The sequence below is a fragment of the Mesorhizobium sp. 43Arga genome (assembly GCF_053714255.1).
The window spans coordinates 1-45,423 of the sequence record NZ_JBSKBO010000020.1 but is presented as its reverse complement, the minus strand read 5'-3'; the positions used below and the strand labels follow the sequence as shown (position 1 = coordinate 45,423).

General features: G+C 64.7%; 50 protein-coding genes, 1 tRNA gene and 1 pseudogene. 20 read left to right on the top strand and 32 right to left on the bottom strand.

Annotation, left to right across the window (positions count from 1 at the left end; all coding sequences use genetic code 11):
• Nucleotides 1–147 precede the first annotated feature (147 nt).
• The 3 genes from ACWGS8_RS33525 to ACWGS8_RS33515 form a co-directional block, all read right to left on the bottom strand.
• Nucleotides 148–774, bottom strand: a complete 627-nt coding sequence (locus tag ACWGS8_RS33525) for a CDGSH iron-sulfur domain-containing protein (protein WP_454584943.1) — start codon at nt 772–774, stop codon at nt 148–150.
• A gap of 111 nt (nt 775–885) precedes the next feature.
• Nucleotides 886–1,257 (bottom strand): hypothetical protein, encoded by a 372-nt coding sequence (locus ACWGS8_RS33520; RefSeq protein WP_454584942.1) that lies wholly within the window; start codon nt 1,255–1,257, stop codon nt 886–888.
• Between the two features lie 143 nt (nt 1,258–1,400).
• A complete protein-coding gene (locus ACWGS8_RS33515; RefSeq protein ID WP_454584941.1) occupies nt 1,401–1,649 on the bottom strand; it encodes a DUF1127 domain-containing protein in 249 nt (82 codons plus the stop codon).
• Nucleotides 1,650–1,880: 231 nt separating this feature from the next.
• On the opposite strand from ACWGS8_RS33515, the gene ACWGS8_RS33510 reads away from it, so the two are divergent.
• On the top strand, nt 1,881–3,398 hold the full coding sequence (locus tag ACWGS8_RS33510; protein ID WP_454584940.1) for a winged helix-turn-helix domain-containing tetratricopeptide repeat protein: 1,518 nt from the start codon (nt 1,881–1,883) through the stop codon (nt 3,396–3,398).
• A gap of 33 nt (nt 3,399–3,431) precedes the next feature.
• On the opposite strand, the gene ACWGS8_RS33505 is transcribed toward ACWGS8_RS33510, so the two are convergent.
• The 3 genes from ACWGS8_RS33505 to ACWGS8_RS33495 all read right to left on the bottom strand — a co-directional run bounded on the left by ACWGS8_RS33505 (nt 3,432) and on the right by ACWGS8_RS33495 (nt 6,439).
• On the bottom strand, nt 3,432–3,788 hold the full coding sequence (locus tag ACWGS8_RS33505) for a hypothetical protein (protein WP_454584939.1): 357 nt from the start codon (nt 3,786–3,788) through the stop codon (nt 3,432–3,434).
• Between the two features lie 67 nt (nt 3,789–3,855).
• Nucleotides 3,856–5,337 carry a pyridoxal phosphate-dependent decarboxylase family protein gene (locus tag ACWGS8_RS33500; protein WP_454584938.1) on the bottom strand — a complete coding sequence of 494 codons (1,482 nt, stop codon included), beginning with the start codon at nt 5,335–5,337 and terminating at the stop codon, nt 3,856–3,858.
• 13 nt (nt 5,338–5,350) lie between these two features.
• A complete protein-coding gene (locus ACWGS8_RS33495) occupies nt 5,351–6,439 on the bottom strand; it encodes a PLP-dependent cysteine synthase family protein (protein ID WP_454584937.1) in 1,089 nt (362 codons plus the stop codon).
• A 214-nt stretch (nt 6,440–6,653) separates the two neighbouring features.
• Between ACWGS8_RS33495 and ACWGS8_RS33490 the strand changes: the two are divergent.
• The 3 genes and pseudogenes from ACWGS8_RS33490 to ACWGS8_RS33480 all read left to right on the top strand — a co-directional run bounded on the left by ACWGS8_RS33490 (nt 6,654) and on the right by ACWGS8_RS33480 (nt 9,200).
• Nucleotides 6,654–8,668: pseudogene (locus ACWGS8_RS33490) on the top strand (BTAD domain-containing putative transcriptional regulator).
• A gap of 96 nt (nt 8,669–8,764) precedes the next feature.
• Nucleotides 8,765–8,944, top strand: coding sequence for a hypothetical protein (locus tag ACWGS8_RS33485; protein WP_454584936.1), 180 nt, complete (start codon nt 8,765–8,767; stop codon nt 8,942–8,944).
• A gap of 85 nt (nt 8,945–9,029) precedes the next feature.
• Nucleotides 9,030–9,200, top strand: a complete 171-nt coding sequence (locus tag ACWGS8_RS33480) for a hypothetical protein (RefSeq protein WP_454584935.1) — start codon at nt 9,030–9,032, stop codon at nt 9,198–9,200.
• Nucleotides 9,201–9,224: 24 nt separating this feature from the next.
• Here ACWGS8_RS33480 and ACWGS8_RS33475 read toward each other — a convergent pair whose 3' ends face one another.
• The 13 genes from ACWGS8_RS33475 to ACWGS8_RS33415 form a co-directional block, all read right to left on the bottom strand.
• Entirely contained in the window at nt 9,225–9,764 is a 540-nt protein-coding gene (locus ACWGS8_RS33475; RefSeq protein WP_454584934.1) for a cytochrome b, read from the bottom strand.
• A gap of 288 nt (nt 9,765–10,052) precedes the next feature.
• Entirely contained in the window at nt 10,053–10,361 is a 309-nt protein-coding gene (locus ACWGS8_RS33470) for a UBP-type zinc finger domain-containing protein (protein ID WP_454584933.1), read from the bottom strand.
• A gap of 88 nt (nt 10,362–10,449) precedes the next feature.
• Nucleotides 10,450–12,144 carry an FAD-dependent oxidoreductase gene (locus ACWGS8_RS33465; RefSeq protein WP_454584932.1) on the bottom strand — a complete coding sequence of 565 codons (1,695 nt, stop codon included), beginning with the start codon at nt 12,142–12,144 and terminating at the stop codon, nt 10,450–10,452.
• Between the two features lie 453 nt (nt 12,145–12,597).
• Nucleotides 12,598–12,780 (bottom strand): hypothetical protein, encoded by a 183-nt coding sequence (locus tag ACWGS8_RS33460; RefSeq protein ID WP_454584931.1) that lies wholly within the window; start codon nt 12,778–12,780, stop codon nt 12,598–12,600.
• Nucleotides 12,781–13,044: 264 nt separating this feature from the next.
• Nucleotides 13,045–13,129: transfer RNA gene (locus ACWGS8_RS33455), tRNA-Leu, on the bottom strand.
• A gap of 141 nt (nt 13,130–13,270) precedes the next feature.
• The gene (locus tag ACWGS8_RS33450) at nt 13,271–13,891 is read right to left on the bottom strand and encodes a 2,3-bisphosphoglycerate-dependent phosphoglycerate mutase (RefSeq protein WP_095202892.1); all 621 of its coding nucleotides are present in this window, start codon (nt 13,889–13,891) and stop codon (nt 13,271–13,273) included.
• An 81-nt stretch (nt 13,892–13,972) separates the two neighbouring features.
• Entirely contained in the window at nt 13,973–14,818 is an 846-nt protein-coding gene (gene dapB / locus ACWGS8_RS33445) for a 4-hydroxy-tetrahydrodipicolinate reductase (RefSeq protein ID WP_454584930.1), read from the bottom strand.
• Nucleotides 14,815–16,674 (bottom strand): ABC transporter ATP-binding protein, encoded by a 1,860-nt coding sequence (locus ACWGS8_RS33440; protein WP_454584929.1) that lies wholly within the window; start codon nt 16,672–16,674, stop codon nt 14,815–14,817. The genes dapB and ACWGS8_RS33440 overlap by 4 nt, the downstream gene beginning before the upstream one ends.
• Before the next feature lie 135 nt (nt 16,675–16,809).
• The gene (locus ACWGS8_RS33435) at nt 16,810–17,835 is read right to left on the bottom strand and encodes a glucokinase (RefSeq protein WP_454584928.1); all 1,026 of its coding nucleotides are present in this window, start codon (nt 17,833–17,835) and stop codon (nt 16,810–16,812) included.
• Between the two features lie 181 nt (nt 17,836–18,016).
• Nucleotides 18,017–19,180, bottom strand: a complete 1,164-nt coding sequence (gene mepA / locus ACWGS8_RS33430; RefSeq protein WP_454584927.1) for a penicillin-insensitive murein endopeptidase — start codon at nt 19,178–19,180, stop codon at nt 18,017–18,019.
• Nucleotides 19,181–19,279: 99 nt separating this feature from the next.
• Entirely contained in the window at nt 19,280–20,179 is a 900-nt protein-coding gene (locus tag ACWGS8_RS33425) for an SDR family oxidoreductase (RefSeq protein ID WP_454584926.1), read from the bottom strand.
• Nucleotides 20,176–21,330, bottom strand: coding sequence for a tRNA epoxyqueuosine(34) reductase QueG (gene queG, locus ACWGS8_RS33420; protein ID WP_454584925.1), 1,155 nt, complete (start codon nt 21,328–21,330; stop codon nt 20,176–20,178). Before queG ends, ACWGS8_RS33425 begins: the two co-directional genes overlap by 4 nt.
• Nucleotides 21,311–22,003, bottom strand: coding sequence for a glutathione S-transferase family protein (locus ACWGS8_RS33415; RefSeq protein WP_454584924.1), 693 nt, complete (start codon nt 22,001–22,003; stop codon nt 21,311–21,313). Before ACWGS8_RS33415 ends, queG begins: the two co-directional genes overlap by 20 nt.
• A gap of 318 nt (nt 22,004–22,321) precedes the next feature.
• On the opposite strand from ACWGS8_RS33415, the gene ACWGS8_RS33410 reads away from it, so the two are divergent.
• The gene (locus ACWGS8_RS33410) at nt 22,322–23,128 is read left to right on the top strand and encodes an undecaprenyl-diphosphate phosphatase (protein ID WP_454584923.1); all 807 of its coding nucleotides are present in this window, start codon (nt 22,322–22,324) and stop codon (nt 23,126–23,128) included.
• A gap of 41 nt (nt 23,129–23,169) precedes the next feature.
• Here the strand turns inward: ACWGS8_RS33410 and ACWGS8_RS33405 are convergent, their stop codons facing one another.
• Both ACWGS8_RS33405 and rsmI read right to left on the bottom strand, forming a co-directional pair.
• The gene (locus ACWGS8_RS33405) at nt 23,170–23,547 is read right to left on the bottom strand and encodes a YraN family protein (RefSeq protein ID WP_454584922.1); all 378 of its coding nucleotides are present in this window, start codon (nt 23,545–23,547) and stop codon (nt 23,170–23,172) included.
• Nucleotides 23,540–24,442 (bottom strand): 16S rRNA (cytidine(1402)-2'-O)-methyltransferase, encoded by a 903-nt coding sequence (rsmI, locus tag ACWGS8_RS33400; RefSeq protein ID WP_454584921.1) that lies wholly within the window; start codon nt 24,440–24,442, stop codon nt 23,540–23,542. The genes ACWGS8_RS33405 and rsmI overlap by 8 nt, the downstream gene beginning before the upstream one ends.
• A gap of 165 nt (nt 24,443–24,607) precedes the next feature.
• On the opposite strand from rsmI, the gene ACWGS8_RS33395 reads away from it, so the two are divergent.
• The gene (locus ACWGS8_RS33395; RefSeq protein ID WP_454584920.1) at nt 24,608–24,793 is read left to right on the top strand and encodes a hypothetical protein; all 186 of its coding nucleotides are present in this window, start codon (nt 24,608–24,610) and stop codon (nt 24,791–24,793) included.
• 7 nt (nt 24,794–24,800) lie between these two features.
• Nucleotides 24,801–24,989: a hypothetical protein gene (locus ACWGS8_RS33390; RefSeq protein WP_454584919.1), complete on the top strand. Its 189-nt coding sequence runs from the start codon at nt 24,801–24,803 to the stop codon at nt 24,987–24,989.
• A gap of 39 nt (nt 24,990–25,028) precedes the next feature.
• On the opposite strand, the gene ACWGS8_RS33385 is transcribed toward ACWGS8_RS33390, so the two are convergent.
• The 5 genes from ACWGS8_RS33385 to rph are packed head-to-tail and all read right to left on the bottom strand — an operon-like array spanning nt 25,029 to nt 28,336.
• Nucleotides 25,029–25,352, bottom strand: a complete 324-nt coding sequence (locus tag ACWGS8_RS33385) for a low molecular weight protein tyrosine phosphatase family protein (RefSeq protein WP_454584918.1) — start codon at nt 25,350–25,352, stop codon at nt 25,029–25,031.
• A 4-nt stretch (nt 25,353–25,356) separates the two neighbouring features.
• Entirely contained in the window at nt 25,357–26,535 is a 1,179-nt protein-coding gene (hemW, locus tag ACWGS8_RS33380; protein WP_454584917.1) for a radical SAM family heme chaperone HemW, read from the bottom strand.
• Nucleotides 26,532–27,194: an RdgB/HAM1 family non-canonical purine NTP pyrophosphatase gene (gene rdgB / locus ACWGS8_RS33375; RefSeq protein WP_064985363.1), complete on the bottom strand. Its 663-nt coding sequence runs from the start codon at nt 27,192–27,194 to the stop codon at nt 26,532–26,534. The genes hemW and rdgB overlap by 4 nt, the downstream gene beginning before the upstream one ends.
• Nucleotides 27,194–27,604: a VOC family protein gene (locus ACWGS8_RS33370; protein WP_454584916.1), complete on the bottom strand. Its 411-nt coding sequence runs from the start codon at nt 27,602–27,604 to the stop codon at nt 27,194–27,196. The genes rdgB and ACWGS8_RS33370 overlap by 1 nt, the downstream gene beginning before the upstream one ends.
• A 15-nt stretch (nt 27,605–27,619) precedes the next feature.
• Nucleotides 27,620–28,336 carry a ribonuclease PH gene (gene rph, locus ACWGS8_RS33365; protein ID WP_032932415.1) on the bottom strand — a complete coding sequence of 239 codons (717 nt, stop codon included), beginning with the start codon at nt 28,334–28,336 and terminating at the stop codon, nt 27,620–27,622.
• 156 nt (nt 28,337–28,492) lie between these two features.
• Between rph and hrcA the strand changes: the two genes are divergently transcribed.
• The 6 genes from hrcA to ACWGS8_RS33335 all read left to right on the top strand — a co-directional run bounded on the left by hrcA (nt 28,493) and on the right by ACWGS8_RS33335 (nt 34,141).
• On the top strand, nt 28,493–29,575 hold the full coding sequence (gene hrcA / locus ACWGS8_RS33360; RefSeq protein ID WP_010912575.1) for a heat-inducible transcriptional repressor HrcA: 1,083 nt from the start codon (nt 28,493–28,495) through the stop codon (nt 29,573–29,575).
• A gap of 39 nt (nt 29,576–29,614) precedes the next feature.
• Nucleotides 29,615–29,812: a hypothetical protein gene (locus ACWGS8_RS33355; RefSeq protein ID WP_010912574.1), complete on the top strand. Its 198-nt coding sequence runs from the start codon at nt 29,615–29,617 to the stop codon at nt 29,810–29,812.
• Nucleotides 29,813–29,903: 91 nt separating this feature from the next.
• Nucleotides 29,904–31,271 carry a PQQ-dependent sugar dehydrogenase gene (locus ACWGS8_RS33350; RefSeq protein WP_454584915.1) on the top strand — a complete coding sequence of 456 codons (1,368 nt, stop codon included), beginning with the start codon at nt 29,904–29,906 and terminating at the stop codon, nt 31,269–31,271.
• 111 nt (nt 31,272–31,382) lie between these two features.
• Nucleotides 31,383–32,000 carry a LysE family translocator gene (locus ACWGS8_RS33345; protein ID WP_454584914.1) on the top strand — a complete coding sequence of 206 codons (618 nt, stop codon included), beginning with the start codon at nt 31,383–31,385 and terminating at the stop codon, nt 31,998–32,000.
• Nucleotides 32,001–32,180: 180 nt separating this feature from the next.
• Entirely contained in the window at nt 32,181–33,161 is a 981-nt protein-coding gene (gene cysK / locus ACWGS8_RS33340) for a cysteine synthase A (RefSeq protein WP_095202872.1), read from the top strand.
• Between the two features lie 353 nt (nt 33,162–33,514).
• On the top strand, nt 33,515–34,141 hold the full coding sequence (locus ACWGS8_RS33335; protein ID WP_454584913.1) for a glutathione S-transferase family protein: 627 nt from the start codon (nt 33,515–33,517) through the stop codon (nt 34,139–34,141).
• Between the two features lie 127 nt (nt 34,142–34,268).
• Here the strand turns inward: ACWGS8_RS33335 and ACWGS8_RS33330 are convergent, their stop codons facing one another.
• Together ACWGS8_RS33330 and ACWGS8_RS33325 are read right to left on the bottom strand one after the other, a co-directional pair.
• Nucleotides 34,269–35,513, bottom strand: coding sequence for an RNA polymerase sigma factor (locus ACWGS8_RS33330; RefSeq protein WP_454584912.1), 1,245 nt, complete (start codon nt 35,511–35,513; stop codon nt 34,269–34,271).
• A gap of 25 nt (nt 35,514–35,538) precedes the next feature.
• Entirely contained in the window at nt 35,539–35,907 is a 369-nt protein-coding gene (locus tag ACWGS8_RS33325; protein WP_454584911.1) for a YciI family protein, read from the bottom strand.
• 221 nt (nt 35,908–36,128) lie between these two features.
• Here ACWGS8_RS33325 and ACWGS8_RS33320 point away from each other — a divergent pair, with 221 nt between their 5' ends.
• Nucleotides 36,129–36,590 carry a RidA family protein gene (locus ACWGS8_RS33320; RefSeq protein ID WP_454584910.1) on the top strand — a complete coding sequence of 154 codons (462 nt, stop codon included), beginning with the start codon at nt 36,129–36,131 and terminating at the stop codon, nt 36,588–36,590.
• Nucleotides 36,591–36,668: 78 nt separating this feature from the next.
• On the opposite strand, the gene ACWGS8_RS33315 is transcribed toward ACWGS8_RS33320, so the two are convergent.
• Nucleotides 36,669–37,145, bottom strand: a complete 477-nt coding sequence (locus ACWGS8_RS33315; RefSeq protein ID WP_454584909.1) for a thiol-disulfide oxidoreductase DCC family protein — start codon at nt 37,143–37,145, stop codon at nt 36,669–36,671.
• Between the two features lie 179 nt (nt 37,146–37,324).
• Nucleotides 37,325–37,465 (bottom strand): hypothetical protein, encoded by a 141-nt coding sequence (locus ACWGS8_RS33310; protein WP_013892047.1) that lies wholly within the window; start codon nt 37,463–37,465, stop codon nt 37,325–37,327.
• A 396-nt stretch (nt 37,466–37,861) separates the two neighbouring features.
• Here ACWGS8_RS33310 and ACWGS8_RS33305 point away from each other — a divergent pair, with 396 nt between their 5' ends.
• From ACWGS8_RS33305 to ligD, 3 genes are all read left to right on the top strand, one after another.
• Entirely contained in the window at nt 37,862–38,368 is a 507-nt protein-coding gene (locus ACWGS8_RS33305) for a YciE/YciF ferroxidase family protein (protein WP_454584944.1), read from the top strand.
• A 111-nt stretch (nt 38,369–38,479) separates the two neighbouring features.
• Nucleotides 38,480–39,349, top strand: coding sequence for a non-homologous end joining protein Ku (gene ku, locus ACWGS8_RS33300; RefSeq protein WP_454584908.1), 870 nt, complete (start codon nt 38,480–38,482; stop codon nt 39,347–39,349).
• A gap of 12 nt (nt 39,350–39,361) precedes the next feature.
• Complete coding sequence (gene ligD, locus ACWGS8_RS33295) at nt 39,362–41,857, top strand: DNA ligase D (RefSeq protein ID WP_454584907.1); 2,496 nt, start codon at nt 39,362–39,364, stop codon at nt 41,855–41,857.
• Nucleotides 41,858–41,955: 98 nt separating this feature from the next.
• On the opposite strand, the gene ACWGS8_RS33290 is transcribed toward ligD, so the two are convergent.
• Nucleotides 41,956–42,630 carry an ArsR/SmtB family transcription factor gene (locus ACWGS8_RS33290; protein WP_454584906.1) on the bottom strand — a complete coding sequence of 225 codons (675 nt, stop codon included), beginning with the start codon at nt 42,628–42,630 and terminating at the stop codon, nt 41,956–41,958.
• A gap of 170 nt (nt 42,631–42,800) precedes the next feature.
• On the opposite strand from ACWGS8_RS33290, the gene ACWGS8_RS33285 reads away from it, so the two are divergent.
• On the top strand, nt 42,801–43,133 hold the full coding sequence (locus ACWGS8_RS33285) for an NIPSNAP family protein (protein ID WP_454584905.1): 333 nt from the start codon (nt 42,801–42,803) through the stop codon (nt 43,131–43,133).
• On the top strand, nt 43,130–43,474 hold the full coding sequence (locus ACWGS8_RS33280; RefSeq protein ID WP_454584904.1) for an antibiotic biosynthesis monooxygenase family protein: 345 nt from the start codon (nt 43,130–43,132) through the stop codon (nt 43,472–43,474). Before ACWGS8_RS33285 ends, ACWGS8_RS33280 begins: the two co-directional genes overlap by 4 nt.
• 243 nt (nt 43,475–43,717) lie before the next feature.
• Here ACWGS8_RS33280 and mbfA read toward each other — a convergent pair whose 3' ends face one another.
• The gene (gene mbfA / locus ACWGS8_RS33275; RefSeq protein WP_454584903.1) at nt 43,718–44,701 is read right to left on the bottom strand and encodes an iron exporter MbfA; all 984 of its coding nucleotides are present in this window, start codon (nt 44,699–44,701) and stop codon (nt 43,718–43,720) included.
• A 175-nt stretch (nt 44,702–44,876) separates the two neighbouring features.
• On the opposite strand from mbfA, the gene ACWGS8_RS33270 reads away from it, so the two are divergent.
• Nucleotides 44,877–45,197 carry a hypothetical protein gene (locus ACWGS8_RS33270; RefSeq protein ID WP_019862259.1) on the top strand — a complete coding sequence of 107 codons (321 nt, stop codon included), beginning with the start codon at nt 44,877–44,879 and terminating at the stop codon, nt 45,195–45,197.
• Nucleotides 45,198–45,423: the final 226 nt, after the last annotated feature.

Below are 45,423 nucleotides of genomic sequence, written 5' to 3'. Positions count from 1 at the left end.
AGCTCTCAAGGCTGGAAATGGCAGTCACTCCTCAGTGGACTGCCTTCCCAAAGAATCCCTTCTCAAATCAACTTCAAGCGCAAAATCGTCATATGCGATTCCCCTGCCCACGAGGGGGAGATCGGCAGCATCGATGGCAGCGCCAACCTACCCCACAAACCCCACCTTCTTATGCGACCCATCGCAAAACGGCTTGTTGGCCGAGTGGCCGCAGCGGCAGAGGAAGGTGCGTTGTGTGCGGTCGATCGTGTGGCCAGTGCCGGTGACGATCTCGACATTGCCTTCGAGCTTGAGCGGGCCGTTGATGGTCGGCGTCACTTTCAGCGGGCCATTGCGCGCTTCGAGCGCCGGCGCGTCCTTCAGCGCCGGTTCGCCGGTGGCGGTGAAGCCGGCCTTGTTGTGGCTGCCGTCGCAGAACGGCTTGTTTTCGGAAGCGCCGCAGCGGCACAGCGTGGCGCGGTAAAAGGTCTCGCCGTCGAGCACGATCTCGGCATGCACCGCCAGCGGGCCGTTCTCACGGACGCGCACGGTGTTGACCACCGGCGGCTGTTCCTGCGGCCCGCCATCCTTCCTGACATAGGTGATGGCGCCGGACGGGCAGCTTTCGGCGATGGCGACGATCTTCTCGACGCTGGCGGCGTCGGGATGGATCCATTGCCCCGGCGCGTTGGGCACGAAGACATGCGGGTCGCCGAGCACGCAATTGCGCGAATGGATGCAGCGCTTGCCGGCAAAGCCGACGTCGATCTTCTCACCCTCGACCGTGCCTGCCATTGCCGTGCTCCTCTTGCCTGGGGCGCGTCGCGTCTGAACAGACGCGTCGCGCTTTGGGTATCGGCAAAGGCTATGGCTCCCGTGGGGGAGACCGTCAAGCTGGCAAACCGGTCAGGGGACGAGATTGATCTCCTCGGTCTCGTCGCCACTGCAGGTGTAGCAGCAATCCTCGCATTTTTCCTTGTTGCCGGGGCCGACGCCCCAATAGGTGCCCTCGTCGCCATCGACCCAGGCGCCGTAGCAGATCGATTCGCCCTCGTTGCAGGAGATCGGCAGCGACTTGGTCTCGCCATCGTCGAGATAGAAGTCCTTGCCGTTGCCCGGCCAGACATAGTCGCGGTCCTGGCTGTAGAGCTCAAGGCGCATGGCGTTGGGATGGCTGTTCTTGACCTGGAATGTCACATCGCCGGCATGGGCGGCTGGTGCAAACAGGATGGCGAGCGAAAACGCGGCGGCAAGCCGGCGCGCTGGTATGAAAGACATGAAAACCCCCGATGAAGAATCGGCCCCCGCGGCCGATGGAGTCATCATGCCATGACAGGGGCCGGCGCTAAAGGGATTATGGCGACAATCCCTGATATAATCGCAGGAGCTAAACGAGGAACCGGTGTCATTGCAGGCTTCGCCTATCGTTGCCAGAACGGCAGCTTGGCGATCTCTTCATCGACCTGCCGCCTGGTCAAACCGATATCGTCGATCAGATGCGGATTGACTTCCGAGATCCGCTTGAGGTCCCAGCGATAGCGTGTCTGTTGACGCCAGGCCGCGATGATGTTCCGCAGGGTGGCAACGCTATAACGCCGGCGCGATGTCTGCCCCACACACATTCCCCGCCGCACTGCCTGATGCGGGGCCGATGCAAGAATATTGGTCATGACAACCTCCATATGCTTTGGCGCCCATATGGTTTGAGAATGGGCGGCCTTTGATCCGAACGAGGTTGAATTCTGCAGGATATGGAGGGCGCCGTAATTAAGCCCTGCCAAATAGTTCTCAAAAGTTCCAAACAGGCCCTAACGCGTTGTTTTGGCGTCATTCCCCGGGGGAGACGCTGCGTGCTTTTCCCGGTGAAACCGCCTCACACTTTTCCCGGAATTGCTCTATAGATGCGCCCTATGCAGGGATCGCGCTTTGCCTTTGGTCCGTTCGTGCTTGATCCGGGTGCGGGAACGCTGCTTCGGAACGACGATCCCGTTGCCGTTGGCTATCGCGGGCTGAAGCTGCTTGCCGCGCTCGTCGGACGGCCCGGCGAAATCCTGGAGAAAGCCGAGCTGATGGACGCGGCGTGGCCGGGGACGGCGGTCGAGGAAGGCAACCTCACAGTGCAGATCGCGCAGCTGCGCAAACTGCTTGGTCCGCCCGCCGATGGCGGCGAATGGATATCGACGGTTCCGCGCGTCGGCTACCGCTTCACGGGCGCCATCGAACAGCTCGACCGGGCGAAGCGTAAACCCTTGCCGCTGCCAGACAAACCATCGATAGCGGTGCTGCCTTTCGTCAATCTCGGCAACGACCCCGAGCAGGAGGCCTTCGCCGACGGGTTGACCGAAGATCTGATCACCGACCTGTCCAGGGCTCCGGGCCTGTTCGTCATCGCGCGCAACTCGACCTTTGCCTACAAGGGCAAGGCGATGGACGTGCGCGCGATCGCCGAGGAACTTGGCGTGCGCTACCTCCTGGAAGGCAGCGCCAGACGCGCCGCGGGGCGCGTGCGCATCAACGCCCAGCTGGTCGACGCGATAAGCGGCGAGCATCTGTGGGCCGAACGCTTCGATCGCGGCCTGGACGATATTTTTGCCGTTCAGGACGAGGCCACGGCCAAGATCGTGGAGGCGCTGCTCGGCCGGCTGCGGGCGCCGCCGCCACGCAACCGGCCGACAAATCTCGAGGCCTACGATCTGTGCGTGCGGGCGCGCAAGCTGATCGACGAATCACCACAGACGGCACGGGAAGCGCATCTGCTGCTGACGCGCGCGGTGTCTCTCGATCCGGATTACGCCGAGGCCCATCGCTGGCTTGCCATGAACCACTGGATGGGATGGGTGCATTGGGGCGAGCCGGTTGAACCCAACCGTCGCATCGCGTTGGAACTGGCGCGCAAGGCGGTGGCGATCGATCCCAACGATGCCGGCTGCCGTTGGGTGCTCGGCAACCTGCTTGCCTATGAGCGCAGTTTCGAAGAGTCGGAAGCCGAATTCGCCAAAGCATTCGAACTCGACCCGAACGAGGCAGACGCCTGGGCGACATTGTCCGATATCGCGGTGCTGGCCGGACGGGTCGAGGAAGGCCTCGAGCACATCCGCAAGGCGTTCCGGCTCAACCCCTATCCGGCAAGCTGGTACTATTTGACGCTCGGCGAGGCGCAATATGCGGCGCGCGATTATGAAGCCGCCGTCGAGACCTTGCGTCGGGAAGAGACCTACCGGACGAGCTCACGCCGCTTCCTGGCGGCGAGCCTGGCGCAGCTCGGCCGGCTCGACGAGGCGCGCGCCGAAGTCGAACTGTTCCTCATCGGCAACCCGCATTTCACGACCAGTTACTGGGTCTGGACGGAGCCATTCCGCGACACCGCGATGCGCGATCATTTCGTCGACGGTTTTCGCAAGGCAGGTCTTCCGGACTGACGTGACCTCCTGCGTAGGTTCAGGAGGCCCCAGTCACGGCACCAGATCGATCGTCTCGGTCGTGTGTTCCACGCAGATGAAGCAGCAATTGTCGCAAGGCTGGTCGTTATCCGGCCCGACGCCGGCCGAAATCCGGTCATTGCCGTCGACCCAGGCGCCATAGCAGATGCGCTCGCCCTGATTGCAGGACAGCGGCACCGATTTCTGGGAATTCGGGTCGATCAGGAACACCTTGCCGTTGCCCGGCCAGACGGTCTCGCGGTCGCGGCTGAACAGCTCGACCGCAACCGCTTGCCTGCGCAGGTTCTTGACGAAGAAGGCCATGTCGGCGGCCCTGGCCGAGGTCGTGCAGACGAGCGCCGCGAGCACGGCCATACGAAACAGCGTCACGGTCGGACCTCCCGAATCACCGCCGCAGAATCGCATGGCCGCCCATGCCTGTCGCTCGCTTTTGGAACTATTTCACGGAAGGACCTTCCGCCATGATCTCCCGCCCCAGCCGTACCGTTTCGCCGACGAGAAGGTCGAGATCCTCTCGCCTTGTGCGGTGGTTGGCGATCGCCACGCGCAGCCAGTGTTCGCCATGCACGGTGGTGTCGGACAGGGCGGCGATGCCTTGTTCCTGCAACCGCAGCATGATCTCGGTGTTGAGCGTCTTCAGCGCCTCGCCGGTGACGCCGGGCTGGTAGCGGAAGCAGACGATGTTGATGGTCGGCGCCATCGCCAGCTCCAGCAGCGGCTCGGCCTCGATCAGCCCGGCCAGATAAGAGGCTTGCGCGATGTTCTGGTCGATCAGGCGGCCGAATTTCTCGACACCATGTTCCTTCAGCGCCATCCAGACTTTCAGCGCGCGAAAGCCGCGCGAGGTCTGCAGGCCGTAATCGTGCAGCCATTCACCGGAGGCGAGGCCACGCGGCATCGATTCCAGATATTCCGGCGTCACCGCGAAGGTCCTGCGATGCGCGACGGCATCCCTGACCAGCGCGCAGCCGACCTCGAACGGCGCGTGCAGCCATTTGTGCGGATCGAGCGCGACCGAATCGGCCCATTCGATGCCGACAACGCGATGCGCGTTGTCGGGCGCAATCGCGATCAGCGCGCCGATGCAGCCGTCGACATGGAACCACAGGCCTTCCTCATGTGCGAGTTTGGCAAGCGCCCACAGATCGTCGATCGCGCCGGTATTCACCGTGCCGGCATTGCCGATGACGCAGGCCGGCTTGAACCCGGCTTCGCGATCCTCCGATATCGCAGCCCGCAACGCCGGTATGTCGATGCCCAGGCCGGCGTCGGTCGGGATGCGGCGCAGCGCCCGGTTGCCGAGGCCGAGCGCTTCCATCGCCTTGCGGTGACAGGAGTGGATCTGGTCCGAGCCATAGAAACGCAGCGGCTTTTCGATTGCCGCGACACCGTGCTCGCGCACGTCGATGCCGGCCTTCGTGTTGCGCGCCACCGTCAGGCCGATGATGTTGGCCATCGTGCCGCCGCTGACCAGCGTGCCAGAAGCGGAAGCGGGAAAGCCCAGCATCTGCTTGCACCAGTTCACCACCTGGCTGTCCATCAGCCCGGCGGCGTGGTTGCCGCCGCCGAGATTGGAGCCCTGGATTGCCGCGAGAAAGTCGCCGAGCGCGCCGGTGAAGTTGCTCGACCCCATGTACCAGGCCCAGAAGCGCGGATGGATGTTGCCCATCGGGTAGGACATCACCGTGCGCGAGACCTCGCCGTAGACAGCGGCCAGCGGCGCCGGCGATCGCGGCAAGGGTGCCGCGAAGGCCTCTCTGACATCCGCCGGCATTTCCCGCCACGCCGGACGGTCCCTGACATCGCTGAGATAATCGACGGCATCGTCGATGACCTGGTGCGACAGGGCCTGCACAGCGGCCCAGTCAGTGGGGTCGAGCGTTTCCTCGGCGCCGAGGGTTTCCTGCGCGATGTCCATGGCCGGTCTCCCGTCAGGCCACCGGGAACTGGCAGCCGGGCGTCGAGCGCGACAGCGCCATCTCCTCGGCGTCCATCTCGGCCTCGATGCCGTCGAACAGCGGCGTCGACATGTAGCGCTCGCCGGTATCGGGCAGCATGCACAGGATCACCGATCCGGCCGGCGCCTTTTCCGCGACCTGCCGCGCCACGGCGAAGGTGGCGCCGCCGGAAATGCCGGTGAAGATGCCTTCCTTCTGCGCCAGGGCCTTGGCCCATTTGATGCCTTCGGGCCCGGCAATCGGCACCACCTCATCATAGAGGCTGGTGTCGATCGCTTCCTGCAGCACATTGGGGATGAAGTCCGGCGTCCAGCCCTGGATCGGATGCGGCTCGAAGGCCGGATGGCTGGCGACAGGGGCGCCACCTGCACCGCGTTGCTGCCCCTTGCCGCTGCCGATCAGCTGGGCATTGGCCGGTTCGGAGAGCACGATGCGGGTATCCGGCCGCTCGCGGCGCAGCACGCGCGCCACGCCGACGACGGTGCCGCCGGTGCCGTATCCGGTGACGAAGCAGTCGAGCCGCGAGCCGGCGAAATCATTGACAATCTCTCGCGCCGTGGTCGCTTCGTGAATGGCGGCGTTCGCCGTCGTTTCGAACTGGCGGGCGAGGAACCAGCCATTGGCCTCGGCCAGTTCCACCGCCTTCTTGTACATGCCAAAACCCTTTTCGGCGCGCGGCGTCAGCACCACCTTGGCGCCGAGCATGCGCATCAGCTTGCGGCGCTCGACCGAAAAGCTGTCGGCCATGGTGACGACCAGCGGATAGCCCTTCTGCGCGCAGACCATGGCCAGCCCAATGCCGGTGTTGCCGCTGGTCGCCTCGACCACCGTCTGGCCGGGTTTCAAGGCGCCGCTGCGCTCGCCTTCCTCGATGATGTTGAGCGCCAGCCGGTCCTTGACCGAGGCGGCAGGGTTGAAGAACTCGGCCTTGGCATAAATCGTCGCATGGGCCGGTGCCAGATTGTTGATGCGGATCACCGGCGTGTCGCCGACGGTGTCGAGAATGCTGTCGAACAGGCGACCGCGCCCGGCCGTGGACCTGATTTTCTGTCGATTCAACATCGTTGATCTCCTCGATCGTGTTCATCTTCACAGGCCGGTTACAAACCGGCGGGTTGGGCGGCGAGGTTTCGAGACATGGCCGCGCTAGGACTGGCATGCCGACGATGCGGCAATGACGGTGCCCGGCGGGCGATTCGCCCCGGATGCGCCGCGTCGTGTTTGGTGATACAGCAAGGGCCGACGGGCCAGCGTGGGAGCAGACGTGGAAACGCACGTGGAATCCGCACCTTCGAGGCTGGACGGCTATAGGCCGCGCCTGACCGTGCGCCTGCTCGGACCGCTGGAGATCCTGCGCGATGGCGTGCCCGTGGCGCTACCGGCGTCGCGCAAGCTGCGCGCGCTCCTGGCCTATCTGGCGCTGGCGCCGCACGCGGTGGGGCGCGGCCGCCTGTGCGAACTGCTGTGGGATGTGCCCAACGATCCCCGCGGCGAATTGCGCTGGTGCCTGAGTAAGCTGCGCGCCGCCCTCGACATGCCGGACAGGCGCCGGGTTTCCACCCAGGGCGATACGGTCGCGCTCGATCTCGGGGGCTGCCTTGTCGATGCGCTGGAGCTCAGCCATGCCGCGGCGCAAGGGATCGCCACGCTTGATGTGGAGCGGCTGCAGGCGCTGGCAGGACTGTTCGCCGGCGATCTGCTCGACGGGCTGGAGCTGGAGCGGAGCCCGCTTTTCGACAGCTGGCTGGTCGCCCAGCGGCGGCGTTTTCACTCCCATCACGCCGCCGTGCTGGAACAGCTTGTCGCGAACCTGCCGGCGGATGGCGACGAGACGGTCGGCCATCTCGATCGATGGGTAGAGCTGGCGCCGTTCGACACGCGCGCCCACGCGGCGCTGCTGGCCGGTCTTGCCCGGCGCGGCGAGATCGGCGCGGCCGAGCAGCATCTGGCTTCAGCGGAGCGGTTGTTCCAGTCAGAGGACCTGGATTTCGCGCCGCTTCGCCAGGCCTGGCGGGCGATCCGAGACCAACGCGCCTCGCACCAGGCACCGCCGGACCACCTGTCCGCGGTATCGCAATTGGTGGCCCCATCAGGTGATGCCGGCCCGGTCGAACCCAGCCACGCTTCGCTGGCGGTGATGCCGTTTGTCGACGAAAGCGGGGCGCGCGGCGGGCTGGCCGACGGTTTCACCCACGACATCATCACCGTCTCGCCAAGCTCCGCGATTTCTTCGTCATCGCACGCGGATCGGTGTTCGCGCTGGCCGAGAAAGCCATCGCGCCGGAGGAGGCCGGCAGAAAACTTGGCGTCGACTATGTCGCCACCGGCACGGTGCGCGGCCTGACCGGCCGCCTTATCGTCAGCGTCGAGCTGGTCGAGGTGCGCACCGCCAGGATCGTCTGGGCCGAGACCTTCGAGCGCCGGCCCGACGACCTGTTCGCCGTGCTCGACGATATCGGTGACAGCATCGTGTCGTCGATCTCGGCCGAGATCGAAACGGTCGAACGCAACCGGGCCATGCTGAAGGCGCCCAACTCGCTCAATGCCTGGGAAGCCTATCATCGCGGTCTCTGGCACATGTACCGCTTCACCCAGGCCGAGAACGAGCAGGCGCGGCATTTCTTCGACAAGGCCCTGCAGCTCGACCCGACCTTTGCCCGCGCCTATGCCGGCCTGTCCTTCACCCACTGGCAGAACGCCTTCCAGCGCTGGGGCGACCGCGACCGCGAAAGCGCGCTGGCCTATGAAAGCGCCAGCCACAGCCTCTTGGTCGACGACCACAATCCAGCCGCGCACTGGGCGATGGGCCGGGCGTTGTGGCTGCGCGGCGAGCAGGACGGGTCGCTGTCCGAACTGGGGCGGGCCGTGGATCTCAGCCCGAATTTCGCGCTCGGCCACTACGCGCTGTCTTTCGTCCACTCGCAGTCGGGCGACCCTCGGGCGGCGATAAGCTCGTCGGACCATTCGCGGCATCTCAGCCCCTTCGACCCGCTGCTGTTCGGCATGCTGGGGTCGCGCGCCATGTCGCATGTCCGACTCGGCCAGTTCGAGGAGGCGGCCGAATGGGCGCTGAAGGCAGCGGCGCGGCCCAACGCCCATACCATCATCCTGGCGATCGCCGCGCACTGCCTGGCGCTGGCCGGCCGGCTCGATGAGGCGCGCGGCTTTGCCGCCGCTATCCGCAAGACATTGCCTGATTACCGCGCCGACGATTTCATCGGCACGTTCCGCTTCGACCCCGATGCCGAGGCGCTGTTCCGGCAAGGCGCGAGGCGCATCGGGCTCGGCTGATTTCGCGCTTGCAGCCCCGTTAACGAAGTTGGAAGGAGTTGCTTAACGGTTCACCTCTATCTGACCCCTCGGGGGGTCCATGGCAAAGTGAGTATGATGAGCGACAGCCCCGACAAGCGCAGCGCCGAATGGCGCGCCATTCTCCATGTACAGGCCCGCGTCGCCGTGCTGTTCGTTCCCGTCGTCGCCAGCCTGCTGCTCATAGCCGCGCTTGCCGGCAATGACCGCAAATCCGTTCCCGATGTCGACCGGACGGTCACCGGGTCGGTGCGATAGATCACACGGACAGTGCTCGAGCCTTAAACGGCGGAACCCCGTGCGCCGCCGAACATTGTCCTCCAGGACAGTCCTGGAGGACATGATGACCAGAGCCCTCGACGTCAACGACAACACCGCGGAAGATCCGGAGCGTCCGCCGCGGCCGCAGACCGGCGACCTCAGGAAAAAGAAGGTCGAAGGAAAGGCTTTCCAGGTGAACGAGAACAGCGTCGACAATCCGGCACCGGCGCCGGCGACGCCAAAGCGCGGCTGATCCAAGGAAGATGGCGTGCGCCTGTCAGGGCGTGCGTTGCGGCAGCATCCGCTTGAGCACGTCGTCCTTGCGGATGAAATGGTGCCACAGCGCCGCCGCCGCATGCACACCGGCAAGGATCAGGATCGAATTGGCGCAGAGGCTGTGGAGTTCCCTGATGTACCGGGCCGTGTCGCGATCCGGCGAAACCGGGGCCGGGACGGTGAAAAGGCCGAAGAAGCTCAAGGCATCGCCCCGGTACCAGGTCAGCAAGATACCGAGAACCGGAATGGCTACAAGCAGCGCGTAAAGCACGAGATGCGCGATCTTGGCCGCCGATCGTTCGAGCGGCGACATTTCTAGCGGCAGGCCGGGCGCTCCCAGCGTCAGGCGCAGGCCGAGACGGATGACGACCAGCGCGAAAAGCAGCAGCCCGAACGAAATATGCAGCCACCAGACGAGCGCGCGGCCGGGATCGCCGCGCGGAAAAAGCTCCTCCACATAGGTCAGACCATAAAGGCCGATGACCAGCAGAAACACCGCCCAGTGGATGGCCTTCTGCGTGCTTGTGTAGGTGGGGTGCATGCGAGGCTTCCAGTTTTGAAGGTTTCTAAACTAGCCGCGATCATGTCAAAGCTTTGTCCGGGCGAGGCATTGGCCGCACTCGAAAACGCGGTGAACGATTCGTTCTTTGGGGGCCGGGCTCTGGCCATGGTGATCAGGCGGACAGTGGAAGGGGCAAGCTGTCAGTTCGCTGACAACAAAGGCGTCGGCCCGCAACCCATGCCTCAGACGACGAAAAGCCCGGACGAACCGGGCTTCGGATTCTGAATCGTCGAGCGGTTCGAACTCCGCCATTCGCCTGATGCGGGCTCAATAAAACCTTGGGATCGGGCCGTTCTGCGGCGTCGTGCGGTCGCCGAGGTCGAGAAAGATCTCGTCGACATAGCACCATCCCCAGCCTTCCGGCGGATCGTAGCCCTCGATGACGGGATGGCTGGTGGCGTGGAAATGTTTTGTCGCGTGGCGGTTGGGCGAGTCGTCACAGCAGCCGACATGGCCGCAGGTGCGGCAGAGCCGCAGATGCACCCACCACGAGCCGCTCTTCAGGCATTCCTCGCAGCCGAGCGCGCTCGGCGTCACATCCCTGATCCCAGCCGCGTGTTTGCATTCATCCGCCATCAGTCTCTCCTGGCCAGTTGAGGCTCAACTATTCCTTTTGCGCAATTCCCAAATACGAGAGCGCTGCGCGCTTTTCCCGGGAAAACCGTTACACACTTCTTCTGGAATTGCTCTCCATGGCTTGGCTGCCGTCTTGCGCAAGATAGGCATGCAAGGCGGCGACCACCTGGGCGCCTTCGCCGACGGCCGCCGCGACGCGCTTGACCGAGCCGCAACGCACGTCGCCGATGGCAAATACGCCGCTGCGGCTGGTCTCCATCAGGCCATGTTCCGGTCCGAGTTCCGACCCGGTGCGGATGAAGCCCTTGGCGTCCAGCGCCACATTGCATGGCACCAGCCAGTCGGTGTTGGGGTCGGCGCCGATGAACAGGAAGAGGTGGCTGATCGGGCGCGTCGTCTCTTCGCCGCTGACGCGGTTGCGCCAGCGGACAGTCGCGAGATTGCCCTCCTCGCCCTCCAGCGCCTCGATTTCGGTCTCTGTCAGCACCTCGATGTTCGGCTGCGCCTTGATGCGCTCGACCAGATAGCGCGACATCGAGGCATCGAGACTGCCGCCGCGCGCCAGCAGCGCCACCTTGCGCGCATGGCTGGCGAGGTAGACCGCCGCCTGTCCGGCCGAATTGCCGGCGCCGACCAGCGCCACTTCTTGGCCGGCGCATAGCCGGCCTTCGATGGGCGAGGCCCAATAGTGCACGGAGGTCCCCTCGAACTGCGACAAATTGGCGACATCGAGGCGCCGATAGCGCGCGCCGCTGGCGATCACCACCGCGCGCGTGCGCACCGTCTCGCCGTCACCGACATCAAGCAGGTAGCGGGCGCCTGAATTGTCGGCCGCCGCGCTCAACAGCTTCGCCTCGTCGGGAATCACCATTTCGACGCCGAATTTCTGCGCCTGATTGTAGGCGCGCGCCATCAGCGCCATGCCGGTGATGCCGGTGGGGAAACCGAGATAGTTCTCGATGCGCGAGGAGGCGCCGGCCTGCCCGCCGAAGGCCCGGCAATCGAGCACAATGGTCGACAGTCCTTCGGAGGCCGCATAGACCGCCGCCGCCAGCCCCGCCGGCCCGGCGCCGACAATGGCGACATCATACAGCGTATCCGCATTGATCGGCCGCAGCAGGCCGATGCAGCGGGCGAGATCCTTCTCGCCGGGATTCATCAGCAGCCTGCCGTTCGGGCACAACACGACCGGCAAATGATGGGGATCGACCTCGAAACGTTCGACCATGGTTTTGGCGCAGGGGTCGCTGCCGGAATCGAGCACGCGGTGCGGCTGGCCGCTGCGAGCCAGGAACCCTTGCAGCCGCAGCACGTCGGCATTGCCGAGCGGTCCGATGATGATCGGCCCGCTGGTGGCGCTTTCCAGCAGCCCGACGCGGCGCAGGATCAGTGCCCGCATGATGCGCTCGCCGAGATTGGCCTCCTGCACCATCAGGTCGCGCACCCGCCGCGAAGGAATGACGAAGGCCTCGACCGGCTCGGCGGCCTCGGCATTGACCAATGAGGGACGGGCCGAAAGCTGGGCCAGTTCGCCGACGAAGCTGCCGGGGCCGTGGGTGACGATCGTCTCGCGCCGGCCGAGGCCATCCTGGGTGATATCGACCTTGCCCGACAGCACGACGATCAGGCCGGGCGCGACATCGCCCGCCTTGATGATGTGCTCGCCGGCCGCATAGGCACTGGCCTCGCCGAAACGGCGCATATGGTCGATGTCAGCCTCGCTCAGCGTGGGAAAGGCCTGGTCGCGACGGGCACCGAAGATTGCTGTGGAGGATTGAGACATGGCTGCGAGCGTAGCGAAGTGGCCGCGCGGTTTGAAGCGGTTTGTTCGGGGACTAGCCGGGAGGGGAGGTTGGCGGCAAAGAAAAAGCCCGGACGAGCCGGGCTTTTTTGGGTTTCTGAGCCATCGAGCGGTCCGAAACGGGAATTTGGTGCCTAGAAGAGGCGAGGCGTGATCATACCGGGGAGCGCAACGCCAACAGAGGAGCTTGCGCAATGACCGCCGACACACTGCCGACCGCCGGCACTGGGCCATCTGGAGCCCCTTCGAGCTTGCCGAGTTCCTAAGCGAGCACCGACAGGGAAAGGCCTTGGCCCGTGGTTGGAGCCTTGTGCCATGACCGCATGATGGCCGCTACCATAACCTGAGGCACCGGCCCGGACGGGTGGGGGCCGGAAACATGCAAAGGCCGGCAAATGGCGTAATTGCGTGGTCGCGGAAGCTAGGGCATGAAGGCTAGTAACGATGCGGCCACAGCTTCAACACAAGACCGACAACCAGACCGACAAGGAAGCCGAGTGGGCCGGTTATAAATATTCCGAGCAGCGGTCCCTGGTTCGCTTCGGGCGTGATGATAATCGGCCCGACGAAGCCGCCAAGAAACCCGATAGCCCCTAAGATCGCTCCCCACTTGAGCATGGTATCCCCTACGGCCAGTCGCGCTATTGCAGCAACTTTATCGCGCCGAAACAAGCTCTGCATTAGAGTCCGCTTGCGCAACCCAGAGGACAATATGCTGCGAGGCGCACTGCTCCGACTCATCGGAATTCCGCGGCCGCGCAGTTTGAAGCCGCTTTGTTCTGCGCCTGGCCGGGAGGAGAGGTTGGCGGCAAAGAAAAAGCCCGGACGAACCGGGCTTTTTCTTTGGGTTTCTGAACCATCGAACGGTTCGAAACGGGAATTTGGTGCCCAGAAGAGGACTCGAACCTCCACTCCTTGCGGAACACGGACCTGAACCGTGCGCGTCTACCAATTCCGCCATCTGGGCTGGTGCGGGCTCATGTAAGCGGGCAAGCGATTGCTGTCAACGCGCTTTTTGGACCATGCCGCCGAAAGCTGGAATCACAGCTTTGGCAGAAGCGCATGTGCCAGCCAGGGCGGCAGTCTCCGCTTGCCGGCTCAGCAAGCGTCAGCCCTCCAGCACTTCCTTTGACGCCACGGTCGAATCGGCGTTGAGCTGGTAGATGACCGGCACGCCGGTGCCGAGTTCCAGCTTGACGATCTCCTCGCCCGACTTGCCGTCCAGCGCCATGATCAGCGCGCGCAGCGAATTGCCGTGCGCGGCGACCAGCACCGTGCCGCCGCGCAGCACGTGCGACTGCATGTCGTGCAGGTAATAGGGCCAGACGCGGGCGCCAGTGTCCTTCAGGCTTTCGCCGCCGGGCGGCGGCACGTCGTAGGAGCGGCGCCAGACATGCACCTGCTCCTCGCCCCATTTCTTGCGGGCGTCGTCCTTGTTGAGACCGGAAAGGTCGCCATAGTCGCGCTCGTTGAGCGCCTGGTCGCGGATGGTCTTCAGATCGCTCTGGCCGACCGCGTCGAGAATGTGCTGGCAGGTTTTTTGCGCCCGGCTCAGCGCCGAGGTGAAGGCGATGTCGAACTTCAGGCCGCGCGCCTTGAGTTTCTGCCCCGCGGCCTTGGCCTCGGCATGGCCCTGCTCGGTCAGGTCGACGTCGCGCCAGCCGGTGAACAGGTTTTTCAAATTCCATTCGCTCTGGCCATGGCGCACGAGCACGAGGGTTCTCGACATTTTTGCTCCTACAAAAGCAATTCCAGGAAAAGTGTGAAGCGGTTTTCCGTCTGGAATTGCGTTAAAACAAGGTGGTTCGCTTCAGCTCAGGCCGAGCACGTCCCGCATCGAATAGAGTGCCGGCTTCTTGCCACGGGCCCACAGCGCCGCCTTGACGGCGCCGCGGGCGAAGATGGCGCGGTCCTCGGCATGATGCGACAGCGTGATGCGCTCGCCGGTGCCGGCCAGGATGACGCTGTGGTCGCCGACCACCGAACCGCCGCGCAGCGTGGCGAAGCCGATCGTGCCTTGCTTTCGCGCACCTGTATGGCCGTCGCGTGAACGCACGTCATTGCCGGCCAGCGTGATGCCGCGCCCGGCGGCGGCAGCTTCGCCGAGCAGCAGTGCCGTGCCCGACGGCGCGTCGACCTTGTGCTTGTGGTGCATTTCGAGGATCTCGATGTCGAAATCGTCGGCGTCGAGCGCGCGCGCCGCCTGTTCGACGAGCACCGCCAGCAGATTGACGCCGAGGCTCATATTGCCCGACTTGACGATTGTGGCATGGCGCGCCGCCGCGGCGATCCTGGCATTGTCGTCGGCGGAACAGCCGGTCGTGCCGATGACATGGACGATGCGCGCCTGCGCCGCGTAGCCGGCGAATTCGACGGATGAGGCCGGCGTGGTGAAGTCGAGCACGCCGTCAGCCTTGGCGAAGACCGGCAGCGGATCGTCGCCGATCGGCACGTTGATGATGCCTATGCCGGCGAGTTCACCGGCGTCCTTGCCCAGATGAGGCGAATCCGCGCGCTCGACCGCGCCGATGACGCGGGCGCCCGGAATGGTGTGGATGGCGCGGATCAGCGTCTGGCCCATGCGGCCGGCTGCACCCACCACCACAAGGCCCATATCGCCCGCCGGCTTGCCGGTTGTTGCCGATGTCTCGCTCATGCCGTGCTCCCGGCGCTGCCCTGGGTCTCAAAGTCCCGAGGCGAAGTCTGGATCGGCTTGCTGTCGTCGACAAGCCCCAGCCCCTTCTTGCCCTGCACCCGGTGGAACCGCGCATAGACGCTGTGCGGGTCGGCCATCAGCGCGGCATGCGTGCCTTCCTCGACCACCCGGCCCTGTTCCATGACGACGATGTGGTCGGCATTGACCACCGTCGATAGCCGGTGGGCGATGACGATGGTGGTCCGGCCTTCCATGACATGGGTCAGCGCTTCCTGGACGCGGGCCTCCGCCTCGTTGTCGAGCGCCGAGGTCGCCTCGTCGAGAAGCAGGATTGGCGCCTGGCGCACGATGGCGCGGGCGATCGAGACGCGCTGGCGCTGGCCGCCGGACAGCGTGGCGCCGTTCTCGCCGACCGGCGTGTCGTAGCCCTGCGGCTGCTGGCGGATGAACCCGTCGGCCGCCGCCTGTTGCGCCGCCCGTTCGATCTCGGCGTCGGTGGCCGACATGCGGCCATAGCGGATGTTGTCGCGGATCGTGCCTTCGAACAGATAGGGCGACTGCGAGACATAGGCGATCGAGCCGCGCAGCGACTGCTTGGTCACCTTGGAAATATTCTGGCCATCGACCTCGATGGTGCCGGACTCGACGTCGTAGAAGCGCTGCAGCAGCGCCACCAGCGTGGTCTTGCCGGCACCCGACGCGCCGACGATGGCGGTCATCTTGCCGGCGGCGGCGACGAAGCTCAGCTCCTGCAGCACCGGCGTCTCCTCGACATAGCGGAAGGAGACATTGTTGAAACGCACCTCGCCCGTGGTGAAGTGCGCCTCGACGGCGTCAGGCGCGTCGCCCTGCTGCGGCTCGAGGTCGAGCAGTTCGTAGATCATGCGGGCGTTGACCAGCGCCCGCTCCATGCCGACCTGCATGCGCGCCAGGCGCCGGGCCGGGTCGTAGGCCAGGATCAGCGCGGTGATGAAGGAAAACACCGCGCCCGGCGGCTGGCCGAGAACGAGTGCCCGGTAGCCGGAATAGGCGATGACGGAGGTGACGGCGAGGCCGGCCAGCATGTCGGAAATCGGCGCCAGCCGCTCCGAGACGCGGGCGATCTTGTTCGAGCGCTGTTCCGCTGTGTCGGCCAAGGCGCCGATGCGGCTCGCCAGCTGATCCTCCATGGTGAAGGCCTTGACGATGGCGATGCCTTGCGTGGCTTCCTGGACGGCGCCGATCAGCCGGGAATTGATCAGCACGGATTCCCGCGTGATACGCCGCACGCGACGCGTCAGGTAGACGACCGCCCAGATCAGCGGCGGTCCAATCAGCAGCGAACTCAGCGATAGAACCGGATCCTGGTAGATCATGATGCCGACAAGGCCGACCAGGGTCACCGCGTCGCGGGTGATGGATGTCAGCGTGATCGACAAGAGGTCGCGGATGCCACCGACATTCTCGTTGACCTGCGCCGCCAGCCGGCCGGAGCGCGTGTCGTTGAAGAAGCCGACGCCGAGCTTCATCAGATGGTCGAAGATGCGTTTCTGGTAGCGCGCCACCAGATTGTTGCCGATCGTGGCCAGCGCCACCGCCTGCCCGTAGCCGGCGAAGCCGCGCACCAGGAAGGCCCCCATGATCCCGGCGCAAATCCACACCACCAGGTCGCCGCGCCGTTCGTAGAAGATCTGGTTGACGATCGGGCTCATGATCCAGGCCGTGAAGGCGGTCGTGCCCGACACCAGCAGCATGCAGCAGATGGCGACGACATAGGACCAGCGATGATCGCGGCCGTTTTCGGAGAGGATGCGGCGCAGCACGGCGTTGACTTCGCCAACGCTGGCTTTCTGCTTGTTTGGGGCTTGAAGTGTCAAATCGGGAGCTTCGTGGGTTTTCCGCCTGGGACCGGGCTGCAATTCGGCACTCCTCTTAGCGCCATGCGGCCGGCTTGCCTATGCCCGCGGCTGATTAACTTCGTCGCGGGCGCCCCGACGCTTCGCGCTGGGGATTCAGGCCTGCCAGCGCCGGCCCGCCGTCTGGACGCCGAACAGCGAGGGATTTCGCGCATAGGCGGCAAGGCCGAGAAGGGCGGCCAGCGGATGGGTGATGACATAGACGGGCATGGTGCGCATCAGCGCGCTGTGCGGCGCCTTGTCCTCGAAGGCGGCGCGGAAATTGCCCTCCTTCAGCGCCGGCACGATTTTTTGGGCGATGCCGCCGGTCAAGAACACGCCGCCACGGCTCATGAACACCAGGGCAAGATCGCCTGCGGTGCGCCCAAGGCAGGTGACGAAGGTCTCCAGCGCTTCCTCAGCCACCGGATCGGTCTTGGCCAGGGCCGCGCCGGTGATCTCGGCCGGCGTGGTGAAGGGCGCCGGCTTGCCGTCGGCCTTGGCAACCGCCCGATAGACGTTGACGAGGCCGCGCCCGCACAGGATCTGTTCGCCTGAAATGCGGCCCTCGAGCTTCTCGATATGCGGGAAAACCTCGAAATCGCGCGGCGTGCGCGGACCGATGTCCATATGGCCGCCCTCGCCGGGCACCGGGATCCAGTGGTGCAGCGCATAGACCAGCCCGGCGACACCGAGTCCGGTTCCGGGCCCAAGCACGACGCGGCCGGCATTGGGCTCCGGCGTGCCGCCGCCGATCTTTTCCATATGCTCTTCGCCAAGCGCCACGACAGCCAGCGCCTGCGCCTCGAAATCGTTGAGCACGACGATGTCGCTCAAGCCGAGATTGGCGAACATCTGCTTCGGCTTGACGACCCACGGGCAATTGGTGAGCTCGATCTCGTCGCCGTCGACCGGACCGGCAACCGCCAGCACCGCCGAATTGGGGCGGACCGAAGAGCGGTCGAGCACCGCCGCCTGGATCGCCTCATCGATGGTGTTGAAATTGGCGGTCTGGACGATTTGCGGCTCGGTCGGCTCGGAATTGGCGTCAAGCACGATCGAAAAGCGCGCATTGGTGCCGCCAATGTCGCCGATCAGGATCGGAAACCGCAACGACGTGTCGGTATCGCTTACGCTTGGCATGCTCTCGTCCGTCCCCGGCGCCCCTGACGGCGTCACGCCGTTCCTCCGTTGACTAGCGCATGAGTTTGAAAAGGGAAACGGTTTTCGAACCCCTCCACGCGCGGAACGGGGTTCTGCGGCCATACAGCCACTATTTCCCGAAAACAGCTCGCTAAACCGATTGAGCCGACCGCAGTGGCAATCAGTTCGCGTGCGGCCTTGGCCGTGGCACCGGCGCGCCCATTCTGGGGGTGGCCGCGAAGGCATTCGCAGGGCTTGGCAGTTCGTCCGCGCCGCTGGCCGTGATGGCAGGCTGGGACGGGGCTTCCGGTTCGGGCGCCGCGACCGCGACCGGCACGGCGCCGCCGTGATAGGTCGCCGCCTCGGCCGAGGCAGGGCCCGGCGCGTCGAGTACGGCGCGGCATTCCTTCGGCAGGTTGGCCATCGTCATCAGGTCGCGGGCCTTCGGCGCGTCGGGATTTTTGTTGGGCCGCCAAGGCTCCTCAGTGAACCACCAGGCCAGCGGCTTGCCGCAGCCGTCATCATCCGGCGTCGCCTCCTGCCCCTTGCAGTTGGGCGAGCCCGGCTGGCAGCCGATGCGCATGTGGAAATGATAGTCATGGCCCCAGAACGGCCGGATCTTGCGCAGCCAGCCACGGTCGCCCTTGACGGTGTCGCAGAGCTTTTTCTTGATGCCGGGATTGACCAGGATGCGTTCCACCTCGGGGTAGCTCGCCGCCCGCTTCAAGAGCGCCGTGTGCTGCGGCGTCCACAGCGCGTCCTTCACCAGATGTGTCTTCTCGTCGACCATCAAGGTGGCGCTCATCGATTCGCGCTGCGCCCTGGTCATGGTGCGGTCAGGCATCGGCGTCAGCCAGATGTCGGCATCGAGCCCGATCTGGTGCGAGGCATGGCCCGTCATCATCGGGCCGCCGCGCGGCTGCGAAATGTCGCCGATCAATAGGCCAGGCCAGCCGTCGGCGGCGGCGTCGCGCGACAGTTTCTCGATCAGCGCGATCATCGCCGGGTGGCCCCAGCGGCGGTTGCGCGAGGGTCGCATGACCTGCCAGGTCGGACCGTCCATGGGGATGGCGACACCGCCGGCGAAGCAGCCCTTGGAATAGAAGCCGAAGGATTGCGCGGCGGTCGCGGTCGGCAGTTTTTCGGCACCGAACAGGTCCTTGGCCCGTTCCTCGGCCGCCGCCGGCTGGACGGCGAGGCCAAGCAGACCGAGCACCGCTGCCAGCAGTGATTTCTTGCCCAAAGCAATTCCAGGAAAAGTGTGAAGCGGTTTTCCGTCCGGAATTGCGCCAAAGCAACCTGATGGCCGCATTGCTGTCCTCATGAACCCGGATCCCCACCGCATCCCAAGGCCGAATCATAGCACGCAACGCAGCCTGCTTCGATCGCCCTACTCCTTCGCAATTCCTGAGGGAAAACCGTTTCACGCCTTTCCCGGAATTGCTTAGCCCTTCATCGGGCTGCGCGCTTGGCCGTCGCGCCAGTCGCCGCTTGCCCACATATGGTCGAAGGCGGCGCGGTAGTCCGGGAAACGCAGGGAATAGCCCGCCGCCTTGATCGCCGCATTGGCGACACGCTTGTTCTCGCCATAGAAGGACCGCGCCATGGGCGAAAGTTGGGCGGTGTCGAAAGGAATTTCCGGCGGCGGCTCGACGCCCATCAGCGATGCGGCATAGGCGACGACATCCTGCGGCGGCGCCGGCTCATCGTCGGTGACGTTGAAGATGCCGCCTATATTGCCTGCGATAAGCCGCCACAGCGCCCCGGCGATATCGTCGCAATGGATGCGGTTGAACACCTGATCGGGTTTGACCAGCCGCCGCGCTGTGCCGTTTTCCAGATTGACCAGCGCATTGCGGCCCGGGCCGTAAATGCCCGACAGACGCAGGATCGCCACCGGCTTGCCGATTTCCTCGCCGAGTTTCAGCCACCCCTGCTCAGCCTCGACCCGCATGACGGAGCGCTTCGACACCGGCCGGCACGCGGCTGTTTCGTCGACCCAGGCGCCGCCATAATCGCCATAGACGCCGACGGTCGAGAGATAGCCGATCCATTCGAGCCCCGGCATCCCCGCGATCGCCTCCCGGGCGGCATTCAGGACGGGATCGCCGGCCTCTTCCGGGGCGACCGAAATCACCAGATGCGTGGTTTTTTGCAGCGCCTCGCCGATTTCGCCGGTCAGCTTGCCCTCGAACAGCAGCGGGGCGATGCCGGCCTGGCGCAACGCCTCGAATTTTTCTTCCGAGCGCGTTGTCCCGAGGATCGCAACTGCACCAGTGTTGGCCCTGGCCAAGGCCTTGCCGGAATAACCGGCGCCGAAGATGAAGATCTGCTTTTCGCTCATGCATGCGCCCTGTCTGGCCGCGCCAGGCGCCATTCCTCGCGCACCGCCGCATCGTTCTCGGTTTTCAGACCGGCCGCGGCCCGCGCGGCATATTCGGCGTCAGGCACCAGCCGCGCCAGCGCCCATATTGCCGCGCCCCGCACCAGCGGCGCGGGATCGCCGAGCAGCGCGCGCACAGGGACGGCCAGCCCGGCATCGCCGGAATTACCGGTTGCAATCAGCACGTTGCGGATGAAGCGGTCGCGGCCGATGCGCTTTATCGGCGAGCCGGAGAACAAGGCGCGGAAGGCAGCGTCGTCCAGTTCGAGCAGGTCGGCGAGCGCCGGCTCACGCAAATCGTCGCGCGCGGCGAGCTTTGCTTCCGATGCCGCGCGGGCGAACTTGTTCCACGGGCAGGCGGCCAGGCAATCGTCGCAGCCATAGATGCGGTTGCCGATCTTTTCGCGGAATTCGTGCGGGATCGGCCCCTTGTTCTCGATGGTGAGATACGAGATGCAGCGCCGCGCATCGAGCCGATAGGGCGCCGGGAAAGCATCGGTCGGGCAGGCGTCGAGGCAGGCACGGCAGGAGCCGCAATGGTCGATCTCGGCGCGGTCGGGCGCGAGTTCGGCCGTGGTGAAGATGGTGCCGAGGAACAGCCAGGAGCCGTGCTCGCGGCTGACCAGATTGGTGTGTTTTCCCTGCCAGCCAAGGCCCGCGGCTTGCGCCAGCGGCTTTTCCATCACCGGCGCGGTGTCGACGAACACCTTCACGTCGCCGCCGGCGCGCGCGACGATCTTGCCGGCGATTTCCTTCAGCCGCCCCTTCATCACATCGTGATAATCGCGGTTCTGCGCATAGACGGAGATGGCGCCCCGGTCGTGCCTGGCCTGTAGCGCACGCGGGTCGTGGTCCGGGCCATAATTCATCGCCAGCACGATGATCGAGCGCACGTCAGGCCAAAGCGTGGAAGGCTCGCTGCGCCTTGCAATCGTCTCGGCGATCCAGTCCATCGAGCCGTGAAAGCCGTCGGCGACGAATTCGGCGAGCCGCGCCGGCGCCGCCGGGATCGCATCGGGAGTGGTGACGGCAATGGCCTCGAAGCCGGCGCGCTGCGCCTCCGCGTCGATCAGCGCTCGCAGTTTTGCCGCGTCAGAAGTCGAGGTCCGCATAATGCGACACCGGCGACAGGCCGCGCACGCGGTCGGTCAAGAGCGGCCGGAAGGAGGGCCGCGATTTCACTCGCGTGTACCATTCGCGCGCCGCGGCATGTTCGCGCCAGTCGATCTCGCCCAGATAGTCGAGCACCGACAGCGTCGCGGCGGCGGCGAGATCGGCATAGGTGACCCTGCCGCCGGCCAGCCAATGGCGGGTGCCGGCTAGCCAGTTGGTGTATTTCATATGCTGGCGTATGTTGGCGCGCGCCGCGCGGATCGCGCCCGAATCGGGTGAACCGCCGCCCGCCGTTTCCGGCATGATCGGCTTCAGCACGCGTTCGCGCACCAGATGGCGGGTGACTTCGCCTTCGGCCTTGTTGAGATACCAGTCGATCAGCCGGCGGATTTCGGCGCGCTGCATCGGGTCCTCGGCGAACAGCCGCTTGTCGCGCTTGAGCACCCCGCGGGTCTCGTCGAGATATTCCGAGATCACCGTCGCGCCGACGATCGGCACGTCACCTTCGGCGAGCAGGATCGGCAGCGTGCCGGCCGGGTTCAGCGCCAAAAACTCCTTGCGCCGCGTCCACGGCTTTTCCTCGATCAGCGCCAGCTCCTCGCCATACTCGCCGAAGGCGAGGCGGACGAAGCGGCAGGTTGCGAACATGGGATGGTGGAAAAGCGTCAGCATGGTTCCGCGATGATAAAGCGCACTGGTATGGTTTGGATTTGAAGTTCCTGTCCCCTCAACGGCATCCGCGTTAGGAACTTCAAATCCAAACCACACCAGAACATTAGTTGGCAGTGTGGCTCAGAATCCGGAATTCGCGCATCGCGCTCCTCCCAGGTGTGGCGAATTCCGGATTGCCACACTGGCGAATCGCCGGGCGCACCGGTAAGTCTTGGCCGCCCGGTTAGCGGGCCGTCAGGGTGTTGCGACCTATAGGGGGACTTCAACGCCATGACAAGCAAGCCGTTCAGTTAGCCGTCGCGCAAAGCCGAGGTAGCCATGGAAAGCCAGACCATCGTCGAAGCCCTGCTGCTCGGCCTGCTGGAGGGCCTGACCGAGTTCATACCGGTGTCCTCGACCGGCCACATCCTGCTCGCCGGGCATTTCCTCGGCTTCAATTCGACCGGCAAGGCCTTCGAGATCCTCATCCAGCTCGGCGCCATCCTGGCGATTTTGAGCGTCTATTTCCGCCGCCTGTGGCAGATGCTGCTCGACCTGCCGCATGACCGGCTGACGCGGCATTTCGTCATCGGCATCCTGATCGCCTTCCTGCCGGCGGCGATCATCGGCGCGCTGGCGCATGATTTCATCAAGACGGTGCTGTTCGAATCGCCAAGGCTGATCTGCATCATGCTGATCATCGGCGGTGTCGTGCTGCTGGTGGTCGACCGCATGAACCTGAAGCCGGTCTATCGCGACGTCGAGCGCTTTCCGACCAGGCTTTACCTGCAGATCGGCCTGTTCCAGTGCCTGTCGCTGATCCCCGGCACCTCGCGCTCGGGTTCGACCATCGTCGGCGCGCTGCTTCTGGGCGTCGACAAGCGGGCGGCGGCGGAATTCTCGTTCTTCCTGGCGATCCCGACCATGGTCGGCGCCTTCGCCTTCGACCTGTTCAAGAACCGCAACGTGCTGACCTCGGCCGACCTGCCGATCATCGCCATCGGCTTCGTCGCCGCCTTCGTCACCGCGCTGTTCGTGGTGCGCTACCTGCTCGATTACGTCTCGCGCAACGGCTATTCGCTGTTCGGCTGGTGGCGGCTGGTGGTCGGCATTGTCGGGCTGGTGGCGCTGATGATCTGGGGATGAGGAGTGATCCGCGAAGGGCGAGCAACGCCCTCAGTGGCCCCTTAGCTCCGTCCATAAAACGCGTTCTCGACATGCACCGGCCAGCGCCACGGCAGCACCGCGACCATGTCGAAACGCATCGACAGCCTGCCAAAATCCGCCTGCCGCGAGAGCCAGATGTCGGCGGCAGCCTCTATGCGGCGCTCCGATTCGCGACCGATCGCTTCCATGGCTTCCATCAGTGTGCGCCGCGCCTTGACCTCGACGAACAGCACCAGGTCGCCACGCCGCGCGATCAGGTCGATCTCGCCGAAGCGGGTGCGATGTCGGCGCGCCAGAATCCGATATCCCTTCAGCATCAGCGCGGCGGCCGCCAGCCATTCGCCGCGATGGCCGCGCCGATAGGCCCTCTGGCGGCTGGCGCTCGGGCGCTCAGCCACCGTCGCTTTCCCTGAGTTCCAGCAGCCGCCGGTAGAGCGCCTGCTTCTGGCCGCCGGTCATTTTGGCGGCCTCCGCCGCCGCCTTGGAGGCCGGCATTTCGGTGGCGAGCGACAACAGCAGGCGGTCGATATCGGCGGGCTCGTCCGCCCTGGCCTCGGCGGGGCCGACGCAGACGACGATCTCGCCCTTCGGCGTGTCGGCCGCCGCATAATGGTCGGCCAGCGCCTGCAGCGTGCCGGTGCGCATTTCCTCGAAGGTCTTGGTCAATTCGCGGCCGATGGCGGCTTTGCGCTCGCCGCCGAGCGCCTCGACCATGGCGCCGAGCGATTCGGCCAGCCGGCGCGGCGATTCAAAGAAGATCAGCGTCGCCGGCACGGCTTTCAGGGCTTCCAGCCGCGTCAGCCGCTGCCCTGATTTGACCGGCAAAAATCCGGCGAACAGGAAGGCGTCGGACGGCAGGCCGGACGCGGTGAGCGCGGCCAGCGGTGCCGACGGCCCAGGGATCGGCACGACGCGAATGCCGTGGTCGATCGCCACGCCGACCAGCCGGTAGCCGGGATCGGAGACCAGCGGCGTGCCGGCATCGGAAATCAGCGCCACGCTCTGGCCGGCCTGAAGTGCTGCGATCAGCTTCGGCCCGGCCTCGCCGGCATTGTGCTCGTGATAGGCCGTGGTGCGGCGGCGGATGCCGTAGCGGTCGAGCAGCACGCGCGACACCCTGGTGTCCTCGCAGGCGACGATGTCGGCGGCGGCCAGCGTCTCCAGCGCGCGCAGCGTAATGTCGGCGAGATTGCCGATCGGGGTCGCCACCAGATAGAGCGCCGGCTCGAGCGGACGGGCGGGGATTTCGGTCTGCCCGACCACATAGCTGCGTCTTCCCGTATCATCGGTCACTGATGCCGTCTCCGTTCAGCCCTGTTTGGTCCAAATCTTGTTTGGCATGGCTGGCGCGGCCTTGCAAAAGCTCACGCCGATGTAAGGCAATCGCCATTCCTTTGCCACAGTGGGGAACCAAACCGGCATTGGCAGATTAAGCCCCTGATTCCGGAGGAGGACAGGATGGACAGCCTGAAGATACAGGACGCTTTCGAGCCTTACTATGCCGGCCGCAAGCGCGTTGCCGCCGCCAGGGACAAGCGCCTGCCTGCCAAGACCGACACCAGCCTGACCGAGCGGGCGACAACCGCCTTGCCGACGGATGTCAGGCTTTCCGACAACGAACCAGACAGCATGACGGAGCACTGACCGAACGATGCCCAATCGCTTCGATATCTTCATCACCCGTCTTGAAACGAAAACCGCCAGGGAAGGCGTGCCACCACATCCGATGAACGACCAGCACAGCGTTCGCCGCGAAAAGGCCGACGCCAAACCGGCCCGCACCGGAGAAGCGCATGCCGAGAAGGATCGCGGCAAGCGCCGTTTCAAGCACGACGCCTGACGACCGCGACTGGCCGAGACCGTTCTGCCTTCGTCTGGTTCACATCAGATGGCGTGAAACGCGCGCCTTCAGAAGGTCGATCAGCTCGAGATCCATGAATTCATAATTATCCGGTATATCGAGGCAGATGACCCGGGCCTTCTTCAGGCTGGCCTTGAATTTCTTCTGCAGCTTGGTGCGATGCACCTTTTCCATGACGAAGATGATGTCGGCCCAGGCGACCAACTCATGCGTCAGCGGCGTATCGGCATCATGATTGGTGCCGGCCGACGCAACTTCGATATCCCTGCGCGTTGAAAACACCTGCTCGGCGGTCGGGCTGCGCAGGCGGTTCTGGCTGCAGACGAAGAGAACGTTTTTCAAAGGATTAGCGCGCCAGATCCGCCACCACGGCGTCGAGAACAATCATGCCGGCCGGCGTGGCGCGCAGGCGTGCGTTGCCGATCGGCGCCACCAGGCCCTCGCCCTGCAGCACCGATAGCCGGGCCGTCGACAGGCCGCGGCCGGAAAACGCCTCGTAGCGCGAGAGGTCGATGCCTTCGGCCAGCCTCAGCCCCATCAGCAGGAATTCGTCGGCCTCCTCCGAGCGCGTCAGGATCTCGCCGCCGGTGACGCCGTGGCCCCTGGCCTCGACCAGGTTGGCCCAGGTCTCCGGCATCCGCTCGGCGATGGTCACCGTACGGTGGCCGCTCTCGACGAAGCGGCCATGCGCGCCGGGGCCGACGCCGACATATTCGCCATAGCGCCAATAAGTCAGATTGTGCCGGCTTTCCGCGCCCGGTCGGGCGTGGTTGGAAATCTCATAGGCCGGCAGGCCATGCGCGGACGTAATCTCCTGCGTCAACGCATAGAGGTCGGCGGCGTGGTCATTGTCGGGAATGATGAATTTCTTCGCCGCATGCAGGGCGTGGAAGGGCGTGCCCTCCTCGATGGTCAGCTGGTAGAGCGACAGATGGTCGGCGGCGTGACCAATCGCCTGTTCGAGCTCGGATGCCCAGGCCTCCGGCGTCTGGCCGGGCCGGGCGTAGATCAGGTCGAAGGACAGGCGCGGAAAGATTTCGCGCGCGAGCCCGATGGCGTGCAGCGCCTCGTCGACATTGTGCAGCCGGCCGAGGAAGCGCAAATCCTTGTCGTTCAGCGCCTGCACGCCGAGCGAGACGCGGTTGACGCCGGCCGTGCGATAGCCGCGAAAGCGTTCGGCCTCGACCGAGGACGGGTTGGCCTCCAGCGTCACTTCGATGCCGTCAGGCACCGTCCAGTTCTTGGCCACCGCGTCCAGGACCCTGGCCACGGTTTCCGGCTTCATCAGCGACGGCGTCCCGCCGCCGAGGAAAATGCTGGTCACCTCGCGCGGCCCGGTACGCTCACGCATCGTCGCCAGTTCCGCCTCAAAGGCGGCGGCGAAGCGCTCCTGGTCGACAGGCTGGTGGCGGACATGGCTGTTGAAGTCGCAATAGGGGCATTTGGCCGCGCAGAACGGCCAATGGATGTAGACGCCGAAGCCGGGGCTGCGGTCGAGCGGCATGGTCATGCCGGGTCCAGTCATGCCGAGCCCAATCTCGGCAGATCCAACCGTGCCTGGGCGAATTTCTGGAAAGCGCGGGCGCGATGTGAGAGCGCCGCGGCCTGGCCGGGTTTCCAGCCGTGCTTTTCCTCAGCGCTCATCTCGCCAAACGTCTTGTCGAAACCATTGGGCAAAAACACCGGATCGTATCCGAAGCCGAGCTCGCCACGCGGCGGCCAGACCAGCGTGCCTTCGGCCTCGCCGCGATAATATTCCGCCTCGCCGTCGGGAAAGGCGAGACAAATGACGGCGACGAAGCGGCCCTTGCGCTGTTCGGCCGAGGCGGCGCCGACCTCCTGCAGCGCCACTTCGGTGCGCTGCATGGCCATGGCGAAATCTCTGCTACCGTCAGGGGTTTCGGCCCAGTTGGCGGTGTAGACGCCGGGCGCGCCGTCGAGCGCGTCGACGCACAGGCCGGAATCGTCCGACAGCGCCGGCAGCCCGGTCGCCTTCGCGGCGGCCAGCGCCTTGATGTAGGCGTTTTCCTCGAAGGTGGTGCCGGTCTCGTCAGGCTCAGGCAGGCCATAGTCCTTGGCCGACTTCGCCTCGAAGCCGAACGGCCCCATCAGATCGGCGAATTCGCGCAGCTTGCCGGCATTGTGGCTGGCGACAACGATCTTCTTGCCATCAAGTGTATGCATCAAAGGCCCCAGATTCTCGGCTCGGCGAACTCGATCGAATTGCCCGAGGGGTCGCGTATATAGAGCGAACGGCCGCCCTGCGGCCATTCGAATTCGCTTTCGATGGCGATCTTCTTCGCTTCCAGATGCGCCTTCCAGGCGACGATTTCATCCGCGCTGGCCGCAAAGCAGAGATGACCTTCGCCGACCGCGCCATGCGGCGGCACCGGCAGCCGGGCGTCCGGCGCCGGCGGTATTTTGGTCGCTTCGGCGTTGAAGACCAGCAGCACGCCCGGCCCGCAGCGAAAGAAAAGATGCCTGCCGTCGACCTTGCCGAGCAGGTCGAGGCCGAGCACGCCGACATAGAATTCCTCCGCTACCGCCAGATCGGTGACGTAGAGGGCTGATTCAAGGATGGCGGAAGGGGTCACCAGAAAATCGATGGCTTACGCCACCGCCATTTGCTGCAGGCTGACCAGACGCTGGATGCCTTTCTTGGCCAGGCCCATCAACTCGGCGAACTGGTCCTCCGAGAACGGCTCGCCCTCGGCGGTGCCCTGGATCTCGACGATGCCGCCCTTGCCGGTCATGACGAAATTGGCGTCGGTGCCTGCCGCGGAATCCTCGAGATAATCGAGGTCGATGACGGGCTGGCCGTCATGGATGCCGCAGGAAATCGCCGCGACATGGTCCTTCAGCACCTTGGCGACGCTGGCCATCTGGCGGGCTTCCATCCAGCGCAGGCAATCATACAGCGCCACCCAGCCGCCGGTGATCGAGGCGGTGCGGGTGCCGCCATCGGCCTGGATGACGTCGCAGTCGACGGTGATCTGCTGTTCGCCCAGCGCCTGCAAATCGACGACGGCGCGCAAGGAGCGGCCGATCAGGCGCTGGATTTCCAGCGTGCGGCCGCCCTGCTTGCCGGCGGAGGCCTCGCGGCGCATGCGTTCGCCGGTCGAGCGCGGCAGCATGCCATATTCGGCCGTCACCCAGCCCTTGCCGGAATTGCGCATCCAGCCCGGCACCTTCTCCTCGAGGCTCGCCGTGCACAGGACATGGGTGTCGCCGAACTTCACCAGGCACGAGCCTTCGGCGTGCTTGGAGACGCCGCGCTCGAAGGAGATGGCGCGCATTTCGTCGAATTGGCGTTTGGAGGGGCGCATTCAGGCTTCTTTCCAGTCATTTTTCGGAATCGTGGCCGGCTTTTAGCCGCATGGGGGGCAGCGCGCAAAGGAAAACGGACCGGGCCATCCGATACAGAGACCGGGTTGCGCCCACCGTGCCGAAGTCTATATCCTGAACAAGGAGGTTTTGGCCGAATGACCAAGGCAATCGATCCGGGTTCGCAGCCGCTTGCACTTCAATCACTCGACATGCGCTCACGCGACATCTTCCGGCGCATCGTCGATTCCTATCTCAGGGACGGCGAGCCCGTGGGCTCGCGCAGCCTGTCGCGCATCCTGCCTTCCTCGCTGTCGCCGGCCACCATCCGCAACGTGATGAGCGACCTCGAGCATCTCGGGCTGATCTATGCGCCGCATATCTCGGCCGGCCGGCTGCCGACGCAGGCGGGCCTGCGCTTCTTCGTCGATGCCTTCATGGAGCTTGGCGACCTCTCCGACGAGGAGCGCCGCACCATCGAGGCGCAGGTGCGGGCTTCCGGCTCGGGCGCGACGCTGGAGCACATGCTGACCGAGGCCAGCCAGATGCTGTCGGGCATGTCGCGTGGCGCCGGCCTGGTGCTGGCCGCCAAGAACGAGGTGGCGCTGAAGCATATCGAATTCATCCAGCTCGAGCCGACCAAGGCGCTTGCCGTGCTGGTGTCGCAGAATGGCGACGTCGAGAACCGTGTCGTCGAGCTGCCCGCGGGCATCACCGTCTCGCAGCTGCACGAGGCCTCGAATTTCCTCAACGCCCATATTCGCGGCCGTACGCTGGCCGAGGCGCGCACCGAGATCGCCCGCATCAAGGAAGAGACGAGAGCGGCCCTCGACACGCTGTCGCAGGACCTCGTCGAGAAGGGGCTGGCGGTGTGGGCGGGCGCGGAAAGCGGCCTGCCGGCACGGCTCATCGTGCGCGGCCGCGCCAATCTACTCGAAAACGTCACCGCCCAGGCCGACATCGAATTGCTGCGCCATCTGTTCGAGGACATGGAGACGCAGGACGGGCTGATCCAGCTGCTTGACCTCGCCGAGCAGGGATCGGGCGTGCGCATCTTCATCGGTTCGGAGAACAAGCTGTTTTCGCTGTCGGGCTCGTCGCTGGTGGTCGCGCCCTATCGCGACAAGGATGCCCGCGTCGTCGGCGCGCTTGGCGTCATCGGCCCGACCCGGCTGAACTACGCCCGCATCGTGCCGATGGTCGATTATACCGCGCAGCTGATATCGCGCATGTTAAGGTAGCGCCCCGGACGGCAAGAGACGGCAGGAGGGAGAAAAAGAATGGCGCTCGAAGAACTCAAGGCCCGGATCAGCCTGCTGCTCGAGGAGATGGTCAACCAGCCGGAAGACCAGCACGAAATCCAGGAACAATTGCGCGAAAAACTGCGGGAAATGCGCGCCATGGGCCTGCCGCTGCCGGCCGATCTCGTCGCGCTGGAGAAACGCCTCGACGACGATTTTTACGCTGCCGGGACATAAACGGGGAAACCGCTTCCCTCAACTCGTTGTGTGAGGCGGAACCCGGCGACAAACCGGCCGTTGGTTCCTTCGCGGCGAAATGGAGGAAAAAATGATCCGATTGGCCGGACTGGTGATCCCCGCCCTCTTTCTCGCGAGCGCGGCGTTCGCCCAGCAGGCGGATCAGCCGGTGCTGAAGGGCGCTGCCGCCTTCGGCGACTGGCGTGCCGACAGACCGGGTATGCGTCGCCTGATCAAGCCGGACGACCTGCCGAAGCCCTATGTCACCAAGTCGGTGTCGAACGGCGCCGGCCTTGCCGACATACCGGCGGGCGCAAAGCCGCAACTGCCGCCAGGTTTTTCGGCCGAGCTGATCGCATCCGGCATCGACAATCCGCGCGTCGTGCGCGTCGCGCCCAATGGCGACCTGTTCGTCGCCGACAGCGAAGCCAACCAGGTCCGCGTCTATCGTCTGGCCAAGGACAGCGCCAAGCCCGCCGAGGACGGCATTTTCGCCGGCAATCTCAACCAGCCCTACGGCATTGCCTTCTATCCGCCGGGAGACAACCCGCAATGGGTCTATGTCGCCAACAGCGACAGCATCGTGCGCTTCGCCTACCGCAATGGCGAGCTGAAGGCATCCGACGAGCCGGAAATCATCGTCGCCAACATTCCGGCGAACCATCACTGGACCCGCGACATCGTCTTTTCGCCTGACGGCAAGACGCTTTATCTGTCGGTCGGCTCAGGCTCGAACGTCGCCGAGGATATGGGCAAGGCGCCGGATGGCGGCCTTGAAGCATGGGTGAAATCGCGGCCGCTGGGCGCGACCTGGGGTTCCGAAGAGGGGCGCGCCGACGTCCAGGCCTTCGATCCGGACGGCAAGAACGGCCGCATCGTCGCCACCGGCCTGCGCAACTGCTCGGGCATGACCGTCCAGCCGGCGACCGGCGCGCTGTGGTGCGTCGTCAACGAGCGGGACGCGCTCGGCGACAATGTGCCGTTCGAATACGCCACCTCGGTCAAGGACGGCGCGTATTATGGCTGGCCCTGGTACTATATCGGCAACCACGAGGACCCGCGCCACAAGGGCGCGCGCCCCGATCTCGCCGGCAAGGCAACCGTTCCCGACGTGCTGATGCAGGCGCATTCCGCGCCACTCAACATCGCCTTCTACACCGGCAGGGACCTGCCCGCCGACAGCGGTTTTCCCAAGGAATACCGGGGCGACGCCTTTGTCGCCCTGCACGGTTCGTGGAACCGCGGCAACCGGACCGGCTACAAGATTGTCCGCCTGCTGTTCAAGGATGGCAAGCCGACCGGCGAATATGAGGACTTCATGACCGGCTTCGTCGTTTCCAACGGCGAGGTCTGGGGCCGGCCCGTCGGCGTGGCGGTGGCTCAAGATGGCGCGCTGATCGTCACCGAGGATGGCAACGGCACGATCTGGCGCGTGACCTATGACGGCGGCCGGTCCTGAGGGATCTTACTTCGGATGGCGCGGTATCTGGTGCAATAGAATCCGACCGCCAGGGAATTCAATCCTGGTCCGTTCCGTGCGACAAGGCCGCCTGATCCAGGACCACTCGCCATGACCCTCACCGGCTTCCTCGCCTACAGTGCCGCCCTCGGCATCGCCGCCGCCATTCCCGGCCCCGGCGTCACCGCGCTTGTCGCGCGGGCGCTCGGCTCCGGCTTTCGCTCGTCGCTGGCCATGTCCTTCGGCCTGATGCTGGGCGACCTCATTTATCTGACCGCCGTGGTGCTCGGCCTCGCCTTTGTCGCGCAGACCTTCGGCATGGTGTTCCTCGCCATCAAATGGGCTGGCGTCGCCTATCTGGCATTCCTGGGCTGGCGCTTCTGGACCGCCGGCATCGCGCCCGAGACGGTCGAAGCCAGGAAGGGCAAGGGCGGACTGGCGTCGAGCTTTGTCGCCGGCCTCACCGTCACGCTCGGCAATCCGAAGACGATGATCTTCTACCTGGCGATAACGCCGACCATCGTCGAACTGAAGACGATCACGCTGGCCGATTATAGCATTCTCGCCGCGCTGACGGTGGTCGTGCTGTTCGTCGTGCTGGTTCCCTACCTGGCGCTCGCCGCCAAGGCGCGCTGGTTCCTGAAATCGCCGCGCGCGCTGAAGCTGCTGAACCGCACCGCCGCCGGCTTCATGGTGGGCGCCGCGGCAGCGATCGCGGCCCGTCAGTAGCGCGCTTTCAGCCAAAACATTCCGGGGGCAGGCTTCCCCGTGAAATGCTTTTCCAGGACAGGGGCGTTTTAGACACAGGCCCCACTCGGATATTTCCGGCCGACAGCTTATGTTGCGCGGCTGAAAGCCCTATCTTGCCGGCTGCAATGCCACTTGCCTGAAATCCTGGGAGCGAAACCAATGAACAAGCCCGTCACCTCCGCCCGCGTCCCCGGCCGCGGCCGCATCTACAGTTCCATCACCGACACGATCGGCGACACGCCCCTGGTCCGGCTCGACAAATTCGCCAAGGAGAAGGGCGTTGTCGCCAATCTGGTCGCCAAGCTCGAATTCTTCAACCCGATCGCCTCGGTCAAGGACCGCATCGGCGTGGCGATGATCGAGGCGCTGGAAGCGGCCGGCAAGATTGCGCCCGGCAAGACGACGCTGATCGAACCGACCTCGGGCAATACCGGCATCGCGTTGGCGTTCGCCGCCGCCGCCAAGGGCTACAAGCTGATCCTGACCATGCCGGAGACGATGTCGGTCGAGCGCCGCAAAATGCTGGCGCTGCTCGGCGCCGAACTGGTGCTGACCGAAGGTCCCAAAGGCATGAAGGGCGCCATCGCCAAGGCCGACGAGCTGGCCGCGACGATCCCCAACGCCGTCATCCCGCAGCAGTTCGAAAACCCGGCCAATCCGGAAATCCACCGCAAGACGACCGCGCAGGAGATCTGGAATGACACGCAGGGCGAAGTCGACATCTTCGTCGCCGGCATCGGCACGGGCGGCACCATCACCGGCGTCGGCCAGGTGCTGAAGAAACTCAAGCCTTCGCTGCATGTCGTTGCCGTCGAGCCGGAAGCCTCCCCGGTGCTGTCGGGCGGCCAGCCCGGCCCGCACAAGATCCAGGGTATCGGCGCCGGCTTCGCGCCAAAGATCCTCGACACCACGATCTATGACGAGATCGTCAAGGTTTCCAACGAGGATTCCGTCGCCAATGCCCGCCTCGTCGCCCGCCTCGAAGGCGTGCCGGTCGGCATCTCGTCGGGTGCGGCGCTGCAGGCGGCAATCGTCGTCGGCTCGCGGCCGGAGAACAAGGGCAAGACCCTGGTCGTGGTCATTCCCGATTTCGCCGAACGCTACCTGTCGACGATCCTGTTCGAGGGGCTGGGGGCTTAACACCTTCGTCATCCCAGGTTGAAGCAGGGGCGAAGCTCCGTCGCGCAGACCCTGGGATCCGTTCCGTGACATCAAACGAAGAGTGCCACGGTCCAGAATGCCTGCCTTCTGTCGCTGCTTGTCGAAATTAGCGGAGCTGCCGTCCTTCGAGACAATATTTGCAACGTCGTGACGTGGAGACGTCACGGCATGGATTCCTTGGGCTGCGGAGCAGCTCCAGGGGTCTGCGCGCGTCGCTGTCTTTGCTGGCCCGTTGAAAAATCCTCCCGTGGCGCCTGTGACCCGGCTTGAGCAGAACCCTGCTTCCGGGTCATATCGCCCGGTCCGCTTTGCGCGGGCCAGGGGAGAATTTCATGTACAAGCTCTATACCCGTCTTGGCAGCGGCGGCTTTGTCGTCGAGGCGGCGCTGGCGCTGGCCAACGCGCCGTTCGAACAGGTCGACGTGCCGAAATCCGACCGGCCCGATCCGGCCTTCCTCGACATCAGCCCGCTGAACCAGGTGCCGGTGCTGACCTTGCCGGACGGAAGCTCGATGACCGAATCGGCGGCGATCTGCATCCTGCTCGCCGAGCGCCATCCCGAGGCCCGCCTGGCGCCGGCGGTCGGTGCGCCTGCCCGCGCCGATTTCCTGCGCTGGATGGCCTTCATGTCGTCGGTGCTCTACCCGGCGGTGCTGCGGTTCTACTACGCCCATCGCTACACGGCCGACGCCGACGGCACCAAAGCCGTCAAGCAGGCGGCAGTCGCCGAGATGGACCGTGGCTTCGCCGTCCTCGATGCCGCACTGAAGGGTCGTGACTGGCTGGTTGGAGAGCAGATGTCGCTGGCCGACATCTATCTCGTCATGCTGGTGGCCTGGCATCCCGACATCGACACGGCGCGGGCGGCATGGCCTGATATTGAACGTCTCTGGGCCAGGCTGCGCGGCCATCCGCTGCTGAAGACGCTCAACACATCGCATGAGATGTGGCCGAGCTAGAGCAATTCCAGGAAAAGTATGAGCGGTTTTCCCCGGAAAAGCGCGTAGCGCTTTCCCTTGGGAATTGCGTCAAAACAAAGAGTTGGAGCGGTTCGCCGTTCCATGAAACGGTGAAACGCTCTGAAGGTCAGTTTCGCAGCGCTGCGCTTTTACCTTGCAGGAACCGGCGCACCGCCGGGTCGCGTTCGAGGCCGATTGCCCGGTCATAGGCCTCGGTCGCCTGCGGCACCTGGCCAAGCCTGGCCAGGAGACCGGCCCGCGCCGCCCAATAGGGCTGATACTCATTGAGCCGCTTGTCGTCGCCCAGCACGTAAAGCGCCGCCAGCCCCGCCACGGCGCCTTCCGTCTCGGCGAGCGCCACGGCGCGGTTGATCGCCACCACCGGCGATCCGGCGATCGAAAACAGCGCGTCGTAGAGCGCGCGGATCGCCGGCCAGTCGGTGCGGCCGGTCAGCCGCCGCGCCGCGTGGGCGGACTGGACGGCCGCCTCGAGCTGGTAGCGGCCGACGACGCCGCTCATCGCGGCATGGGACAGAAGCGCTTCCGCCTCGTCGATGAGCGCGCGGTCCCACAGGTCGCAATCCTGTTCGGCCAGCGGCACGAAGTCGCCTTCGGCACTGCGCCGGGCGGCGCGGCGCGCCTCGGCAAACAGCATCAGGGCAAGCAGGCCAAGCGCTTCCGGCTCTTGCGGCATCAGCGTCGCCACCAGACGGCCGAGCCAGATGCCTTCGGTGGCGAGGTTGCGGCGCTGCGTTTCGGTGCCAGCCGGATCGGACCAGCCTTCGGCGAAGGCGGCGTAGATCGCCTCGAGCACCGCGCCCAGCCGTTCGCCGAGTTCGGCCCGCTCCGGCACACGGAACGGAATGCCGGTTTCGCGGATGCGTGTCTTTGCGCGCACCAGGCGCTGGCCCATCGTTGCCGGCGAGACCAGGAACGCGGAAGCGATCGTCGCGGCATCGAAGCCCAGCACGGTCTGCAGGATCAGCGGCGCCCGCACGCCCGGCTCGATCGCCGGATGCGCGCAAGCGAACATCAGCCGCAGCCGTTCGTCGGGCAGCTCTTCGTCGGTCATTCGCGCCTCCATCTCCTCGGCGATCAGCTTGAGATGATCGCGGGCCGCCTCCCGGGTGAGCCGCCGGCGGACCGCATCGACCCGCCGCCGCCTCGCCACGGCCAGCAGCCAGGCTTCCGGCTTTTCAGGCACGCCTGATTTCGGCCAGCGCTCGAGCGCGGCGGCAAAGGCGTCGGCCAGCGCATCCTCGGCCGCGGTCACGTCGCGGGTGCGCGCCGCGAGCCAGGCGACCAGCTTGCCATAGCTCTGCCGGGCGGCGGCCTCGGCGGCCGCCCGGGCGATCTCCGGGCGACTGTCCATCACATGGTCATTTCTTGGCACGTCGTCATTTCTGGGGCATGTAGTCGGCCAATTCCCAGATCGGCCGCAACTCGACCGTGCCGGTGCTGGCCGCCGGACAACGCGCCGCCCATTCGATGGCGGTGTCGATGTCGGCCGCTTCGATCATGTAGAAGCCGGCAAGCTGCTCCTTGGTGTCGGCATAGGGGCCGTCGATCACGTTGGTCTTGCCGTCGGCGATCCGCACCGAAGTGGTCGCCTGGGTCGGGCGCAGCCGTTCGCCGGCCAGCCAGGCGCCGGATTTCTTCAACGCCTCGGTATAGGCGCCATAGGCCGCGCTCATCTGCTGGGTCTTCTCGATCGGCATGGCCGCCAGTGCGGATTCGTCGTTGTTGATCATCAGCATGTATCGCATGGGTCTTCTCCCGTGGTTTCGAAGGCCGCGTCCTTGCGGGGCCAGACGTATGTCGCGCGGCGTCGACCGATTTCGACAGGGCGCCAAGAAAAAAGTTTCGGCTTCGTCACGCGGTTTCGCAAGACCAGGTTTCGCCAAGCGGGAGGCGGCGCTGGCAACGATGCCTCGCTGCGCTATCCTTTGTGACCCAGGCACGTCACGCCAGAGATGGGAGATGAGCAATGGAACTCGTGACCCACAAGAAATTCAAAAGCGGCCGGTTGATGCCGTGGGGCAAGGGCACAGTTGTCTCCGGAGCGAAGGGATTTGTCTACCTTTGTGGAAACACCGCGACCGCCGCCGACTACGATCCGGCCGGCAAGCAGGGTGGCCGTTTCGCCGGCGATGCGGCGGCGCAGTGGCTCGAAGTTCTGGGCAACATCAAATCCGATCTGGAGGATCTGGGCAGCGCGCTTGAACACCTCGTCAAACTGACCTTCTTTGTCAGAGGACCATTTCCCGACGGCGGCGTTCTCAGCTCCCCCAATTTTCGCCTGGACGTTCTGGACGCGTTCTTTGCCGAGCATTGCCCGAAGCACTGCAGCTACAACAACCCGCCGCCCTCGGAGGTGATCGGCGTTGCCGCGCTCGCTCAAGCCGACATCGTCATTGAAATTGTCGCGATCGCGGCCCTGCCGGATTGAACCGAGCCGTGTCGTGCTGCCTGGACTGATCGGCCTTTCGGCTGGAGCCAGCCGCGATAGCGCACGATCCGACATGCATTAGCCAACCAGGCGCCCGCGCAGCTCGGCCGACGGGATGCCGCAGCTGTCCTTCCTGCCGAACAGCGCGTAGCGATTCCTGGCGATGCTGGCATAGAGCCGGTCGCGCAGCGGGCGCGGCAGCAGCAACAGCGCATTCGCAGCCCGCCATGGCCAGCCGAGCTCCGACATGACGGCGACCAAACTGTCGAGCTTCGTGAACGCAAGCCCGTCCACGAGGACGAGATTGGTTTCGTAGACGTCCGTGCGCAGCCCATGCTTCCTGAACAGCGCTTCGCCAAAAGGCGATTGCGCGGTGGCGAAGCGGAAGCGGCTTTGGCGGTCGAGCCTGACCACCATGCGCACGAAGCCGGAACACAGCACGCAGACGCCATCGAAGACGACCAGCGGATGGCTGGCATCGAAAGATGGTTCAGCGGGAGGACTGGACTTGGCCAGACGTGATTGGGGCGGACTGGACTGAGGAAGGTCGGTCACGCGGGCCTCGGCTGCTCGTGTCCTGGGACACTAGGCCAGCCGGGGGCAATGTCAAAGACGTGGCGGTGTCGCACGACGCCTGTCGCTTAGAGCCGGGCGCTCGGAACGATAGGTGGTGGCGCGGGTCGTGGCGCCCGGCCTGCAGATGCGGCTGTTGTGACGGCTCTCGAAGGTCATGGTCAGTGCGCGCCCAGCGACGTGCCGCGACGGGCGCAAGCCGGACCGGGGCCGCGCATGTAATAGCGCTCCGGCCGATAGGTCGGCGCGACGAATTCGCGGATAGCGGCGGCGTAGCCGATGAGGTGCGTGAGGAAGTTCATTTACCCTGTCCCTGTCCCGATTTTCGGATGTCCCTTCCGAATTGCGCGAAGGATAGCATCGAGGCGTGAATAGTCGGTGAACACGATGTTAATATCTGGTCGAAAACTCGTTGCTTCGTGGCCGGAATGCGGCTGATTCGGGGTGTTTCCGCGCCTTTTGTCGCCATTCCGGCCTGTGTGACTTTTGCATCACATATGTTTCGTTTCAATGTCGCCCGCGCGCGGTTCTGTTTCAACTTCCGCCTGGCCTTTGGAATTTCCTTGCTCAGCAGGAAAGGAAGGAACCGGCACATGGGGCAGACGTTGACCGTTGGGACCGGCGTGGCCGGCCCGCGATTGCCTGCAAGCCGCAGGCACGTACACCGACACCGCAAGAGCAATGGAAAGGCTAGAACCATGGGCTTCTTTTCGAAGGACATCAAAACGCTGGACGACCTGTTCGTGCACACGTTGCGCGACATCTATTACGCGGAAAAGCAGATCGAGAAGGCATTGCCGAAGATGATCGACAAGGCCACCGACGCGCAGCTCAAAGCAGGCTTCGAAAAGCATCTTGAACAGACCAAGGGCCATATCGAACGCGTCGAAGAGGTGTTCGAGTTGCATGGCGTCAAGGCCAAGGCGATCGACTGCCCGGCCATCGATGGCATTCTCGAGGAAGCTGACGAGGTGAGCGGCGACATCGCCGACAAGCAGGTCCTGGATGCCGCCCTGATCGCCTCCGCGCAAGCCGTCGAGCACTACGAAATGACCCGCTATGGCACGCTGATCGCATGGGCCAAGCAACTCGGCCGCAGCGATTGCGCCAACGTACTCGCGAAGAACCTCAAGGAAGAGCAGGCGACCGATCGCAAGCTCACCGAGATGGCGGAGAGCAAGATCAATCTCCAGGCTGCCGAATAGGTGAGATGGCAGGCAAGGCGGCGCGGCAACGCGCCGCCTTGCCTTGTTGCGCGGTCGGAACCGGAATGGGCTTTGCCCGTTCTGGGTTGAACCCATTGCAAGGAGTCTATCATGGCGCCGCGCCCAGCCTGGAAGGGCTATCTGAAGCTGTCGCTGGTCACCTGCGCGGTCGAGTTGACCAATGTCGTCACCCATACCGAAAGGGTGTCGTTCCGCATTCTCAACCGCAAGACCGGCAATACGGTGAAGCGCATCTATGTCGACGCCGAAACCGGCAAGCCCTTGGACGATGGCGACGAGATCAAGGGTTATGAGCTGGACGGCGGCGATTTCGTCCATATCGAGGAAGACGAGATCGAGGCGGTGCAGATCGAATCCTCGCACACGATGAGCCTCGACGGTTTCGTCGACAAGGCTTCGATCCAGCAGATTTATCTCGACACGCCCTACTATGTCGCGCCGGCCGACAAAGTGTCGGAGGAGGCGTTCGCCGTCATCCGCGACGCCATGGCGGGCAAGAAAATGGCGGGGCTGGCGCGCATCGTTCTCTACCAACGCGAACGCCCCGTCGTCATCGAGCCGCTCGGCAAGGGCATGGTGCTGACGACGCTGCGCTACGACAATACGGTGCGCCAGCCCGACAGCGTGTTCGGCGAGATCAAGGCGGTGAAGACCGACCAGGAAATGACCGATCTGGCCGAGCTGATCATCGACAAGAAGAAAGCAAAATTCGACCCGTCGAAATTCGACGACAAATATGAAGACGCGCTGCTGGAGCTGATCCGGGCCAAGAAGGCCGGGCACAAGGCGCCAAAGGCCAAGGCGGCGCCAAAACCCTCCAACGTCGTCAATCTGTTCGACGCGCTGAAGAAGAGCCTGTCGTCGGATTCCGGCTCGCCGAAATCATCATCCGCGAAAGCCGGGCCGGCGGCCAAACGCGGCAAGCCGAAAGCCGCCACGCCGAAGCGCAAAACGGCCTGAGGAGACCAAGCAATGGCCGGCCTCGAACAATATCACGCCAAGCGCGATTTCAAGAAGACGTCGGAGCCGGCGGGCAAGGTCGCGCGCACGAAGAAGAGCGAAGCGGGCGGCATCTTCGTCATCCACAAGCATGCGGCGACCAGGCTGCATTACGACCTTCGCCTCGAGCATGGCGGGGTGCTGTGGAGCTGGGCGGTGACGCGGGGGCCCAGCCTCGATCCGCATGAGAAGCGGCTGGCCGTCCATGTCGAGGACCATCCGATCGACTATGCGCCATTCGAAGGCACGATCCCGAAGGGCGAGTATGGCGGCGGCTCGGTCATCGTCTGGGACGAAGGGATTTGGGTGCCCGAGACCGACCCGGCCAAGGCGATGAAAAAGGGCCATATCAGCTTCGAGCTCAAGGGCCACAAATTGCATGGGCTATGGCATCTGGTGCGGTTGAAGCCGCGGGCGGGTGAAAAGCGCGACAACTGGCTGCTGATCAAGTCGGATGACGCCGCGGCGCGCCCGGGCGAGGATATTTTGAAGGATGCGCCGGAATCGGTGAAGTCCGGCCTGACGATCGAAGAGGTCGGTGAAGGCAAGACCGCCAAGGGTAAGAAGCCTGAAGTCTGGCACTCCAACAAGCCGGCCGCCGGCAAGGCGAAGGCAGCAAGCCGGAAACTCGAGTTCATCGAGCCGCAGCTTGCGACACTCGAGCGGGACGCACCGCCGGGCAAGGACTGGCTGCACGAGGTGAAATTCGACGGCTATCGCATGCAGGCGCAGATCGCCGGTACCGATGTGCGGCTCTTGACCCGCACCGGCCTCGACTGGACGGAGAAATTCGGCGGCGAGATCATCGCCGAGCTCGCCGCGCTGAAATGCAGCGACGCCATCATCGATGGCGAGATCGTCGTGTTGGCCGATAGCGGCGTCTCGTCCTTCGCTCTGCTGCAGCAGGATCTGTCGGCGAAGCGGACAAATCGCTTCATCTACTACGTGTTCGACCTGATGCGTCTCGGCGGCAGGGATTTGCGCGCCGAGCCGCTGGTCGAGCGCAAGCAGGCCTTGCAGGAGCTGCTCGGCAAGCAGGCGGAGAACCCGGCGGTGCGTTTCTCCGACCATTTTTCCGAGCCCGGCAAGATCATGCTGGAGCATGCCTGCCGGATGGGGCTGGAGGGCGTCGTGTCAAAACGCGCCGATGCGCCCTATCGCAGCGGACGCGGCCCGACCTGGGTGAAGTCGAAATGCACGGCGCGGCAGGAATTCGTCATCGGCGGCTATCTGCCGTCGGACAAGACCGGGCGCGGGCTGCGCTCACTGCTGGTCGGCTATTACGAGGGCGGCAAACTGCATTATGCCGGGCGTGTCGGCACCGGCTTCTCCGCCAAGGGCGCGACGGAGCTGAAGAAGAAGCTCGATGCGCTGAAGGCGACGGCTTCGCCCTTCGACAAGGCCGTGCCGAAGGGCAAGGGGCTGGTCTGGGTCAAGCCGGAATTGGTCGGCGAAGTGGAGTTCCGCAGCTGGACATCGGACCGTATAATACGTCATGCCTCGTTCCAGGGGCTGCGCGAGGACAAGCCGGCGGAGGACGTTGTGCAGGAAAAGCCCAAGGCAGCGACAGGCAAGGCCAAGCCAGCCTCCAGCGGCACCGGCGCCGGGACGATGACGACCAGCGTAAAACTCTCCCACCCCGACAAGCTGCTATGGCCCGACGAGAAAATCTCCAAGCAGGGCCTGCTCGACCATTACGCGCAAGTCTGGCCGCGCATGGAGCAGTTCGTCGTCAACCGGCCGCTCAGCCTGGTGCGGGCGCCGGACGGCGTCGGCGGCCCGCGCTTCTTTCAAAAACATGCCTCGGCCGGCATGAGCGACAAAATAGCCCGCATGAAGGACCCGACGGATGGCGAGGAGATCCTGTTTGTGCGGGATTTCGACGGGGTCGCGGCGCTCGTCCAGTATGGCGTGGTCGAGATCCACATCTGGGGCTGCACGATCGACAAGCTTGAACAGCCGGACCAGATCATCTTCGATCTCGACCCCGACGAAGGCGTCGATGTCAAAGCGGTGCGCGAGGCGGCGCTCGATATAAGGGGCAAGCTCGACGAATTGTCGCTGCCGAACTTCGTCAAGACATCGGGCGGCAAGGGCTACCATGTGCTGGTGCCGCTGAAGCCATCGGCGGATTGGGAGGCGGTGAAGACCTTCGCGCATGATTTCGCCAAGGCGCTCGAACAGGGCGCCCCCGACCGCTACACGGCGACGCTGTCGAAGAAGGCGCGCACCGGGAAAATCTTCGTCGACTATCTGCGCAATGGCCGCGGCTCGACGACGGTCGCGCCCTATTCCTCGCGCGCCAAGAAGGGGGCCACCGTGTCGATGCCGGTGACCTGGGCCGAGATCGAGGCCGGGCTGGCGCCCAATGCTTTCCCGGTCGGTGACAAGACGACGCTGGCGAAGCTGGCGGAAGCCGATCCGTGGAAAGCGTTTTTCGAGCAGGGCAAGGTGCTGAAGCGGGGGTAAGCCTCCTCGATTTCATCATCCTAGGGCGAAGCAAGGAGCGAAGCGACACAGCGCAGACCCTTAGGATGACGAAGGTGTGGGGGCCAGGCCTCGGCTCCTCACGCCAGAAACACCGTCTCGAAGGCTTGCTTGCCCGGCGGCGAGAAAATCACGGCGCGGCTGTCCTTTTCGCGCCGCGCCCATTTCTCCAGAAGGATCTTGTCGAGGATGGCGGCGCCCAGCGTGCCGGCGAGGTGCGAGCGGCGCACGCTCCAGTCGAGGCAGGCGCGGCAGACCGGGCGGCGCGGTTTGGCATCGACATCGATGCCGATGGCGGCAAAATGCGACGACGCCGAGGGGCCGAGCCGGATTTCCCTGTCGTCTCGCAGCAATATGTCCTTCTCGACCAGGCGGTCGAGCATTGCCACCGCCTGCTCGCCGGCGAGATGGTCGTAGCAGACGCGAGCGACGCGCATGGCGCCGTCGCGCGGGCCCGGACGCACGCGCTTGGGGCCGACAGCCTCCGCGACACCGGTGATAGCCTCGATCATGCCCGCCACCTGCGGGCCGGCGAGGCCGTAATAGCGGTGCCTGCCCTGGCTGGCCAAAGTCAGCAGCCCGCCCTCCATCAGTTTCGACAGATGCGACGAGGCGGTCGGCAGCGACACGCCGGCCTCAAGCGCCAGTTCGCTCGCCGTCAGTGCCGTGCCGCCCATCAAGGCGTTCAGCATGTTGGCGCGGGCCGGGTCGCCGACCAGGCTTGCGATGCGGGCGATGTCAGGTCCTTCACGCATAGTTCGTTCCTTATCGAAGCATTCTTGTCAGATAGCCACTATTCTCCGGTCAGATCAAGGAGCCGGTGATGCGAGCGACGACGGCTCCTGACAGGAATGCCTAGCACACCAATGCGTATGACGTTTCGACCGCGCTCGAAGCGTCGATGCTGCAACCCAAGGAGACGACCATGACCATCACCTGCTTCATCCGCTATGAGATCGACCCGTTCGGCAAGGCCGCCTTCGAGGAATATGCCCGCAACTGGGGCCAGGCCATTCCGCGCTGCGGCGCCGATCTGATCGGCTACTATGCCCCGCATGAAGGCTCGGCGACGACGGCCTACGCCGCCTACAACATCGAGAACCTGGCTGCCTATGAAGCCTATCGCGCCCGGCTTGCCGCCGATCCCGCCGGCAAGGCAAACTATGAGTTCGCCAAGCGAGAGCGATTCATCCTCAAGGAGGACCGCATGTTCCTGAAACACGTCTCCGGGCCGCACGCCAGGCTGGTGCTGCCGTGATCGCCGTCATCTTCGAGGTGCAGCCCGCGGAGGGCCGGCGCGATGCCTATCTCGCCATCGCCGCCAATCTGCGTCCCTTGCTCGACGGCATCGACGGCTTCATCTCGATCGAACGTTTTCAGAGCCTCGCCGATCCGAACCGCATCCTGTCGCTGTCGTTCTGGCGCGACGAGGAGGCGGTGAAGGCCTGGCGCAACACGGAAGAGCACAGGCAGGCGCAGCAGGCAGGCCGCGGCGGTATCTTTGCCGGCTACCGACTGCGCATCGCCCATGTGGTGAGGGATTATGGGCTGACCGAAAGGGACGAGGCGCCGGCGGACAGCCGGGCGGTGAATGGGTAGTGCTTCTTCCTTCTCCCCTTGCGGGGGTGAGAGGCGGTTCGCGCAGCGAACGAAAAGCCAATTGCTTGACTTTTCGAGCCTCGAACGCCCTGAGCCTGCCAAGGGCCGGGGTGGCCCATCCACCTGCTGGGTCCCGCTGCTTCGCAGCGTCCCAGCGTTCGCCGGCCTTTCATCGTGCCACCGGCACGATGAATGCGCCTGCGGCGAACCGGCTGCTCACCCCACAAGGGGGGAAGGAAGAAGCTAAGCATTCCCGATCAGCACGCCTGCGGCGAACACCAGCGCGCCGCCCAGCACCACCTGGAAGGCGGCGCGCAGGAACGGGGTCTGCATGTAGCGGTTCTGGACGAAGGCGATGGCCCACAGTTCGAAGAACACCACCACGGCGGCAACGGCCGTCGCCGTCCAGAAATGCGGGATGAGATAGGGCAATGCGTGGCCGAGACCGCCGGCCGATGTCATGACGCCGGTGGTGATGCCGCGTTTTATCGGCGAGCCGCGACCCGAGAGCTTGCCGTCGTCGGAAGCGACCTCGGTAAAACCCATGGAGATGCCGGCGCCGATCGACGCGGCAAGCCCGACCAGGAAGGTCTGCCAGGTGTCGTGCGTGGCAAAGGCAGCGGCGAAGATCGGCGCCAGCGTCGACACCGAACCGTCCATCAGGCCGGCCAGGCCCGGCTGCACATAAGTCAGGATGAACTGGCGCTGCTCGGCGGCGGCCTCTTCATCCTTCACCTCGCCAGGCACATGCTTCTGCTCCAGCCGCTGGGCGAGCGTCTCGTGGCCCTGTTCGGCTATCGCCAGGTCGCCGAGGAGTTTTCGCGTCGAGGCATCGGTCGTGTGCTTTGCCGCTTCGACGTAGAACAGATAGGCCTGCCGCTCCATGGCCTCGGCCTGGCTGCGCACATGCTCGATGCCGAGCGGCCTCACCAGCCAGTCGGGCTTGCGCTCATAATAGCCCTTTACATGTTCGCGCCGGATCAGCGGGATGCGCTCGCCGAAACGTTTGCGGAAGAGCTCGATCAGCGCGTCGCGGTGGCCGTCCTCTTCCTCGGCCATCTCCTCGAACACCTTTGCCGATTGCGGAAAGCTCTCCGCCAGCCCGTCGGCATAGGCGCGGTAGATGCGCCCGTCATCTTCCTCGGATGAAATGGCCAGCGCCAGGATCTCCTGTTCGGAGAGCGATTCGAAGGGACGGCGGCCGAAGCCGAAAACACGGGAAAGCATGAGGAATGACCCTAGTTTAGAATAATTCTAAACTAGGGTCTAGCGTGCTCCGGGTCAATCGCGCTGAAGTCACGGGTTCAAGAATTGTTGAAGCGCTTGAACTGGGTCGCTCCTTCCTTATTGGCGAAGATTTACCTATATAGTTGAACCTAAGACAAGAATGAGGATTCCCCGCATGACGAAGCCGCACCCCCAGCATTTCGACCCGAAACCCGTTCTCGATCTCATCGCCAGCATCGAGGCCGATCTGCAGCGCCTGAAGGGCCTGGTCGAGCAGCAGATCGAGAAATTCGACCCCGCCAACCCGCACAACAAGGCCCCCGACGGCAAGCTGACCGAGGAAGGGGTGGAGTGCTGCTACCGCATGTTCGACGAAGGCAAATCGCGCTATTCGGTCGCCCAGCAGATGAAGATCTCCTTTGCGGCCGCCACGCATCGTTTCAACAATTGGCGCAAGCTGGGCGGGACGAAGAGGCAAAGGACGTTGCTGGGTTAGAATCGGGGAGCTGCCGCAGGCAGCGGGGCCCCGGCTAAGCGCTCCGAGAGGTGGAACAGAATAGATGTCGGCGGGGCATCGCCCCCCTCTGGCCTGCCGGCCATCTCCCCCTCAAGGGCAGGGGAATCGCATATGACGATTTTGCGCTTGAAGTTGATTTGAGAAGGGATTCTTTGGGAAGGCAGTCCACTGAGGAGTGACTGCCATTTCCAGCCTTGAGAGCTAT

Bases quoted from the DNA above. Each gene is read 5' to 3' on its own strand.
- ACWGS8_RS33525 (WP_454584943.1), bottom strand. From the start codon at position 774: ATGGCAGGCACGGTCGAGGGTGAGAAGATCGACGTCGGCTTTGCCGGC.
- ACWGS8_RS33520 (WP_454584942.1), bottom strand. From the start codon at position 1,257: ATGTCTTTCATACCAGCGCGCCGGCTTGCCGCCGCGTTTTCGCTCGCC.
- ACWGS8_RS33515 (WP_454584941.1), bottom strand. From the start codon at position 1,649: ATGACCAATATTCTTGCATCGGCCCCGCATCAGGCAGTGCGGCGGGGA.
- ACWGS8_RS33510 (WP_454584940.1), top strand. From the start codon at position 1,881: ATGCGCCCTATGCAGGGATCGCGCTTTGCCTTTGGTCCGTTCGTGCTT.
- ACWGS8_RS33500 (WP_454584938.1), bottom strand. From the start codon at position 5,337: ATGGACATCGCGCAGGAAACCCTCGGCGCCGAGGAAACGCTCGACCCC.
- ACWGS8_RS33495 (WP_454584937.1), bottom strand. From the start codon at position 6,439: ATGTTGAATCGACAGAAAATCAGGTCCACGGCCGGGCGCGGTCGCCTG.
- ACWGS8_RS33485 (WP_454584936.1), top strand. From the start codon at position 8,765: ATGAGCGACAGCCCCGACAAGCGCAGCGCCGAATGGCGCGCCATTCTC.
- ACWGS8_RS33480 (WP_454584935.1), top strand. From the start codon at position 9,030: ATGACCAGAGCCCTCGACGTCAACGACAACACCGCGGAAGATCCGGAG.
- ACWGS8_RS33475 (WP_454584934.1), bottom strand. From the start codon at position 9,764: ATGCACCCCACCTACACAAGCACGCAGAAGGCCATCCACTGGGCGGTG.
- ACWGS8_RS33470 (WP_454584933.1), bottom strand. From the start codon at position 10,361: ATGGCGGATGAATGCAAACACGCGGCTGGGATCAGGGATGTGACGCCG.
- ACWGS8_RS33465 (WP_454584932.1), bottom strand. From the start codon at position 12,144: ATGTCTCAATCCTCCACAGCAATCTTCGGTGCCCGTCGCGACCAGGCC.
- ACWGS8_RS33460 (WP_454584931.1), bottom strand. From the start codon at position 12,780: ATGCTCAAGTGGGGAGCGATCTTAGGGGCTATCGGGTTTCTTGGCGGC.
- ACWGS8_RS33450 (WP_095202892.1), bottom strand. From the start codon at position 13,891: ATGTCGAGAACCCTCGTGCTCGTGCGCCATGGCCAGAGCGAATGGAAT.
- dapB (WP_454584930.1), bottom strand. From the start codon at position 14,818: ATGAGCGAGACATCGGCAACAACCGGCAAGCCGGCGGGCGATATGGGC.
- ACWGS8_RS33435 (WP_454584928.1), bottom strand. From the start codon at position 17,835: ATGCCAAGCGTAAGCGATACCGACACGTCGTTGCGGTTTCCGATCCTG.
- mepA (WP_454584927.1), bottom strand. From the start codon at position 19,180: ATGCGGTGGGGATCCGGGTTCATGAGGACAGCAATGCGGCCATCAGGT.
- ACWGS8_RS33425 (WP_454584926.1), bottom strand. From the start codon at position 20,179: ATGAGCGAAAAGCAGATCTTCATCTTCGGCGCCGGTTATTCCGGCAAG.
- queG (WP_454584925.1), bottom strand. From the start codon at position 21,330: ATGCGGACCTCGACTTCTGACGCGGCAAAACTGCGAGCGCTGATCGAC.
- ACWGS8_RS33415 (WP_454584924.1), bottom strand. From the start codon at position 22,003: ATGCTGACGCTTTTCCACCATCCCATGTTCGCAACCTGCCGCTTCGTC.
- ACWGS8_RS33410 (WP_454584923.1), top strand. From the start codon at position 22,322: ATGGAAAGCCAGACCATCGTCGAAGCCCTGCTGCTCGGCCTGCTGGAG.
- ACWGS8_RS33395 (WP_454584920.1), top strand. From the start codon at position 24,608: ATGGACAGCCTGAAGATACAGGACGCTTTCGAGCCTTACTATGCCGGC.
- ACWGS8_RS33390 (WP_454584919.1), top strand. From the start codon at position 24,801: ATGCCCAATCGCTTCGATATCTTCATCACCCGTCTTGAAACGAAAACC.
- hemW (WP_454584917.1), bottom strand. From the start codon at position 26,535: ATGACTGGACCCGGCATGACCATGCCGCTCGACCGCAGCCCCGGCTTC.
- rdgB (WP_064985363.1), bottom strand. From the start codon at position 27,194: ATGCATACACTTGATGGCAAGAAGATCGTTGTCGCCAGCCACAATGCC.
- rph (WP_032932415.1), bottom strand. From the start codon at position 28,336: ATGCGCCCCTCCAAACGCCAATTCGACGAAATGCGCGCCATCTCCTTC.
- hrcA (WP_010912575.1), top strand. From the start codon at position 28,493: ATGACCAAGGCAATCGATCCGGGTTCGCAGCCGCTTGCACTTCAATCA.
- ACWGS8_RS33355 (WP_010912574.1), top strand. From the start codon at position 29,615: ATGGCGCTCGAAGAACTCAAGGCCCGGATCAGCCTGCTGCTCGAGGAG.
- ACWGS8_RS33350 (WP_454584915.1), top strand. From the start codon at position 29,904: ATGATCCGATTGGCCGGACTGGTGATCCCCGCCCTCTTTCTCGCGAGC.
- ACWGS8_RS33345 (WP_454584914.1), top strand. From the start codon at position 31,383: ATGACCCTCACCGGCTTCCTCGCCTACAGTGCCGCCCTCGGCATCGCC.
- cysK (WP_095202872.1), top strand. From the start codon at position 32,181: ATGAACAAGCCCGTCACCTCCGCCCGCGTCCCCGGCCGCGGCCGCATC.
- ACWGS8_RS33335 (WP_454584913.1), top strand. From the start codon at position 33,515: ATGTACAAGCTCTATACCCGTCTTGGCAGCGGCGGCTTTGTCGTCGAG.
- ACWGS8_RS33330 (WP_454584912.1), bottom strand. From the start codon at position 35,513: ATGGACAGTCGCCCGGAGATCGCCCGGGCGGCCGCCGAGGCCGCCGCC.
- ACWGS8_RS33325 (WP_454584911.1), bottom strand. From the start codon at position 35,907: ATGCGATACATGCTGATGATCAACAACGACGAATCCGCACTGGCGGCC.
- ACWGS8_RS33320 (WP_454584910.1), top strand. From the start codon at position 36,129: ATGGAACTCGTGACCCACAAGAAATTCAAAAGCGGCCGGTTGATGCCG.
- ACWGS8_RS33310 (WP_013892047.1), bottom strand. From the start codon at position 37,465: ATGAACTTCCTCACGCACCTCATCGGCTACGCCGCCGCTATCCGCGAA.
- ACWGS8_RS33305 (WP_454584944.1), top strand. From the start codon at position 37,862: ATGGGCTTCTTTTCGAAGGACATCAAAACGCTGGACGACCTGTTCGTG.
- ku (WP_454584908.1), top strand. From the start codon at position 38,480: ATGGCGCCGCGCCCAGCCTGGAAGGGCTATCTGAAGCTGTCGCTGGTC.
- ligD (WP_454584907.1), top strand. From the start codon at position 39,362: ATGGCCGGCCTCGAACAATATCACGCCAAGCGCGATTTCAAGAAGACG.
- ACWGS8_RS33290 (WP_454584906.1), bottom strand. From the start codon at position 42,630: ATGCGTGAAGGACCTGACATCGCCCGCATCGCAAGCCTGGTCGGCGAC.
- ACWGS8_RS33285 (WP_454584905.1), top strand. From the start codon at position 42,801: ATGACCATCACCTGCTTCATCCGCTATGAGATCGACCCGTTCGGCAAG.
- mbfA (WP_454584903.1), bottom strand. From the start codon at position 44,701: ATGCTTTCCCGTGTTTTCGGCTTCGGCCGCCGTCCCTTCGAATCGCTC.
- ACWGS8_RS33270 (WP_019862259.1), top strand. From the start codon at position 44,877: ATGACGAAGCCGCACCCCCAGCATTTCGACCCGAAACCCGTTCTCGAT.